The 57,671-nt window shown below is 38.4% G+C and carries 48 protein-coding genes (1 of these 48 running past the window's edge); 18 read left to right on the top strand and 30 right to left on the bottom strand.

The features are described from left to right. A protein-coding gene (locus tag B5D47_RS09135) for a YoaK family protein (RefSeq protein ID WP_159443518.1) crosses the window boundary here: on the bottom strand, positions 1-73 show its start. 617 nt of this gene lie to the left of the window's left edge; 73 of the gene's 690 nt are visible here — the first part of the coding sequence; its start codon is at positions 71-73; the stop codon falls past the left edge of the window. Positions 74-188: 115 nt separating this feature from the next. After that, the gene (metK, locus tag B5D47_RS09130) at positions 189-1,400 is read right to left on the bottom strand and encodes a methionine adenosyltransferase (protein WP_078931528.1); all 1,212 of its coding nucleotides are present in this window, start codon (positions 1,398-1,400) and stop codon (positions 189-191) included. A gap of 239 nt (positions 1,401-1,639) precedes the next feature. Here metK and B5D47_RS09125 point away from each other — a divergent pair, with 239 nt between their 5' ends. Continuing rightward, positions 1,640-2,029: an isoamylase early set domain-containing protein gene (locus tag B5D47_RS09125; RefSeq protein ID WP_078931527.1), complete on the top strand. Its 390-nt coding sequence runs from the start codon at positions 1,640-1,642 to the stop codon at positions 2,027-2,029. 167 nt (positions 2,030-2,196) lie between these two features. On the opposite strand, the gene B5D47_RS09120 is transcribed toward B5D47_RS09125, so the two are convergent. From B5D47_RS09120 to B5D47_RS09100, 5 genes are all read right to left on the bottom strand, one after another. After that, the gene (locus tag B5D47_RS09120; protein ID WP_078931526.1) at positions 2,197-2,559 is read right to left on the bottom strand and encodes a hypothetical protein; all 363 of its coding nucleotides are present in this window, start codon (positions 2,557-2,559) and stop codon (positions 2,197-2,199) included. Between the two features lie 118 nt (positions 2,560-2,677). Then, positions 2,678-3,862, bottom strand: coding sequence for a hypothetical protein (locus B5D47_RS09115; RefSeq protein WP_143592660.1), 1,185 nt, complete (start codon positions 3,860-3,862; stop codon positions 2,678-2,680). Positions 3,863-4,052: 190 nt separating this feature from the next. Continuing rightward, positions 4,053-5,741 carry a hypothetical protein gene (locus tag B5D47_RS09110; RefSeq protein WP_078931524.1) on the bottom strand — a complete coding sequence of 563 codons (1,689 nt, stop codon included), beginning with the start codon at positions 5,739-5,741 and terminating at the stop codon, positions 4,053-4,055. Positions 5,742-6,049: 308 nt separating this feature from the next. Then, complete coding sequence (locus B5D47_RS09105) at positions 6,050-6,292, bottom strand: hypothetical protein (RefSeq protein WP_078931523.1); 243 nt, start codon at positions 6,290-6,292, stop codon at positions 6,050-6,052. Positions 6,293-6,526: 234 nt separating this feature from the next. Further along, positions 6,527-9,853: a DNA translocase FtsK gene (locus B5D47_RS09100; protein ID WP_234969998.1), complete on the bottom strand. Its 3,327-nt coding sequence runs from the start codon at positions 9,851-9,853 to the stop codon at positions 6,527-6,529. A gap of 317 nt (positions 9,854-10,170) precedes the next feature. Here B5D47_RS09100 and B5D47_RS09090 point away from each other — a divergent pair, with 317 nt between their 5' ends. Next, positions 10,171-11,097, top strand: coding sequence for an alpha-hydroxy-acid oxidizing protein (locus tag B5D47_RS09090; protein ID WP_078931521.1), 927 nt, complete (start codon positions 10,171-10,173; stop codon positions 11,095-11,097). Between the two features lie 39 nt (positions 11,098-11,136). Here B5D47_RS09090 and pheS read toward each other — a convergent pair whose 3' ends face one another. The 8 genes from pheS to B5D47_RS09050 all read right to left on the bottom strand — a co-directional run bounded on the left by pheS (position 11,137) and on the right by B5D47_RS09050 (position 19,115). After that, entirely contained in the window at positions 11,137-12,693 is a 1,557-nt protein-coding gene (pheS, locus tag B5D47_RS09085; RefSeq protein ID WP_078931520.1) for a phenylalanine--tRNA ligase subunit alpha, read from the bottom strand. Between the two features lie 97 nt (positions 12,694-12,790). After that, on the bottom strand, positions 12,791-13,186 hold the full coding sequence (locus B5D47_RS09080) for a hypothetical protein (RefSeq protein WP_078931519.1): 396 nt from the start codon (positions 13,184-13,186) through the stop codon (positions 12,791-12,793). A 36-nt stretch (positions 13,187-13,222) separates the two neighbouring features. Beyond that, on the bottom strand, positions 13,223-13,942 hold the full coding sequence (locus tag B5D47_RS09075; protein ID WP_078931518.1) for a hypothetical protein: 720 nt from the start codon (positions 13,940-13,942) through the stop codon (positions 13,223-13,225). Next, a complete protein-coding gene (locus B5D47_RS09070; RefSeq protein ID WP_078931517.1) occupies positions 13,921-14,556 on the bottom strand; it encodes a rhomboid family intramembrane serine protease in 636 nt (211 codons plus the stop codon). The genes B5D47_RS09075 and B5D47_RS09070 overlap by 22 nt, the downstream gene beginning before the upstream one ends. Positions 14,557-14,561: 5 nt before the next feature. After that, positions 14,562-15,686: a diguanylate cyclase DgcA gene (gene dgcA, locus B5D47_RS09065; RefSeq protein WP_078931516.1), complete on the bottom strand. Its 1,125-nt coding sequence runs from the start codon at positions 15,684-15,686 to the stop codon at positions 14,562-14,564. Next, the gene (locus tag B5D47_RS09060; RefSeq protein WP_078931515.1) at positions 15,683-17,269 is read right to left on the bottom strand and encodes a DUF5312 family protein; all 1,587 of its coding nucleotides are present in this window, start codon (positions 17,267-17,269) and stop codon (positions 15,683-15,685) included. Before B5D47_RS09060 ends, dgcA begins: the two co-directional genes overlap by 4 nt. An 82-nt stretch (positions 17,270-17,351) precedes the next feature. Beyond that, positions 17,352-18,332, bottom strand: coding sequence for a tRNA dihydrouridine synthase DusB (dusB, locus tag B5D47_RS09055; protein ID WP_078931514.1), 981 nt, complete (start codon positions 18,330-18,332; stop codon positions 17,352-17,354). Further along, positions 18,333-19,115, bottom strand: a complete 783-nt coding sequence (locus B5D47_RS09050; protein WP_078931513.1) for a TatD family hydrolase — start codon at positions 19,113-19,115, stop codon at positions 18,333-18,335. It lies immediately after the preceding gene. A gap of 297 nt (positions 19,116-19,412) precedes the next feature. Between B5D47_RS09050 and B5D47_RS09045 the strand changes: the two genes are divergently transcribed. Genes B5D47_RS09045 through B5D47_RS09030 form a run of 4 tightly spaced genes read left to right on the top strand, consistent with a single transcriptional unit; the run spans position 19,413 to position 22,352 of the window. After that, positions 19,413-20,435 carry a M23 family metallopeptidase gene (locus B5D47_RS09045; protein WP_078931512.1) on the top strand — a complete coding sequence of 341 codons (1,023 nt, stop codon included), beginning with the start codon at positions 19,413-19,415 and terminating at the stop codon, positions 20,433-20,435. A 1-nt stretch (position 20,436) separates the two neighbouring features. Beyond that, the gene (locus tag B5D47_RS09040) at positions 20,437-20,844 is read left to right on the top strand and encodes a bactofilin family protein (protein WP_078931511.1); all 408 of its coding nucleotides are present in this window, start codon (positions 20,437-20,439) and stop codon (positions 20,842-20,844) included. Further along, on the top strand, positions 20,845-21,399 hold the full coding sequence (locus B5D47_RS09035) for a YaaR family protein (protein ID WP_078931510.1): 555 nt from the start codon (positions 20,845-20,847) through the stop codon (positions 21,397-21,399). 17 nt (positions 21,400-21,416) lie between these two features. Beyond that, positions 21,417-22,352 carry a PSP1 domain-containing protein gene (locus B5D47_RS09030; protein WP_078931509.1) on the top strand — a complete coding sequence of 312 codons (936 nt, stop codon included), beginning with the start codon at positions 21,417-21,419 and terminating at the stop codon, positions 22,350-22,352. Here B5D47_RS09030 and B5D47_RS09025 read toward each other — a convergent pair. After that, positions 22,349-23,077: a class I SAM-dependent methyltransferase gene (locus B5D47_RS09025; RefSeq protein ID WP_078931508.1), complete on the bottom strand. Its 729-nt coding sequence runs from the start codon at positions 23,075-23,077 to the stop codon at positions 22,349-22,351. The genes B5D47_RS09030 and B5D47_RS09025 overlap by 4 nt on opposite strands. Positions 23,078-23,387: 310 nt before the next feature. Here B5D47_RS09025 and B5D47_RS09020 point away from each other — a divergent pair, with 310 nt between their 5' ends. The 3 genes from B5D47_RS09020 to B5D47_RS09010 all read left to right on the top strand — a co-directional run bounded on the left by B5D47_RS09020 (position 23,388) and on the right by B5D47_RS09010 (position 26,433). Further along, positions 23,388-24,512, top strand: a complete 1,125-nt coding sequence (locus B5D47_RS09020) for an NAD(P) transhydrogenase subunit alpha (protein WP_078931507.1) — start codon at positions 23,388-23,390, stop codon at positions 24,510-24,512. A 149-nt stretch (positions 24,513-24,661) separates the two neighbouring features. Further along, positions 24,662-24,958: an NAD(P) transhydrogenase subunit alpha part 2 gene (locus tag B5D47_RS09015; protein WP_078931506.1), complete on the top strand. Its 297-nt coding sequence runs from the start codon at positions 24,662-24,664 to the stop codon at positions 24,956-24,958. Positions 24,959-25,005: 47 nt separating this feature from the next. After that, positions 25,006-26,433, top strand: a complete 1,428-nt coding sequence (locus tag B5D47_RS09010) for an NAD(P)(+) transhydrogenase (Re/Si-specific) subunit beta (RefSeq protein WP_200806570.1) — start codon at positions 25,006-25,008, stop codon at positions 26,431-26,433. Positions 26,434-26,505: 72 nt separating this feature from the next. Here B5D47_RS09010 and B5D47_RS09005 read toward each other — a convergent pair whose 3' ends face one another. Beyond that, a complete protein-coding gene (locus B5D47_RS09005; protein ID WP_078931505.1) occupies positions 26,506-28,173 on the bottom strand; it encodes a Na/Pi cotransporter family protein in 1,668 nt (555 codons plus the stop codon). Positions 28,174-28,926: 753 nt separating this feature from the next. Between B5D47_RS09005 and B5D47_RS08995 the strand changes: the two genes are divergently transcribed. Further along, entirely contained in the window at positions 28,927-29,112 is a 186-nt protein-coding gene (locus B5D47_RS08995; protein ID WP_234969996.1) for an NAD(P)-dependent oxidoreductase, read from the top strand. 3 nt (positions 29,113-29,115) lie between these two features. On the opposite strand, the gene B5D47_RS08990 is transcribed toward B5D47_RS08995, so the two are convergent. Genes B5D47_RS08990 through B5D47_RS11695 form a run of 4 tightly spaced genes read right to left on the bottom strand, consistent with a single transcriptional unit; the run spans position 29,116 to position 38,467 of the window. Next, the gene (locus B5D47_RS08990) at positions 29,116-32,325 is read right to left on the bottom strand and encodes a LamG-like jellyroll fold domain-containing protein (protein ID WP_078931502.1); all 3,210 of its coding nucleotides are present in this window, start codon (positions 32,323-32,325) and stop codon (positions 29,116-29,118) included. A gap of 11 nt (positions 32,326-32,336) precedes the next feature. Next, positions 32,337-37,790, bottom strand: a complete 5,454-nt coding sequence (locus B5D47_RS08985) for a carboxypeptidase regulatory-like domain-containing protein (RefSeq protein WP_078931501.1) — start codon at positions 37,788-37,790, stop codon at positions 32,337-32,339. A 57-nt stretch (positions 37,791-37,847) separates the two neighbouring features. Further along, the gene (locus B5D47_RS11465) at positions 37,848-38,015 is read right to left on the bottom strand and encodes a hypothetical protein (protein ID WP_159443517.1); all 168 of its coding nucleotides are present in this window, start codon (positions 38,013-38,015) and stop codon (positions 37,848-37,850) included. Then, complete coding sequence (locus B5D47_RS11695) at positions 38,012-38,467, bottom strand: hypothetical protein (protein WP_234969994.1); 456 nt, start codon at positions 38,465-38,467, stop codon at positions 38,012-38,014. Before B5D47_RS11695 ends, B5D47_RS11465 begins: the two co-directional genes overlap by 4 nt. A gap of 577 nt (positions 38,468-39,044) precedes the next feature. Here B5D47_RS11695 and B5D47_RS08970 point away from each other — a divergent pair. Both B5D47_RS08970 and B5D47_RS08965 read left to right on the top strand, forming a co-directional pair. Beyond that, the gene (locus tag B5D47_RS08970) at positions 39,045-39,839 is read left to right on the top strand and encodes a hypothetical protein (RefSeq protein WP_078931499.1); all 795 of its coding nucleotides are present in this window, start codon (positions 39,045-39,047) and stop codon (positions 39,837-39,839) included. Between the two features lie 370 nt (positions 39,840-40,209). Continuing rightward, complete coding sequence (locus B5D47_RS08965; protein WP_078931498.1) at positions 40,210-40,767, top strand: DUF2798 domain-containing protein; 558 nt, start codon at positions 40,210-40,212, stop codon at positions 40,765-40,767. On the opposite strand, the gene B5D47_RS08960 is transcribed toward B5D47_RS08965, so the two are convergent. Further along, positions 40,759-42,252: an OmpA family protein gene (locus B5D47_RS08960; protein WP_143592658.1), complete on the bottom strand. Its 1,494-nt coding sequence runs from the start codon at positions 42,250-42,252 to the stop codon at positions 40,759-40,761. The two genes, B5D47_RS08965 and B5D47_RS08960, sit on opposite strands and share 9 nt — an antisense overlap. 156 nt (positions 42,253-42,408) lie before the next feature. Here B5D47_RS08960 and argC point away from each other — a divergent pair, with 156 nt between their 5' ends. The 3 genes from argC to ettA all read left to right on the top strand — a co-directional run bounded on the left by argC (position 42,409) and on the right by ettA (position 46,535). After that, on the top strand, positions 42,409-43,368 hold the full coding sequence (gene argC / locus B5D47_RS08955) for an N-acetyl-gamma-glutamyl-phosphate reductase (protein WP_078931496.1): 960 nt from the start codon (positions 42,409-42,411) through the stop codon (positions 43,366-43,368). Positions 43,369-43,546: 178 nt separating this feature from the next. Further along, positions 43,547-44,665: an ABC transporter ATP-binding protein gene (locus tag B5D47_RS08950; protein WP_078931495.1), complete on the top strand. Its 1,119-nt coding sequence runs from the start codon at positions 43,547-43,549 to the stop codon at positions 44,663-44,665. A gap of 106 nt (positions 44,666-44,771) precedes the next feature. Then, positions 44,772-46,535: an energy-dependent translational throttle protein EttA gene (ettA, locus tag B5D47_RS08945; RefSeq protein WP_078931494.1), complete on the top strand. Its 1,764-nt coding sequence runs from the start codon at positions 44,772-44,774 to the stop codon at positions 46,533-46,535. Between the two features lie 108 nt (positions 46,536-46,643). Here ettA and B5D47_RS08940 read toward each other — a convergent pair whose 3' ends face one another. Then, the gene (locus B5D47_RS08940; protein ID WP_143592656.1) at positions 46,644-47,366 is read right to left on the bottom strand and encodes a TMEM165/GDT1 family protein; all 723 of its coding nucleotides are present in this window, start codon (positions 47,364-47,366) and stop codon (positions 46,644-46,646) included. 346 nt (positions 47,367-47,712) lie between these two features. On the opposite strand from B5D47_RS08940, the gene B5D47_RS08935 reads away from it, so the two are divergent. After that, the gene (locus tag B5D47_RS08935) at positions 47,713-48,507 is read left to right on the top strand and encodes a hypothetical protein (protein ID WP_078931493.1); all 795 of its coding nucleotides are present in this window, start codon (positions 47,713-47,715) and stop codon (positions 48,505-48,507) included. On the opposite strand, the gene B5D47_RS08930 is transcribed toward B5D47_RS08935, so the two are convergent. The 5 genes from B5D47_RS08930 to B5D47_RS08910 all read right to left on the bottom strand — a co-directional run bounded on the left by B5D47_RS08930 (position 48,508) and on the right by B5D47_RS08910 (position 54,529). Further along, on the bottom strand, positions 48,508-50,679 hold the full coding sequence (locus B5D47_RS08930; protein WP_078931492.1) for a radical SAM protein: 2,172 nt from the start codon (positions 50,677-50,679) through the stop codon (positions 48,508-48,510). Between the two features lie 217 nt (positions 50,680-50,896). Further along, the gene (locus B5D47_RS08925; RefSeq protein ID WP_078931491.1) at positions 50,897-51,898 is read right to left on the bottom strand and encodes a DNA adenine methylase; all 1,002 of its coding nucleotides are present in this window, start codon (positions 51,896-51,898) and stop codon (positions 50,897-50,899) included. Beyond that, positions 51,895-53,046, bottom strand: a complete 1,152-nt coding sequence (locus B5D47_RS08920; protein ID WP_078931490.1) for a hypothetical protein — start codon at positions 53,044-53,046, stop codon at positions 51,895-51,897. The genes B5D47_RS08925 and B5D47_RS08920 overlap by 4 nt, the downstream gene beginning before the upstream one ends. Continuing rightward, positions 53,046-53,735 carry a restriction endonuclease gene (locus B5D47_RS08915; protein WP_078931489.1) on the bottom strand — a complete coding sequence of 230 codons (690 nt, stop codon included), beginning with the start codon at positions 53,733-53,735 and terminating at the stop codon, positions 53,046-53,048. The genes B5D47_RS08920 and B5D47_RS08915 overlap by 1 nt, the downstream gene beginning before the upstream one ends. A 2-nt stretch (positions 53,736-53,737) precedes the next feature. Beyond that, the gene (locus tag B5D47_RS08910) at positions 53,738-54,529 is read right to left on the bottom strand and encodes a DNA methyltransferase (protein ID WP_078931488.1); all 792 of its coding nucleotides are present in this window, start codon (positions 54,527-54,529) and stop codon (positions 53,738-53,740) included. Positions 54,530-54,750: 221 nt separating this feature from the next. Between B5D47_RS08910 and B5D47_RS08905 the strand changes: the two genes are divergently transcribed. Then, complete coding sequence (locus B5D47_RS08905) at positions 54,751-56,496, top strand: 1-deoxy-D-xylulose-5-phosphate synthase (protein ID WP_078931487.1); 1,746 nt, start codon at positions 54,751-54,753, stop codon at positions 56,494-56,496. A 209-nt stretch (positions 56,497-56,705) separates the two neighbouring features. Here the strand turns inward: B5D47_RS08905 and B5D47_RS08900 are convergent, their stop codons facing one another. Beyond that, positions 56,706-56,897: a hypothetical protein gene (locus B5D47_RS08900; protein ID WP_078931486.1), complete on the bottom strand. Its 192-nt coding sequence runs from the start codon at positions 56,895-56,897 to the stop codon at positions 56,706-56,708. A gap of 192 nt (positions 56,898-57,089) precedes the next feature. On the opposite strand from B5D47_RS08900, the gene B5D47_RS08895 reads away from it, so the two are divergent. After that, positions 57,090-57,374 (top strand): TRL domain-containing protein, encoded by a 285-nt coding sequence (locus B5D47_RS08895; protein WP_078931485.1) that lies wholly within the window; start codon positions 57,090-57,092, stop codon positions 57,372-57,374. A gap of 48 nt (positions 57,375-57,422) precedes the next feature. Here B5D47_RS08895 and B5D47_RS11460 read toward each other — a convergent pair. Next, positions 57,423-57,671, bottom strand: a 249-nt coding sequence (locus B5D47_RS11460) for a hypothetical protein (RefSeq protein WP_407701155.1), incomplete at its 5' end; no start/stop codon positions are given.

The raw sequence follows: 57,671 nt of genomic DNA, 5'->3' as shown, positions 1-57,671 counted from the left end.
TATAATGAATATGCGCATCCCGCTTTGCCTGTGGCGTAATTCTCGAATCAATTTCAACAGCTTTTGACTTCATTTTTTTATTGGCGTTCCCCGACATTCTGCCGGGTCGCTATGTCCGTGGTTCGCTACGCTCATTGCGGAGCAGTTTCGCAAAACTCAACCGCTCCACAACTCCGCCACTCCCAGCGCTAACGCAACACCTCTTTTTTAAGATCTTCAACTTTGTCAGTTTTTTCCCAAGGGAAACCTTCGCGTCCAAAATGTCCATAAGACGCAGTTTTTCTGTAAATCGGCTGTTTTAAATTCAAAGTTTTGATAATTCCAGCCGGTGTGCAGTCAAAAATTTTCTCTACGGCAGCAGCAATTTTTGAACGCTCTGCTTTTTCAGTTCCAAAAGTTTCCAAAAGAATCGAAACAGGGAACGGAACTCCAATTGCATATGCAAGCTCAACTTCCGCTCTTTCGGCAAGTCCTGCGGCAACAACATTTTTTGCAATATAGCGCGCCATATAGGCAGCCGAGCGGTCAACTTTTGAAGGATCTTTTCCAGAAAAAGCTCCGCCGCCATGACGGCCCATTCCGCCGTAAGTATCAACAATGATTTTTCGACCGGTCAAACCAGAATCTCCATCCGGACCGCCAATTACAAATTTTCCAGTCGGATTTATAAAGAATTTAGTATTCCCGTCCAAAAGCCCGGTCGGTTCAAGAACAGGCTTAATAATCTGGTTGATGATAGTTTCCTTAATTGTCGAATAATCAACATCTGGATCGTGCTGATGAGAAACAACAACCGTGTCAACGCGAACAGGCTTGTGATTTTCGTCGTATTCAACAGTAACCTGAGATTTTGCATCCGGTCTAAGCCAGCTAATTGTTCCGTTATGGCGAAGCTCATTTGCTTTTAAAAGAATCTGGTGCGAATAATAAATCGGCGCAGGCATTAACGATGGAGTTTCGTTGCAGGCAAAACCAAACATCATTCCCTGATCGCCAGCTCCCTGCTGACCTTCGTACTCATCAAGACCTTTACCAACAACACCCTGATTTATGTCCGCAGACTGAGCGTGAAGACGGTTCATAAAAATACAGTTTCTGCCGTCAAGACCAACTTCTGGCGAAGTATAGCCAATATCAACAGCAACCTGACGTGCAATTTTTTCGATATTTGCATTAAATTCTTTAGGATTCACCTTGTAATTCTGAAAACCAATTTCGCCGCCGACAAGCAAAAAGTCCGTCGTAGAAAAAGATTCGCAGGCAACGTGAACATCAGGATCAAGCGAAAGACAATAATCCAAAACAGCGTCAGAAACCTGATCGCAAAGTTTATCCGGATGGCCTTCGCCAACCGACTCAGATGTAAATAAATAGTGATTTTTGTTAGAAAGACTGCTCATAACCGAGCCTCCATTTTAGCAAGATTTGCCGGCTCAAAAAAAACCGGTCTCCGCTCTGCAATTCAGGTTAAATCGGCGGAAATTTTTTATTTATTTTTCTATTTGCTTTTTAATATATAATTTATTGGCAAGTCGGACAATAAGTTGTATACTTTTAAATGAATTTATAGCAAATAGTTTTTAAAATGCCCCGCAAAACACAAGGTTTTAGGGTAAATATACTTTTTAAGGAGAATGACATGGCATTAAAAAAAGTTTATTCAGCAGACGCAACAAAATGCAAAGTTACTTTCATTGTTGAAAAAGAGGCCGCACAAGATGCTGCAACTGTATCTCTTGCTGGAGATTTTAACAGCTGGAGTTCAACAGAAACACACCTAAAAAAATCAAAAGACGGTTCTTTCTCTGTAACACTCGAACTCGATGCCGGAAAAGAATACCAATACCGCTATCTTATGGACGGCAAACGTTGGGAAAATGACTGGAAAGCCGACAAATATATTCCAGCACCTTTTTCAAATACAGACAATTCAGTTGTAATTTGTATTCCTTCAGAAACAGATTTAAAAGCTGCTGCAAAAAAAACAGCTTCAAAAAAAATAACTAAAAAATCTGCTGCAAAAAAATAAACAAAAAAAACGGTCAAAGCGCACATTGCATTTTGACCGTTTTTTTTGTTTGGGTGGCTTTTTGCATTCGCAAAAACCGGGCTATCCAGGGCTACGGCTTTCGCCTCCGGTATTTTTACAGGCAAAAACACGCGCTGCGCGCCCCTTCCTATCCCTGCCACTTTAATTTAATCGTCAGATTTTAACCATTTTTCAAGAGCCTGGGCAATCGCCTCAGGATTTTCCATAACCGACTGCCTGAATTTTTCTTCTTCAGAAGCAGCTGTTTTAATAAATCCATGTGGAACATCCTTATAAATTCCACGAAGCTCACCAAAACTTTTAAGTTCTTCAAGAACGGCAATTTCTCTGTTTACCTGAGATTTATCTTTAGGGTTGTAAATTTTTCCGTCATAACTGCGAAGTTTTTTAGTAGCAGCACTGATTTTTTTAAGTTGTTCAGAAGAAAAATTAAGTTTTTCAAGAACAGCCTCGCGCGCTCCATTCCCCAGTTCCGCCAGCAAAATAGCAATCTTGTCATACCCAGTCATAAAAGACCTCCCAACCGCCAAACATTATAAACTAGAAAAAAAATCCTGTCATTTCCCTCTCATTTTATTGAGAAAAAAAATTAAAATGTGCGGCCGGGCTTTGCACTGTGCTCCAAATTTAAAATTTAATTTTTAATGATAAAATTGTACCGCTCAGCAAAACAGTTTTAATTTTTTGTAAATTTTTTGATGACGACAAACCCGAACTTGAACTCGCAGAACTACTTAATTTTGTTTTTAGCCCGTTTTTCGCAGTATCTGTCAAAAGAGGAAGAACCAATACTCTTGAAAGTCTTAATTCTGGTTCAACTTGTTTTAATTTTAAAACACTTTTTGCGTTATATGACACACTTATTTTTCCGGCAAAGAACCCACAATTTGTAAAATCTGCAAAATCAAAGTCTTTTGAAGCGGCTGAACCGTCAAAAAAAATATTTTTCTTATATTTATATGAATAATTTGCGCCCGGCTCATTAACAAAACAATGAAAATAATTTGTATCAAGCTGAACATTTAAAGACGAACGCTTATATTCATAAGAAAATCCAAGTCCAGCAACATAAAATTTATCGTTCAAATGCCCATAAATTCTTTCATAAGGAAAAAAGAAATAATCTTGTGTTTCACTTGTTGCAAGAACCGAACCAAATATCTCTGCATAACAATAAAATAATTTTATTGAAAGAAAATGCCTAAAATCGATTTTTGTTTCTGACCCCAAAATATTCTTTTCTGCTTTTAATCCAATAAAATTTCCCCTTCCTGTTCCCAACTTTTCTTTTATTTCCGTGTTATCTGCCTGAATTTTTGCTTTAATTTTTCCTCCAAAAACCGAAAAATCAAATCCATAAGGAAGCAAAAGTTCTGTTTTTTCGAAAACAAATCTTATATCTTCCGGATGTCCAAAAAAGTAATACAAATCGCCCCAATCAAATCCGCCTTTTCCGGCAAATAATTCGGAAGAAAGTTTTATGCTTTTAGAAAAGCAATAATTTGCAGAAGTGTAAAATCCAGCAAAATCTCCGTTTTCCAAAATAAAACGCGGTTTTCCATTTAAAATTTTAGTTTTGTCTGGAATATTTACTCCAAACACACCAGCAGAAAAATCCAGTTTTTTTAAGTCGATTTTTATTTCTGCATAACCTGAATAAAACTTCCCCTCAAATTTTGACAAATCCGGTTTTGCGCCAAGAAAACCTCCAGAAGCACTTAATTTAGAAAAATAATTTGATTCTATTTTTAAAGAACCTTCCGCCGTTGCTCCAAAAACCGGAAAAAATAAATCTCCGACAAATGAATTCAATTCAAAATTTTGCGACGATAAAAGCGATGAAAAAAAAATTAAAATTGAACAAATAAACGTTTTTTTTAACTTCATAAACACAAAAAAGCCGCAAGACTTTGTGAAGCAAAGTTCATAAAGTCCCTGCGGCTAAAATTAGATTAAAAAAGATTTTTCAGACACTAAAACACTTTGTTTTCAGCAAAAAATCTTATTTACTGGCTATAAGAGCCTTTATATCGTCCGCAATTTCGCCGTTATGATAGAAATTATAGACATAAAGACCTGGAAGAACACCAATTGGCACATGCGTAAAATGGTAGCCAGCATTGCTCGAAGATGCAGAATGTTCCATCATTTCAATTCCGCAATCGTTCATAAAACTTGCAAAATCAAATCCTGCAAATATTTTTTCAAGATTATGCCATTCAATTTTCAGTGCAAGCGTATATCCTCCATCATCGTCATCAAAGAATCTAGCATTCTTATACGCATCAATCAAATAATCAACTGTTTTTTTGCCAGTTGAATCCACTGCAGACAATTGCGAATCTGGAAGCGAAATTTCTACTTCTTCGCCATTGTTATCATAGTAAACATATTTTTTTGCTTCCGAAACAGTAAAATATTCTTCATCAGTGTTGGAATTATATATATATTTGGAATACACATTCCTAATTCTTGGTATATTATTTTTATCACAAGATATAAAATTCTTCAGCTCAAAGTTGCTAGCGTCAAAAAGTTTTCCAAGATCGATATACAAAGAGCCGCTTGCAGGCCAAGAATCCGGCAGGCCGTCAGTTTCCGGGATATAGAATTTTCCGCCATTTGTAATTGCGGTTTGCAACTGAACTGCGCCTTCACGCAAAACCTTGTATTCTTTAAGAACCTCGGTCAAAGCTGTCGGATAATCTGTTGTGTTTTTAAGAATATCATCGTAAGCCGCAATCAAGTCGCTTACTGCCGAAGCAAAATGCTCTTTTGAGGCAGCCATTTTTTCAGGACTTCTCTGGCTCATAAATCCGTTTTTAAGGGGATCTATGCTAGCGTCATATTGCAAATATTTTTCAAAGACTTTCATTGCCTCGTCTTTGTCTGCCCAGTTAAATTTTAGGAACGAAAGATCGCTGTTCAAATTATATGACTGCGCGTACTCAATAGTCGCCTTTAGAATATTGAAAGAAGTCTTTATAAGGGCAAGCTCTGCCTTTCCAAGTTTTACGTCTGAAGTTCCAACAATTTCTGTAAGGCCAAAATCGTCAATTACGCGACTAGGAATTTTAACGCTTCCTGTAACTGCATCGATTTTCTTGCAGGCATCTTCATATTCAGAGCTGAACAAAACATTGTACAAATCATCAAGAGCATTGTTCAATCCGTTTGAATTTCCATTCAAGATATTTGCAAGAAGAAGCTCTCCAAAGTAGTTTTTAAATGGGGAATTCTTGAACCAGTCTGGAACAGAAAGTGTCGAGAACATGGCCTTTTTATAATATATGTAGTCAACACCATCATACTCTTCATAGTCATATGCCTGATGAGAAGCAAGGCTTTCGTCTGAAGAATAAATATACACATAATATTCGCCGTTCTCGTCAAGTGTGTAAGTATAATATCGAGAATATGATGAAGAGCCATTTATGTCTTCTTCATACCTTGCAAGAGCGTCTAGGCTTGGATAAAAAGTCTTGCCTTCTATTGTTGCTTTTTTATAGACATACCAGCAAGAAACAGTATTTGAAGAATCTTCAGCGGCAGGAGCTATATTTGCCTTGTAATAACGGGCATAGCTACTAGTAGATGTCGTAAAATCTTTATATCCATAAATATAATCCTCGTCCTCATGCTTAATATACTCTGTAGCTTCAAGCCAATCAGGGCTAAAAAGAGCGTTCATTGTTGCAGGATAATTTGTAATACCAAGGTATTTTTTTACAAAGTCTGCTGTGGCCTGTTTTGTGCTTATTGAGGCAAGGCTTGCAAGAGCCGAGTAAACGCGAGTCTCATCGTTGGCTTCTAGTTTATAAGCCTGATTAAATTTTGTTATTGCTAAATCAAATTTTGCATTTTCAACAGCAACAATTCCTTCTTCAATATATGTTGAATAATTTTTTGTGTCAGTTTTAGTTTCGGTTTTACCGTTTGCATCAGTTGTTTCTGTTGTAACTGTTCCGTTAGCTGTTTCTGTAACTTTTACAGTCTCAATTACTTTTCCATTTTCATCTTGTTTGACTGTTGTTGTAACAGTGAGCCATCAGACCTGACTTCTGTTGTAGTTACAGAGCCGTCTTTATTTGTAACAGTACTAGTATCTGTTACAGTAACTGAATTAGAGCTCCCCTCGTCATCATCATTTTTACAAGAAACAAATGCTGTACAAGTCAACAGCATAACCATAAGACTTACTAATAAGCCCTTTCCGAAGTTTTGTTTAAAAACTCTCATCATTCTCTTTCTCCTTAAAAAACTCCGCGTTAGCGGTGAGCCACGGACGGCAAGGATCACAGTTCGTGAAAGCAACGCTTGAGCAAACTGTAATGATAAAAATTACAGGGATTTAATTTTTATCATGCCTTCTTAGAAAAGCAAATTTTTTAATACTGCAATTTCTAAAAAGAAAGATAACATATTATTAATGATTTTTCAATGAACAAGAATTTTCTTTACACTGTGCTCCAAATTTTATGGAACATAGATTACTTCGCGCGGTTTTGAGCCGTTTTGAGGGCCTACGATTCCTCGTTCTTCCATTTCTTCTACGAGGCGGGCTGCCCGGTTATAACCGATTTTGAGCCTGCGCTGAAGATACGAGGCGCTTGCTTTTCCTGACTGCACTACTATTTCCAGCGCCTTGTCGTAAAGAGGATCATCGCCTTCGCCAAAGAGTCCCAGGTTTCCGTCATTTTCTTCTTCGTCGTCTTCAACAAAAATTTCGTCGTCGATATAATCTGGCTCTCCATATTGTTTTACATAATCCACGACTTTTTCAACTTCGTCATCGCTAACCAGAGTTCCCTGGATTCGCACTGGGAATGGATCTGTTGCGCTGGCATAAAGCATATCGCCTTTTCCCAAAAGTTTTTCGGCTCCAATCTGGTCAATAATTATGTTTGAATCCGTACGGCTTGCAACCATAAATGCAATTCGGCTTGGAATATTTGCTTTTATAAGACCGGTAATTACGTTTACTGACGGTCGCTGAGTTGCCAAAACAAGATGAATTCCAACTGCACGCGACATTGCCGTAAGCCGTGCAACTATTGATTCAAGTTCGCGGCCTGTCGTTGCCATCAAATCTGCAAATTCATCAATAATTACTACAATATATGGCAGTTTTTCCTGCATGAGATGCCGTTCTTCTATGCGGCGGTTAAAATTTGAAATATCGCGCACTCCCATGTTATCCAAAAGCGCGTATCGGCGTTCCATTTCGCAAAGACAATACTGAAGCGACTGCAATGCCTTTTTTGGCTCGGTAATTACCGGAGTTAAAAGATGCGGAATATCATTGTAAAGTTTTAGTTCTACGACTTTCGGGTCAATCAAAATCAATTTTACCTGATTAGGATTGCGTTTGTACAAAATCGAAAGAATAAGAGAATTTACACAAACTGATTTTCCAGAACCAGTTGAACCTGCAATCAAAAGATGCGGAGTTTTTGCAAGATCGATTAAACGAGGCTCGCCGGATATGTCTTTTCCCAAAATCACAGGAATCGCCATCTTCTCAAAAGCCGGATTTTTCTGTTCCATAATTTCACGGAAACTTACAACTGCACGATTTTTGTTCGGAATTTCGATTCCAACTGCAGATTTTCCCGGAATTGGCGAAACTATGCGGACAGAAGTTGCGGCAAGTCTGAGCGCAATATTGTCCTGCAAAGAGCGGATTTTGTTTACATTTACGCCAGGAGCCGGAAGAATTTCAAACATCGTTACAACAGGTCCTTTTCGGATTCCTGTAACTTTTACTTCGATATTAAATTCGGCAAGAGTCTGTGCCAGGTCGGTGGCTTTTTTCTTTGTCTCGTCATCTACAATCCAATATTCGCCGTTATCATATTTTTGCAAAATTCCTTCAACTGGAATTTTATAATCTGCAATTCTGAGTTTTGGTTGCGGTTTTTCAGGCTGAACTTTTTCGCTTTCAACTGCATTTTCTGGCTGAGCTTTTGCAACTGCCAGAGCAGAAGTCCGGGCCGACAAAGCAGAAGAATTTTTTGCCGGAGAAGCCGGCTCTTCGCGGAGAATTGCATTCTTTTTTTCAAACGGCACACCGTTACTGTCTACGACAGGTTTTGCCGTCGGATTAAATTCAAAATCCGAAAATGTGCTGTCAAAATCGTCATCGTCCGCTTTTTCCGCATTTTGCGATAATTCTTCATTTTTTTGCTCAGGCTGAATTTCAAAATCAGGGTTTTTCTGTACAACCATTGGAGATTTTTTAACGTCGCTGTCCATTTTCGCAAAAATCGAGGCAAAACTGTTATTTCTCTGCTCAACAAAACTTGAAAGGTCATCGTCTCCGTTTTCGCAATCCAAATTATCGTTGCCAAAACCGTCATCGTCGTCTTTGTCAAAATCACCTTCAAAACCAGCATCGCCGTCAGAATTTTCACCTTCGTTTTCAGGCTCATTTTCCGCAAAACCGGCACTTTCGTTCTCAAAATTTTCTTCCGTTTCCAGAATTTTTGGCATTACCGACAGATTTTCAGTTTCGCTTTCCGCAAATTCAGTTTCTGTTTCCGGCTCAATTCCGTCCTGAACTTCAAATTCGTTTTCCAGTTCTAATCCGTCTTCCGGTTCAGCTTTATTTTCCGCAAAATCTTCGTCATCATCAAAAATTTCAGCATCAAAATAATCTTTTACATCATCTAAAATTTCAGTTTCGTTTTCATCCGAAAGAATTTCGCCTTCCACTTCTTCTTCATTTTTTTCTTCCGAAGAATAATCAAAATCTTCAAAAGGCTGATTTTCCAATTCGTCGTAATTTTCTTCGTCAGAAACCGCAATTTCCGGAGTTTCCAAAATTTCGCCGTCAGAATTTTCCAAAAAATCCGCATTCAAGGAATCCGAAATTTCAGTTTCGTCAGAGTCGCTCATAAAATCGTCAGTCAAATCCGGCAAATCAAAATCTTCATCATTTACAGGAATTTCTTCCTCGACAGGCTCAAAAGAATTTTCTTCGTTTTTTTCGGAATCTTCTATTTTTAGTTTTTGAGCTTCATTTTCGTCCTGCTCATCAAAAATATGCTCAAAAGGATTTTCTTCAATTTCTGATTTTTCTAAATTTTCACCGTCTTCAACTTCATTTTTTTCTTCATTTTCCAAATTTTTTGGAATTTCAAAGCCAGAATTTTCGATTTCTGCATTTTGTTCTTTTTCCGGCTCAAGTTCTTCGTTTTCCGGATTTTTTTGAACTTCATACGTTTTTTCGTCAAAAATGGCATTTTCTGCATCAAAATTCTCAGCCACTAAACCGGAATTTTCGTCTTTTTGAGCAAATTCTTCAACTTCATCAAGTTCATCAGAATTCTCGTCAAAATCAATTTCTTTGTCTTTTTTTCCAGCGTTTTCAATAATATCGCCAATCATCGAAAGAACCAGATATTCGACAACGACAATAATCGCTCCAGTCACAAGCGCAACCAAAAGTTTCATTACAAGCACATCGCCCGAATTTTCTGCAATAAGCATCCGGCAAATATGCTCAACCGCATCAAGAGTAAAAAACGGAATCACCGAACCTGCAAGAACAACGCCGTTCCGCACGTGCCATGAACGCATAAAACATTCAAAGGCCGCAACCAGCAAAAACAGAGGAATCAAAACTGAACAAATTCCGTAAACTCCCGTAAAAAGTTTTCCAAAACGCCACAAAGCAGAAAAACGCGCCGTTTCGAGCCCGCAAAAATCAAAAAGCACAAACAAAAGCGAAATACAGAAAAATGCAGCAATGGCATAAAGAATAAATCCGACAACCGCCGAAATTTTCAAATTTTTATTCATCAAAAAACTCCACGAGAATTTTCAGTTAAAGTTACTTTTTATTTATCGGCCAAAAAAAAACGAAGTTTAGAATGATTTTGAACCAGAAAAAGCCTGAAAATTTCCATTTAAAAAAATTCAGACCGCAATTTTCCGACCGCGACCGGCTTTTCACGGTTCCGCTTTCGCTCCATTGCTTCGCAACTGGCGCCGTTACAATCCGGGGTAAAATTTTCCGCAAAAAATTCATTCACTTTTCGCGCCTTTTTGTCCAGTTTTTACAAAACCTTTCATAATCTATATTACAATTTGTTCATTTATCTTATAATTCTTCTAAAATGAACAAATTTAAGTGCCACTTTTGCACAATTTGCAACGGAACAGGCTGTATCGACCAGCTTCCAGGCATGGGTGGCGTAAATAGAAATATAAATTTTCGTCTCAACAGCGACGGCTGGGAAGTTCTCCGCAAAGAAAATCCTCTCGTCTTTATAAATTTTATTGAACGTCCGGTAAACGAACGAATTCCGCAAATTGCTTTTGCGCCAATCACCGGAGCAGTCGAAAACATCGGTTTTTCCAGCGAAGAAGAATATTACAGCTCAATTTTTTCAGCAATCCATAAAACCGGAATTGAACTTTGCGTAGGCGACGGATTTCCAGACGACAAAATCAAATTCGGCCTGCAGGCCATAAAAAAAATTCAAAAAACCGACAAAAATGCAAAGGCAAATTTCTTTATAAAACCTTTTCAAAACAAAAAAATTTTTGAACATATCGAAATGGTTCTGCCGTTTGCAAAATCAATCGGAATAGACATAGATTCTTACAACATTGCAACAATGCAAAATCTTGTTCCGCTCGAAAAAAAATCCGCTTTGCAGTTACAGGAAATTCAAAAATTCTTGAACTCAAAAAACATTCCCTTCGTTTTAAAAGGCATTTTTGACAAAGACGGAATAGAACTCGTTAAACAAGTCAAACCAGATGCCGCTTACATTTCAAACCACGGCGGACGCATTCAAACCAGAATCGGTTCAACTGCCGAATTTTTGCAAAATCACGGCGAAGAACTAAAAAATTACACAAAAAAAATCTGGGTAGACGGCGGAATCCGCACAGCTCTCGACGTAGCAACAGCCATGGCTTTCGGTGCTGATAAAATTTTAATCGGGCGCCCCTTTGTAACCGCTTATTGCAAAAACGGCGAAACCGGAATCTGCCAAAAAGCCCTCGAATTCAGTCTTTTGCAGTACGCAAAATAAAAAAAAGACTGTCCGGGCCGGGCAGTCTTCTCTATTTACCTAGAATTTTGCTTTTCTTAAACGAACTTCTTCTATATCTTCGCTGAAAAGTTCACGCAAATCGTTCAATCCCAGCGCCATGAGAGCCATACGGTCAATTCCCATTCCCCAGGCAAGGACCGGACAGTCAAGTCCCTGGGCTTTTGTTACTTCTGGTCTAAAAATTCCTGCTCCGCCAAGTTCAAACCAGCCCAAAACAGGGTGCTTAATATGAACTTCTACAGACGGCTCTGTAAACGGAAAGTATCCCGGAACATATTTAACTTCTGTTGCGCCGGCAACTTCTTTTGCAAACATTTCGAGCATGCCGAGCAAAGTACGCAAATTTACATCATTTCCAGCAATAATTCCTTCTGTCTGATAAAAGTCAGAAAGATGGGTTGCATCAACCTTGTCATAGCGGAAACAGCGGGCAATACCAAAATATTTTCCCGGAACCTTTGCCTTATGCAGCTGATGAGCCGAAAGAACGGTTCCCTGCGAACGCAAAACCAAACGGCGTGTAAACTCGTGGTCAAAATCATAATTCCAACCGCGGCTTCCTGTATTTCCGCCGTTTTTGTGAGTTTCGGCAACATTTGAAAGCCAAGGTTCTTCTATTGATTTTGCATGTGTCGGATTTTTTATGCGGTAAACATCGTGAATATCGCGGGCAGCGTGGAACTGAGGCATAAAAAGAGCATCACCGTTCCAGAATTCTGTTTCTACAAGTGGACCGTCATATTCTTCAAAACCAAGCGAGCACAACTTGTCTTTTACATGTTCAAGGAACTGCACATAAGGGTTTGTGCGTCCAGGAATAATGCGTGCCGGCGGAATTGCAATGTTATAACCGCGGAATGTGCCTTTTTTCCAGTCGCCTGTTTCAAGCATTTTTGGAGTAAGTTCTCCAATTTCGTTTCCGGTAATTCCTGCTTTTTTGAGGGCTTCAACAACTTCGCCAATCGCCGGAGTAAATTTATAAATTACGGTTTCGCGTTCAATGATTTTAAAAGCACTGTCGGCTGCACCGCGTTTTTTTGCGTAAGATGCAATTGCATTTTTTTCTGCTTCGGACAAAGAAGCACTTTCCAACTGACCGTTTTCTGCTCCAGCCGCCTTCTTAAGAATTTCGCGGGCAAGCGTAATTCTTGCAGGAGTCTGAGCACCTGTGTATTCGGCCTTTTTTTCGGCATTCATTTTTAAAACGCCATCTTTCGAAAGCGGACCAAAGGCAGAGCCAACATCTCTCTGTTCAAGACCAGTTCCAACTGCAATTTCCGGAAGAGTTTTTGCTCCGTTGTCTTTTACATATGCAATGATTTTTTCTTCTGGAGTGCCGTTTTCTGCAAAATTGCGTCCCAAGTCTGTAATTTCGTAAAAAGTATGTGGAATACGGCGCTCAACGTTTAAGAGTTCTTTTCCGCCAAGCCAGCTAAAAGCCTGATTTGCATGGCCTTCTTTGTAGCCAAGTTCTTTCTGAAGTTTTTCTGAACTCAATTCATCTTTTTCTGTATATTTTAAGAGAACTTTAATTTCGAGTGGGTGAAGATTTTTAATAATATTCTGAATATCCATTTTTAATTCCATTTTCCAGCAACGCCGGTATAAAAAATTTGAGCCAGTTTCCGTTTGGAATCCAGCTCATATTTCTGTCAAAAAATTTGTTTTTTATTTAACGCTGAAATCTAACATAAGACTGATACATAGCCCACTTAAAGCCTGTTTTTTCGTCTTTGTAGTATTTTACGGAATCGCGTTTCATATATTTGTATCCGTAATATTCATCGTGCTGATCCTGAAAATCTTTCAAAACAGCAAGCGCCGTATTCATTGCCTCGCCCTGATCAAAAGCAACTGCATGGCAAGTATAGAACAGGCGTACTTCGTCAGTAAGCGGAGTATATTGAAGTTCAACCCTGGCGGTTTTATTTGTAACATGCTGGTCTTCCGGAATAATTGTTTCAATTCCGTTATCTGGCTGTGGTTTTAAAAGATCGTCAATTTCGTCTGCAAATGCAACGGCAGAAAAACAAAATACTGCTGCTACAAGGGCAAAAATTTTTTTCATTATTAAATTCCTCCCAAACCCCGATAGTTTTATGTTTCAAAACATTTCGTAGTTTAATATTCTATCGGTTTCCATAAAAAAATCAAGCATAACACGATAGCGGCCGGCCTCAACGCCAATCACCGGAGCACAACAGATTAAAAGTCTGCTTTCTATTTCTTTTGGTTTATTTTTAATTTGTGCGCGCCAATATTCCCGAATTGCATTTTTTATTGCTTCTGCGCAGGCCTGCTCAATTCCAGCAAAACCGTCTTGAAGTTTTCCATAGCCAACACCGCGAATTCTCGGATTTTTTACAGTTTGCCACGATTTATAAAGGTTCTGCTGAAATTCACTTCTGTCAAACTCAACGCGACAGTAAAGCCTGTCATCCTTAAAAGCCGGATTTTTATATTGAATAGAATTCAATTCACTTTGCGTAAGCTCTTGAACCGGCTCAAAATTCAAATATTCCTTAACACCACGGGCTTTATCGTAAGGAGTGTATTCAACCTTCCAGCCATAAAGCATGCCTTGAACAAAAAAAGGCGCAGTTTTTTTTAAACGGTTTACCGGAAGAGCGTTTTCGTTTTTTTTCAGATCAAGATTTTTTTCTTCTTCATTCCAGACAAAACCTGGAAAAGCTTCTTTTTCTGCCCACAAAAGAATTTGAATTTTCTGCTCCTGATTTAAATTCTGGGCAAAGACTAAATTAAAATTCACGCTCAAAAAAACAAAAATCGAAAAAAATAAAATTAACGGTAAGCGTTTTTCCATACTTTTAACGGATTTATTCCAAACCTTACAACAAAATATAGCCAGGCAAATGCAAATCCTGCCAAATGAACCGAATGTGCAACTCCGTCCCTAAACGAAAAAAACTGTTCAAAAAATTCAATCAGAGCATAAGCAATGACCAAAACCGGCGCAGGAACTGGAATCAACCCCCAAATAAAAATTGTGCTTCTCGGAAAAAGAATCGCATAAGCAAGCAAAATTCCGTAAACCGCTCCGCTGGCGCCCATCAAAAAGACTCTGTACAGTCCAAAAAAATAATAAACCACCAAAGAAAAAATTCCGCCTGCAAAACCAATCAAAAGATACATCAAGACAAATTCTTTTGTGCCGACTGTCTTTTCAACCGCAAGTCCAAAACAAAAAAGTCCAATCATATTAAACAAAACATGAGTGAAACTTCCGTGTATGAACATATAAGTAAAAGGCTGCCAGAACATCTTATATGCAAGACAGGTATAGACATTAAGTGAACAAAAATATTGAATTTGCGGAAACATTTTTTCAAGCAAAAAAATTCCTGCATTTATAAGAACGATTATTATCGTTGCATTTTTAAAACTGTATTTAAAAGGTTTTCGTATTATCGATGCCATATTTTTTATTCAGTAATTTTAATTTCGGAAATAAGTCTCTCGTCCGCAAAAGTCACACGGTTTCTTCCGCTGCGTTTTGAAACATAAAGCGCCTGATCAGCCTGATCAACAAGCTGCTTTGGCGAAGAAACAAGATTTTTCTCAGAATCAAAAACCGTAACGCCAATCGAAATCGTAACTTTTACATGCTGATTTTCGTAACAAAAATCATATTCTTCAACATGCTGTCTGATTCTTTCCGCAACAGTCATCGCGTCGTCTTTTCCGGTTTTGTCCAGCATGACGGTAAATTCTTCTCCACCGTAACGGCTTGCCAAATCGCAGGAACGAATACAGGAGCGTATAATTTTTGCAACTGTCTGCAAAACATAATCTCCGCAGGCATGACCGTAAGTGTCGTTGAATCTTTTAAAAAAATCAATATCGAACATAATTACGGCAAGCGGCAAATTTTGCGCCATTGCGGCATCAAGTTTGTCCGTAAGCACATTGTAGAAAAAATATTTCAACTTTAAGTGCGTCATCATATCAGTAGAAGAACGTTCGAGCAAAGTTGAATTATAAATCGCAACAGCAGCAAGAGAGGCAATTGTCAAAATCAATTCCTTTTCGTACGAACTGTAGCCCTGTTCTTCCGGCAAAGAAATTTTTTCGCCAAGCACCAGAATTCCGTCAAGATGATTTCTTTGAACGAGAGGAACAATCAATGACGGTTTTAAAGAAGAAATCGGTCCCAAATCCGCATAAGCAGGAAGTTCCGCCTTTAATTCATCAATCGTAAAAACTCTGTCATTTTTTGTAATAACATTTATGAGCGGATTAGATACTGAAATTCTATAAGTTACATTCGGGTCAAGTTCAAGACCGTTATAATTTCTGTTCAAAACAAAATAATCCGAGTCCAAAGGCTCAGGAACAAAAATTCCAGCTCCCAAAACCCTAAACTGTCCCATGCAAGTATAGAGGATTGACTCAATCAACTGCGAAAATTCAATTGTCGAACAAAGCGACCGAGAAATCTCCAGAAGAGTCTTTAAATCATAAATCTTCTTTTCATATTGACTGACAATTTCAGCATATTCGGGATTTAAACTTGGAGTTTGCTCTGAATGTGATAAATCTTGACTCATTTCCTCTCGACCTCTCCAACTATAACGTAATTCTTCATTATTTCAAGAAAAATCGCCCATTTTTCAAGCTGAGTTTCCAGCCTGTTGGAATTTTCCCTGTTTCGTGAAGAGCCCAGCAAAACTTTTATATTTGAACACAAATCTGGCTTTACTTTTTTTGAATCGATAAAAAGGTCGCCAATCTGCTTGTACAAATCAAAGAACTGCGATGCAAAATTTTGAACAGTTTCATAAGCCTGCTCATTTATATTATCGACTGTTGCTTCCAGTTTTTTTACAAAATCCGCATCGCGCTGACCGTCGCGAATAAAACCTTCTATAACCGCCTGATCGTTTTTTCCTTCACGTTCAAAAGAACTATCAAATTCGCCCAAAGACTTTACACATTCTTCGCAAGCGTAAACCGCATCCGAAAATAATTTTTTAGTCGACGGATTTTCAAAAAAACCTTCAATTACAATGTCTTCAAGAAGATTTTGAATCGAATCCGTAAAATAATGAACTGCAAACGTTTTTTCAATCTGCAAAGGCGTAATCCAATTGTATGATTTTGTACAATTTAACCGTATATTCGCACTGTTCTGGCTGTTGTAAGCAAAAAATTCTTCAAGCGGATTTTCTTCAAAAAGTTTTTTTAAATCTGTCGAAATCGTGCTGTCCTTAATTTCGGTTTTAATTCTCGTTTCGTCAGAAATAAATTTTTCCTTCATAAAATCTGCAAAACGCTGGCGAGAGACAGGCTTATAACTTGCAATCTGCGGAACAAGGTCTGGGTCTTTTTTTGCAAGACGAATTACTTTTAATTGATTTTCCGGATTAAGAAAATTTACAAGAACAGAATTCATTTTTTTTAAGGCTTCGAGATATTTTTCTGAACTTGCAGAATCAAGCCTTTTTCCACCGCTAGATATTTCCGCCAAAGCAACAACTGCCCGTCCAAGCGATGAGGTTATTTTAAAATGCGCCGTAAGATAATAAAAATCCAACAGAGAATTTGCCATTGCCTCTGGAACGCAGGCAAAAAAATCCGCCTTATAAGCAGAAATCAAAGCGGAATAATTCGGGTCAAAATTGTGAATTATATTCAAATAATTGAACTGGCAGACGTCGTTCAACTGCTGCAAGGACGCAATGATTTCATCAATTTTAAAAAATTCCGATGAATTCAATTCTTTTAAAAGATATTCCAAGGTATGCTTTTGATTTTCAAAAACCCTGCTCATAGGCAAATTTGAATCAAGGACTTCCTTCTTTCTTTTTTCCAAACCCAAATTTTCGAGTTTTTCCTGATTCAAGTTAGAAAATCCGGTTAATAAAAGCTGAGCTTCGTAAAAAATTTTTCGTTTTATGTCTGTGCTGCAAATTGTCTGGGAAAGCAATTCCCCAAGAATTTTTGAATTTTCAAAAAGGATTCTAAAAAGTTCGGCAAAATTCGGCTGCAAAAAACCGTTTTTAAAAATCACCGGCTGAATCAGCTTTAATTCCTGTTCAATTTTATGCAAAGCCTGTTTTTTCTTTACTTCCGGGGACGAGGCCATAAAAATTGATTCAAAAATGTCAGTTAAAAATGATAAAATCCCCATAACAACTATTTATTCTAAAATTAAAAAAAGTTTTTTACAACCCGGCAAAAGCATATAAAAAAACAGTTTTTAGCTTTAGCCGTTACAGATACTGCTGCAAAATCTCTTTGAACTCATTTTGCGTTGAACAGGCAATCACTTTTAGGCGAAGTTCTTTTGCTCCCTCAAAACCTTTTATATAGTTGCTAAAACGACCGCGCATTTTAAGACAAGCCGCTTTTTCACCGATTGAATCAGCCAAAAGCTGCATTTCCTTAAACCCCATTGACAGACTTTCTGACATTGAAATTTCAGAAATTGTGCCTTCAGTCAGATATTCCCTCACACGCTTAAAAATAAATGGATTTCCCTGAGCGGCTCTTCCAATCATTATTCCGTCGCATTTTGTTTCTGTAAGCATGCGCTGTGCATCCTGCGGAGTTTTTACATCGCCGTTTCCAAAAACACAAATTCTTCCATTAACGTATTCAACAAGTTCTTTGACTGAATTCCAGTCGGCACTTCCGCCATAACCTTGAACCGCCGTTCTTCCATGCAAAGTAATTGCCTTTGCTCCAGCTTCAATCGCCGCCTGAGCACATTCCTTAAAAGTTATGTGTTTTGAATCCCAACCAGTACGAATTTTTACAGAAACAGGCACATCCACGGCCTGAACAACAGCCCTTGTAATTGAATAGAGTTTTTCCGGCTCACGAGTCAAAACGCTTCCAGCTCCAGTTTTTGTAACCTTAGGAACCGGACAACCACAATTTATATCAATACATTCGCATCGAGTTTCTTTTTGGACGATCTCCGCAGCACGCGCCATGGTTTCCGGCAAGGAACCAAAAATCTGGACAGCATAAGCCTTTTCATTCGGTGCACGCCTCATCATCTCAAAAGTTTTTTTATTGTCCCGAACAAGCGCTTCAGAACTGATTAGTTCCGTATATCCAAAATCCATGCCACAGTCAGCACAAATACTTCGATAGCTTGCATCGGAAAAATCCGCCATAGGAGCAAGAAAAATATTTCCGTCTAAATTGAGAGAACCGATAGAAACTGGATGATAAAGCGAATTCATTTATTCCGGCAAATTGAAAACTTTACAGCTGTTTGTCCAAAGCTGCTTACTCAAATCTTCTAGAGGAACTTCCAGCATTTCTGTAAGGAATTTTGCAGTTGAAGGCAGATAAGCCGGCATTGTGCGTTTTTTCTCGCGGAATTCAGCAGGAATCATGAAAGGACTTTCTGTTTCGATTAAAATTCTGTCATGAGGAATATTCAAAACCGTTTCGTGCAAATTTCTTGCGTTGCGATAAGTCAAATTTCCTGCAAAAGAAAAATAAACGTTAAATCCGGCTTCAAGACATTTTTTTGCAAAAGGAGCATCTTCGCTATAACAATGCAAAATTGCGCCTTTTGAAGGAATTCTGTGCTTTAATACATCAAAAATATCTTTTCCAGCATCGCGGTTATGAATGATTACAGGAAGTTGATGCTTTTCTGCAAGTTCAAGCTGAGTGATAAAAAGCTCCATCTGTGTGCGTTTGTCGCCAAACTGCTTAAAATAATCAAGACCAGTTTCGCCGACAGCAACAACATTTGGCAGAGAAAGGCTCTCTTCAATAGTACTAATCCAGTCTTTTCCTGGAGTTGTAACTTCAGAAGGAGCAACACCGACAGCATGGTAAATTCCCGGAATTGCTTTTAAAGTCTGGTAAACTTTTTTAAAATCAATCAGAGAATTATTGATAGAAACGATGCGTGTAACTCCGGCAAGGCGAGCCTGAGTAATAACGCGTAACTGTTCAATAGGATCATCGTAAATAAGCCCGATGTGAGCATGAGTATCAAAAAATTGCATGGCTTTTTCTTCCGAAATAGAAAATGATATGACAGACCACATGCAAAAAAACAGGTAATCTGTAAACAACTTTATACCGATAGAATATACGAGAAATTATATATTGTCAAATTAAAGGGACTTTGAAAAAAGAATTGCATTTTACAAGCAGCTAAAAAGACGTTATTTCACAACAACAGCGCTAAAATTGACATATTCATAGTGCTTTGTTATGATAAAATGCTAATGGTATATTTGGGGACAACCGTTCCTAAATGTTTCAGTAATTTATGGTGAAATGCAATCACCGGAGAAAAAATGGCTAAAACTCGGCATTATAAAAAAATAGAAAAAAACATTGCCTCATCTTTTATGTCTGTTTTAAAAGCAGGTTTTTCAAAAATCGGACACTTTTTTGTCAGATTTTTCAAGATTTGCGACAGCAGGCTTACAATCATGATAGTTCCGCATTCGCAGAGCAAAGTTGTAAATTTCCAGACAAATGTTTTTGCGCTCTGCTTTGGAATCGTGCTTATAATAGGAATTATTTCTTCATTTGTTTATTTTAACAGACAGGCTGCCGGTTCAAGTGCAGAAATCAGCCGTTTAATGAACGAAAATCGTCAGACACTTGCAAGCCTTGACGAGCTTCGCGACGAAAACAACAATCTTTTACAGACAGCAAAGCGTTTTCAGTCATCACTTTCACAGTCGCTTTCGCTCCTCGGAATTGACAGTTCAAGCTCAGTTTCAAAAGCTTCAATGAACGATTCCGACCTTTCTTCTCTTTTTGACACAAAAAGTCAGGTTACAGGCTCAACAAGAGAAGCAACAGATATCCGCCAGTTGAATTCTTATCTTGAAAACGCGGTTCAGCCAATCGAACAGATTGGAAAAATGCTCGAAAGCCAGGGCACACTTTTTACAGATATTCCAAACATCTGGCCAATCCGCGGAGGAATCGGACACGTTTCTATGCCTTTTGGTCAGAATATGCACCCGATTACAGGCCAATGGTATATTCACAAAGGGCTCGACCTTTCTACATGGCGCAGCGGCGACCCGATTGTAGCAACTGCAAACGGACAGGTCGTTTCTGTAGGCTATGATTTCAGTTTTGGAAACTTTGTAATCATCAAGCACAAACACGGAATTTACACACGCTACTGCCATATGCAGACAGCACGCGTAAAAAAAGGAGAATTTGTTTCGCAAAGACAGATTATCGGCACAATCGGTAACACTGGAATTACGACAGGTCCTCATCTTCACTACGAAATCCACATCGGTTCGGACGTAGTAGATCCTGCAAAATACGTAAACGTAAAACTTTCAAAATAAAATGGCATTCACTTCCGACGATATTTCAATCAATACCCTCATTGGTCCTGGTTCATTTGTTTCAGGAGATATAAAGATAAATGGATTTATTCGAATTGATGGAGATATAAAAGGAAAAATCGAAAGTTCCAGCAACATAATAATTGGCGAACGTGCAAAAATTCAAGGCAATATAACAGCTTCATCAATTGTTGTCGGCGGAATCGTTCTTGGCGACATAACCGCTCCAAAAGGAATCAAACTTCTTTCAACTTCCGTGGTTATCGGCGACATTATAACAAAAAGTATTCAGATTGAAGACGATGCAATCTTTAACGGACATTGCATTTCTCTCAGCATCGAAGAAGAATTTAAAGCTTCAAGCAGGCAATATCTGGATCAGCAGGCAATTCGCAGCAAGGTTATTTAAATGGCTGGAATCGACACAATAAAAAATCAGTTACTTTATTTTGCAGCAACTCAGGAAGCCGCAAGACAAAAAGCCAGAGAAGCCAGTAAAAATTCAAAAACAGCAACGGCAAAAAAAAGTGTTTTTGCAAATTCCCTTCAAAAAAAACAGGAAGAATTTAATCTTGCAAGCGAAGGTCTTCCAATAGAACTTGCGGGAATGGAAATCGAAGAGGCCATTGTCTTTTTAAAAGACGAATTGGACTCTGCCGGCGACAAGCTCGCTTCAGACCAAAGTTTGGAGCAAATCGAGAATTACCGGAAAAAACTCAGCAACTTTATGAAATATGTAACCCGAAACAATTATGAAGTTCTGATTTATAAACGAAAAAAACGGGGTTTTCCGCTGATTGACACAAAAACAGGAAAACCGGCATATTTTGTGCAAATTCAGGTTATAAACGAAAAACTAGAAACCCTTACAAACGACATAATTTACAACCACAGCAAAAACCTGAATATACTTGCAAAAATTGAAGAATTGAACGGGCTAATCGTAGATTTACTTGCCGATTAAAATTCTGGAGGAAAAAAATGAGCGACATTTTTGAAAACGATATAGATGACGAAAACGAAAATCTTGCCGCACTGGAAGATTCGGACATTCGCAAAAATACCGACGGAGCAGACGAAAATTTTGTTTATCCAAAACCGCTTTATCTTGTAAAATTGGAATATTCGAGCGAAGGCGTTTACTGTTCTGTTCCAAAAAAATTCCCCGAACTAAAAAAAGGCGATGCCGTCATAATTCCAACACGCTACGGCAAAGATCTTGCAACAGTTTTAGGAAAGGCAGACCATCCAATCGGCATTAAACCGTCAGACATTGTAACCGTAGAGCGAAAAGCAACAGACGCAGATTTAAAAAAATACGAAGAACTCGCAGAAAAAGAAGAATCTGCATTCAAAACATTCCGGGAAAAAGTTGCTCTCCATAAACTCGACATGAAGCTTGTTTCCGTGCACTTTCTTTTGGAAGAATCAAAGGCTCTTTTCTTTTTTTCGAGCGAAAACCGCGTAGATTTCCGGGAACTTGTAAAAGACCTTGTAAGCATTTTTAAAATGCGCATTGAATTAAGGCAGATTGGCGTACGCGACGAAACAAGAATTACCGGCGGGCTTGGAGTTTGCGGAAGACCTTGCTGCTGCCACTGCGTAAGCGACAAACTCGCTCCGGTTTCAATCAAAATGGCAAAAGAACAGGGGCTTTCTCTAAATTCAATGAAAATCAGCGGACAGTGCGGAAGACTTTTGTGCTGTCTGAGTTACGAATTCAACTGGTATTCAGAAGCAAGAAAAACCTTGCCAAACGAAGGCGTTCATGTTTTTTACGACGGAACCCAGTTTAAAATCACAGACGTAAATCCACTCACAAAAATGATAAAAATGCTCGGCGAAGACGGCCGCATTCTCGAAATTCCAGCAAAACGATTTGAAAAAGAAAATTCAAACCGCTGGAAAATCAACTAGCTCACAACGGCAACAACTCTCTGGCTTTTTTCTGTAAATGGATTTTCGGCAAAATCGCTGTACAATTCAACCTTAGAAAAGCCAGCCTCGAGCGCAAAATTTTCAATTTCGGAAGGTTTTAAAAGATAAACCGGCGCATCCTGGGTTACAACCAGTTTTTTGTCATTGCTGTTCGTCAAAATCTGTTCAAGATAAAATTTTTCGCCGCGTTTTTCGATTACAGATTTTAAACTCGCACGAATGCTTTCCCGAACCGGAAATTCAATTTTTTCAAGTTCAGAATAATTTTCAAAATTTGGCAGTTCAAGGATCAAAAAACCGTTTTCGGAAACCAATTGCCGGCAATCAAAAAAAAACTTTTTCATTAAAGTTTTGTCGTGAGTAAAAACAATCCTGCCATTTAAAATCGAAATAATATTGTAAAATTTTTTGCCCAGAAAACGGGTCATTTCCAGCGATGACATCTGAAAATAACGGACAGCCATTAACTGAGTCCGCCTTTTCCGGTTTGCACTTTCCAAAAGTTCCTGAGAAGTTTCAATTCCCGTAACATCCGAACCTTCCCGTGCAAGATTATGTTCAAAAGTTCCCGAACCGCAGCCAATCTGCAAAAATTTAACCGGCTTTTTGAACAGAATCATTTTTTTTTGATAAAACACTTTTTGTTCTTCAGTAACAGGATATAACTCATCATAGTATTCTGCTATGTTCTGATTTATTTCCATATTAAAATTATAAAGTCAAATTTCAAATTACGAAAGTTTTATTTTCTTAAATTTTTGGAGCACATTTTTCGCTCTAACCGGCTCTGCACGGTTCCGCTTTCGCTCCATTCAAAAGACGGAAATTTTTCCGCCTTTTGAACGCTCCGCGCCGTTCCGATCCGGGCTAAGTCCACGAATTTTATATCTTCAAATTTGCGTGTTTTTAAATTCAGCCTTAAAATTAAAATAGTTTATTCAAAAAAATAGCACATTCTGGCAATTTGCTTTTGCTGTGCAAAAAAATTCCAATTAAAAAGGAGTGCATAGTTTTATGAAAAAAGTTCTTGTCTGCCGGGAAAAAGACGAAAGAGAAACACGTGTTTCACTTATTCCCGACGATGTAAAAAAACTTATTTCAATGGGTTTTGAAATCAAAGTGGTTTCTAAAGCAGGCTTAAAAAGCGGTTTTAGCGATGAAGCGTACAAAAATGCCGGTGCGCAGATTGTCGATTCTGAAGAAAGCGCGTATTCAGATTCGCAAATTATCGTCCGCATTATGAAGCCGGAAAGCATAAAAGGCATTCAAAAAGATACGTTGCATTTAAGTTACATGGATCCGTTCAATCAAAAAGAACTCCTTAACGAATTTGCTTCTCAAGGCGTTCAAGCCGTTTCTCTCGAAATGATTCCGCGCACAACCCTCGCACAAAAAATGGACGTTCAGTCTTCGCAAACTTCTCTCGCAGGTTATGTTGCCGTTTTGAACGCGGCTTCCCACCTTCCAAAAGCCCTTCCAATGATGGTTACTCCAGCCGGAACAATCAATCCTGCGCGCGTTTTTGTAATCGGTGTCGGAGTTGCAGGTTTGCAGGCGATTGCAACGGCAAAGCGTCTTGGCGCACGAGTTGACGCCTTTGACACACGTCCTGTTGTCGAAGAACAGGTAAAATCTCTCGGAGCGTCATTCTTAAAAATCGACCTTGGAGAAATGGGACAAACTGATCAGGGTTACGCAAAAGAACTTACTCCCGAACAGATTGCAAAGCAGAAAGAAGCGCAGGCAAAAGTTTGCGAAAAATCAAATATCGTTATTACAACGGCAAAAGTTTTTGGCCGCAAAGCGCCACGCCTTATCGAAAAAAACGTTCTTGACCGTATGATGCCGGGCTCAATTGTTGTCGATATGGCTTGCTCAACAGGCGGAAACGTTGAAGGTTCAAAACTTTTTGAAAATATCGTGACAGAAAACGGAGTGACGATTATGTCCGGCGACATGCTCGAACGTCAGGTTCCTTACGATGCGTCAAAAATGTTCTCAGGAAACATAACGGCCTTCCTTACACATTTTTACGACAAAGAAACAAAAGAATTTAATGTAAACCTCGAAGACGAAATAATGAAAGGCTGTCTTTTAACACAGGACGGAAAAATCATCCACGAAAGATTTAAAAATTAGAATTTTGTGGCAATTTTTTTTACTTTTGATTAAAGCCAGCAGGATTTTAAGGGCGCAGCCCTTAGGAGAATGGGGTGTCGCCGCAACAAAGTGCGGCGCAGGGGAAAGGCTTTTCCCCTACTTTTTGATATTTTTAATTGGAGAAAATTATGGATATAATGCTTATTTTTGTTTTCGTAATTGCGGCTTTTTTGGGTCTTGAACTGATTGCTAAAGTTCCAAGCCAGCTTCATACACCGCTTATGTCGGGAACTAACGCAATTTCTGGAATTACTGTTGTCGGAGCAGTGAGCATTACGGCGGTTGCTGTTAAGGTTGGAGGAAAACTCGGAGCGGTTCTCGGATTTTTGGCGATTGTTTTTGCGACTATCAACGTAATCGGCGGATACATGGTTACTGACCGCATGCTCGGAATGTTCAAGAAAAAGGACGATTCTAAAAAATAAATTCAAGATTCATTGCTTCGTAATGATTTACGTTTTAGGAGAAATTGATGAAAGATATATTTATTAAAATTTTGTATATGATTTCGTGTATTTTCTTTATCCGCGGAATCAAACTTATGGGAAAAACTCCGACTGCGCGAAAAGGAAACCTTCTTTCTTCTGTCGGCATGTTAATCGCAGTAATTACGGTTTTGTGCGAAAACGAGGTTTTGGGTTCGTGGAATTCGGCAAACTGGCTGGCAAACGGATATGTTTGGATTGCAGCCGCAATTCTCTTAGGAACAATAATCGGCGCAATCTGGTCGAAAAAAGTCCAGATGACGGGAATGCCGGAACTTGTCGCTTTGTTCAACGGTTTTGGCGGTCTTTCTTCGTTTTTGGTTGCTTTGACGCAGTATCTTTGTCAAAAAAAAGGCGACAGTTTTACAGCGGTTTCGCTCGGTCTTACAATTGCAATCGGCGCAGTTGCATTTACAGGTTCGCTTGTTGCCTGGGGCAAACTGAGCGGAAAAATGACTTTTAAGGGCTGGAAAATTCCTGCAAAAAATGCGGTAAATGCGGTTTTGTGCGTGGTTGGACTTGCAGCAATTGCGGCGTATTCGTTTTTTGACAGCGTGTCGGTTTGTGAAAGTTTGAATGCCGGTCAACTTGGAATTATCGTTTCGAGCGCGGCTTTTTTGATTCTTGGTTTTACAATGGTAATTCCAATCGGTGGCGGCGATATGCCGGTTATTATTTCGTTCTTGAACGCGCTTTCCGGTCTTGCGGCGGCTTTTGCCGGTTTTGCAATCAACAATACGGTTCTCGTTGTTTCTGGCTGTCTTGTCGGTGCTTCCGGTTTGATTTTAACCTTGATTATGTGCAAAGCCATGAACCGCACTTTCTCAAGTCTTTTGTTCAAGAGTTTTGGCGGCGCAAAAAAGAAGGCTGGCAATGGTCCTGTAAAAGAGCCAAAAGCCATGTCTGTCGAAGACGCTTATCTTATTCTCGAAGCTGCTAAAAACGTTGTAATTGTTCCGGGCTACGGAATGGCTGTAGCACAGGCCCAGCATGCAGTTAAAGAACTCTGCGACAAACTTGAGGCGAACGGCGCAGAAGTAAATTTTGCAATTCATCCGGTTGCAGGACGAATGCCAGGCCACATGAACGTTCTTTTGGCAGAAGCAAATGTTCCGTACGAGCAGTTAAAAACCGCAGACGAAATGAACCCTCAAATGAACAATGTTGATGTTGCAATCGTAATCGGCGCAAACGACGTAGTAAATCCGGACGCAATCAACGACAAATCAAGTCCGCTCTACGGAATGCCGATTGTAAATGCTCACGAAGCGCGCACAGTCTTTGTACTCAAGCGCGGAAAAGGAACAGGTTTTTCTGGCGTAGAAAATCCTCTCTTTACAAACGACAACACAGTAATGCTTTACGGAGATGCAAAGCAGACCGTAACACAACTTGTTGCAGAATTTTCAGAATAAAATTATAAAAATTTGAATTGATTTTATTTGTGTCCGCAAAAAAATGTCCGCATTTTTTTGCGGACATTTTTTTTAGATAGCTTGAACTATTGTGTAGATGCAGTCGCCGGCTTTTTCGATTTTTCTTACCAGGTCGATATAAGCAAGTTCTGCTTTTACATCGCTTCCTGATTCAATTCGTTTGCGGCTTTCGTATTTTAAGCTCTTCTTTGTATGGTCAATTTCGTCTTCGAGCTTTTCGTATTCGTATTTCTGTTCACCAGTCATGCCAATCGTAAAGTTTACGCAAACCCGTTCATAGAACAGGCGAACCGATTCAAGATAACCACAGATTTTTTTTGTCTGGTCAGAAACAAAATTAAAACTTTCGCTTTCAATGTACTTTTTGAGCGTGTACATTATCGAAGAATTTTCATCGCTCAAACTTTCAAGCGTATCTGTAATCGTCATTAACCGCGAAAAATGAATTCTGTCTTCGTGGTTTGCATTCGGCAGACGAGAAACGTGCTGCAAAAAGTGAGTGATTGCTTCGTTCATTTCGTCAATATATTCTTCCAGCTGCTGAACCAAATCAACCGACTTTTCAACCTCAACTTCCTGAGGATTTCTGCCTGCGCGCGCAAGAGTATTCGAAATAATATCGAACATTTCCATTATTTTTGCAGACATTTTTGAAATTTCTTTTTGAATCTGAAAAAGGTAAACATCTGCCGAAACGTGGCTGTTAGGCAAAATTGCTGGAAATCTATAATGCGAATTGCTTTCTTCTGGAGTGGTTTTAATAATTTTAGTTGCAAGAAATGCAATCTGATCGACAAAAGGAAGGAAAATCAACGTAGAACAAAGGTTAAAAATCGTATGGAGCATTGCAATATGAGTTGTAATATTTGAAGCTGGAGTTCCAGGAACAATCATATCAACAAGACTCAAGAAAGGTTTAAAGAAGCACAGAACAATTACAGTTCCCACAACATTGAACATAACATGCACAAGCGCCGTACGTTTTGCATTGGTCGTAGCGCCAAAAGCTGACATAACGGCATCAATCGTCGAACCAATATTGCTTCCCAAAACCAAGGCAGCCGAAAGCTCCCAGGTTAAAAAGTTATTTGCCGCCATCGTAAGAACAATCGCCGTCATAGCCGAAGACGAATGTATAAGAGCCGTAACCGCCGCTCCGATAAAAACACCGAGCAAAAGTCCGCCAATTCCCAAATTCGTAAGATGCTGCAAAACTGCCGCCGACTCAGAACTCAAGGTCAATGTTTTTTGAAGAAGGTCAAGACCCATAAACAAAATTGCAAATCCCATAAAACAATCTGCAAAATTGTGAATCTTGAATTTTTTCATGCGCTTTAAAAGAAAACCAATTCCAAAAAGCGGAATTGCCGCATCAGCAATCGAAAAACTGAATCCAAAAAGCGAAACAATCCAGGCAGTAACGGTCGTACCAATATTTGCGCCAAAAATTACGCCAATTGCCTGTTTGAGCGTGAGCATTTCCGCATTGACAAAACTCACAACCATTACGGTAGTAGCACCAGACGACTGAATAATCGCCGTAACGCCAATTCCGGTCAAAACCGCCGTAAATCTGTTTCCTGCAATTTTTCCAAGCAACTTCTGTAAATTACTTCCCGCACCTTTCTGAATTCCGTCGGAAAGCATATTCATTCCAAAAAGCAAAAGGCAGAGAGAGCCGACAAAACCAAAAACCTGAGCAACAATGTTAAAAATCATAAAAAACTACATTATAAAAAAAACTGGCTTATTTTAACTGTTTTTTAACAAAAAGGGAACCTCTAACCTCTAAAAATTACCCTGGGGCGTTCTTTTGCCATACCTATTATTCCTATGGACGGAATATTTTTGCCCAAAAATGTCTTTCTTTCACTGTAAATTTCCCCTGTCAGACCGGCTGCTCTGGCTTCGCTCCCGCTCATTGCAGCAGCCTGGCCTTGCCAACCCGCTGCAACTACGGCCGCCGCATCCGCCGTAGCATTTTCCACTAACAGAACAACAGTTCAAAAAAACAATGACGTAACAAAACTCACCAACAGGAACACAGGTTCAACATTTGCAGAAAAAACTTTGTCCTTCTGCTGTATGTTTTAAAAGCACGGCTTCATAAATATTGCCGTCTCTTTTGTCAGTTTCAATTACGCATCATTTTTTCTGGGAAGAATGGTAACCAACCTGAGAAACCTGAAGAACCGGTTTATAAAGCCATGTTTCATCTACATTTGGAATGATTTTCCAAACAAGAGCTTTTTCAGTTTTTCCAGCAGACAGTTCCGAACTTAAAACAAACCAGCCATTATTGTGATTAATTCTTCCGTCAAAAAGTTTAAGTTCCGATTCTTCAGAAATTACTGTAAGGCGCTAAAGCAGGTCTTCTGGTCTTGAAGTGAATTTATTTCCTGTGGCGTAAGGAAATCCAAGAATATCGTCAGCTTTTTCATCCATAAGCCAAGGCTTTCCGAAAGAAAAACTTTGGGAATCTTTGGTTACGGAAACATCGGAAAGAAAGTTTCAGAAATCGGAAAAGCTTTTGGAATGAAGGTGATCTGCTGTACAAGAACTGAAAAACCGGGAATGCCTGAAATGGTAAGCCGGGAAGAACTAATAAACGTAATATACCCAAAAAGCCCCGGGATTTTCCCGGGGCTTAATGTTTAACCTTTACTGGATCTTATCTTTTGCCGCTTTATAGTAAGCTGCAATTTCATCTCCTGAACGGGCCGCATTTGAAATACGGATTTCGTCGTAGTTTCCTTCACTATTTGAATAAATATACAGTTTATTTTCATTACTGAATAATTCAATATTCATTTCATTAAAGGAAACCAGTACACCATCGCAATAAATTGCAGCGTATTTACCGTTATATGTAAAGGCCCAGTAATGCCAAGTAGAAGCATCAATATAAGGTGAGTCAAAACCATTTCCAGTTTGTGACCCGGAAGAAGTTTTATAATAATTGGAAATATTACCACTGCAATTTGAACCGGAATATAATGTAAAACAATCGAACTGATCTGATTTTGAAATTTCCAACCTGTTTCCGGTTCCTTTCTGCCAGAATTCTACGGTATAGGCGTTAGTTTCACTAAAATCAACAGGAATTGTATTATAGGAAGCTACATAGCTTGCATTTCCGTTTCCTAAACCACCTGTAGTTGCTGTGTAACTTTCAAGTGAAACTTCACCGCTGACTTCATTTCCGTCTTCATCTAAGTGCCATAGGTATACTGTCTTTGAGTCTTTCAAAGGCTGGCCTGTTGTTGTATCCCAGCTTGTTCCGGCTAAAGAAGAAACATCTGAATTATCTTTTTCAATTGTAAAATGAATTTCTTCTGTAGTTTTGTTTCCTGCCATATCCCATGCATTAAGAGTTAATAAATGTTCTCCTGAAGCCATATAAGGAAGGCCTAAAGAATGGGTTACACCCCAGTGTGAATCACCATAACTTGTTTCATCAGATCTGATACAAACAGAATCACAAAGAATTTCATATCTTGTTACTCTTGAAGAATCCGTAATATCGATTTGTAAATCAACTTTTGAAGGATTTTTCCATGAAGCACCGTCTTTTATTGATGATGTAATTACAGGCTTATCATAAGGTATATTATGGTTTACAGATGAACTTATATTTCCTTCTGAGTCTTTAAGCTGGATATAAATTGGAGCCAGTTCATTTTCAAGAGCTGAAAGATCTACTGTAAATGAAACGTTTTCTGTAAATGTCTTCCATTCAGCATTCTTAAGGTTTTCATAACCCTGAGAAACTCTGTACTGGCTTATTGCATTTGAACTGTACTGAGGAGTAATAACAATTGATAAATCAGGGCTTTTAGATTCCGGGTAATAGCCGCCATTATTCCAGTTGTAACCGTTTACAGTGTAGTCAAATGCAATAAAGTTTTCTCCCTGATAACCGGCTCCTTCTACAGGTTCCCGCTTCCATCCAGTGTAGTCAACTTCTGTAAGATTAAAGTCATCACGGTAATCTCTGATAAAGCTTACATTTTTTTCACCAGTTGCTTCATTTGCAATAAGTTCTGCTGTCTGAGATTCACCCCAGTAGTTACCGGTAAAGTCAATTGTCTTATAAGAATCATGACTACCTGAAATATCAAGCATTATGCCAGTGAAGTTTTCAAAATTATTATTCTGGATTCTCAAACAATCGTAATAATCTGAACCAAGATACAAAGTTCCACCTTTGAAAATATTGTTAATAAACGATTTAGAATAAGGGCCTTCAAAACGACAATAACAATTTTCAAAAGTATTATTTGAAGCTGTAACATTACTGTCCCACCAATCCAACTCAAGGGAACTTTTGATTCTGTTATTTGTAATAATATTACCACTTGAAGAAATAGATATTCCATTTTCAAAATTATCGTTTATCAATACAGAACCACCTTTTACAGAAACAGAACCGTAACAATCAGTAAAATTACAATGATCTACAAATACAGGGCTGTTTAATTCGACTGGAGTTTGTGCATAACTGAAATTTACATATTTAAGGATATTTCCCGAGTTATATGTATAAGTATCTGTTGTATTTAATGAACCGCCACCAATTCTAAGGCCATCCCATGTTCCGTTATAGCTTGCGGCTTTTGTAATTGTAATTGGTTCGTCTTTAGTACCAACGGCATAAATTGAACCGTTCATTTTGATGTAATTGTTTCCAACAAAATAAACCTTTACACCTGGCTCAATTATAAGCTGGTCGTTTTCTTCTATAAGAATATCTCCTGTAACCTTGTAAGGGCTGTTTTCTTTTGTCCAGTGGAGCTTTTCACCGCTTAATACACCTGTAATTTCTGTTGCTGTTTCATAAACATTTACAGCAATAGAATGGGAAATGCCGTTATAAAAAACTGTAATTGTACCTTCCGCCTCATTATTTCCTGAAATTAAACCGTCTTCATTTACAGTAATGTCAGGGTTACTACTTGTGTATGTGGCTTTTCCAAGATATGAATCTGAAGGAATCGGTGTAAGATTAACCTGATACTTTTCACCACCCCAGAATCCAATGGATGAATCTTTGAAAGTAAAATCTGTAAGGTCTGTATAAAGATTCAGCTTATAGTTTGAAACTGCAACTCCGTCATCGGCCCATACTCCAATATATTTTACAGCCTGTGAGTCTTCAGTAAATTCGATTCTTGAACTTTCTGCAGAATCAACGGATATATATTTTTCAAAAGTTCCATTTTCATTGAAGATAACTACATCAGGGTAAGAAGAACCTTCTACATCAAGGTGAAGTGTATAATGAGTATTTGCGTTCATTATGTAATGCATGAATTTCATTTCACCCTTAGAAAGGTTTGAATCGCTATTTCCCGAGTTTTCTGGAACAGTGTAAAAAGTTGTTGAAGCATTTCCGCCATACTGAACATTTACTGTTGTTGCATTTGTTCCTGAAGTTAAAACACTTTCTGCGCTATTTAAAAGTTCAATTTTTAGTTCACCAGCCTGGTAAGACTTTGCCACAACCTTATCAAAGGTAATGGTAAAAATATTACCAGGAAAATTTTCAGGAGAGTTTTCTACAGGTGTTTTTACAGCACTTGAAAATTCAATTCTCTGGAATACATTCCAGTTTCCTGAAACTGAATTATAGCCCGAAAGCTGTACATAAGCTGTCTGTGGTGCTATTGCACGGCTTTCAGATTTTTCTGCCATTGCAGTATAGTCCGGAACAAACATGCGCACTGTAGCAGAGCCCAGATTCTGACTGTTTAGATTTTCAGAATCTGGATTCGAAACTTCGTTTGAAAAAGAGTTGGAACAGGCTGAAATAATTCCTATCAATAAAACAGATATTGTTACAAAGATTATATTTCTAAATGTATTTTTCATAACCTTTCTCCTTAGTAAACAATGGCATCAAGACTGCCGGTTGATTTCTTCATTACTTCACTTGCATCTTTATAGTAAGCGGCAATTTCGTCTGCACTGCGGGCTTCATTACTAATTCTTAATTCATCAACAGCATCAAACCTATTTGAATCAGAAGAAATGTATAACTTCCTTGTACTGTTATACATTTCAATATTCATGTTATTTGAATAACTTGTAAGAATTCCGTCTACGTAAGAAGCTACATAATTACTTCCATATACATAAGCCACGTGATGCCATTTTCCATCTCCAGAAGGTCCAGATATATTGCTCCAGTGACTAGAAATTGAACTATTTGAAGTTTCGTAATAAATATAAATTTGGCTACCAATAGAAAAGCAGTCTTCCTTACGTATATATAAATATGGACTACTTGTTCTGTTACTTCCTTTTATCCAGTACTCAACTGTAAATGCATTATTTGGAAGATCTAATGAAACGTTATCAAAAGTATGAATATAACTAGAACATCCGCCTAATCCACCAAGTGAATTAGTATAGCCACCAATGTTTGCATTCGTATCACTTGCTTCATTTCCGCTTGCGTCCAGATGCCAGAGATATGCTGTACGGCTGTCTTTTAACGGCTGACCTGTAGTTTTATTCCAGCTTACACCGGCAAGTTCTGAACCAGAAGTATCACTATGAATAATAGTAAAGTAAGAGGATTTTTCACTTGTATTTCCGTCTTTATCAACAAGAACTACTTTTAATGCATGTTTTCCGGCATTCATGTAAGGAAGCCCAAGTGAATATGAAGAACTGTATGTAAACGCGTTGTAATTCATAAATTCAGAATCAGTTCTTACAGGAACCCCATCAACATAAAGAGTAATTTTATCAAGTGGTGTATAAGAACTCCCGCCATAAGAAATTTCTTTTGTAATTTCAGGGTCAGTAAATTCCTGGTTTTCCATAGATGTACAATTTACTATTGCGTTTCCAACAGGAATAAAGGCTTCTCCCTTTGTTCCTGCATTAGAGTTTGCAGAAGTAAGCCAGCCTGAGTAATCAACTTTCATATAACGGAAGTTGTCGTAATTGTCAGAAATAAAGGAAATGTTTGCATCAGAACCTTTATATTCAAGTTCTTCAGTATTTCCTTCACCCCAGTAATTGTTTGTAAAGTTATAGTTTCTTCCTATTTGATAACTTTCTGTAGTAGTTACAATAGGAGAAGCACAGTCTATAAAGTTATTGTTAGAGATTACTCCTGAATTAGCATTTCCACTTATATTAAAGGAAACTGATTCGAATATATTATCTGAACAATATCCTTGGAAATAATAGAAACTTACAGAAGCATTTGAAATATGGTTCTGCCTGAAAAGACTTCCGCTGCTCCAATCCATTCTTAATGTCTTCAGAACTTTATTGTTTGCAAAAATACCAGATGCCTCGTTAACACAAACACCAGTTTCAAAAGTTGAAGAGAAACAGTAAATATTTCTGTTTCCAAGGTAAACAGTTCCGTAATTGTCCGCATCCCATTCATGTACTTTTGATTTACTGAATGTACAATGATTGATGTAAGTTCCGGCTTTTACTGTTAATGGTGAATCTGAGTATTCCACTTCACAGTATTCCATAATGTTTCCGTTTACATATTCATTTGAATTGTTTACAGTAACGGAAGAGCCATTGATTGCAATACCAGTCCAGTAAGTTGTCTTGATTCCGGTTTTTGTAACTTCATGAGGCCCCCACTGGTAATTGCCATTTTCGTCAATGTATTCGCCATATTCCTCTTCAGTCCATATAGTTTCCTTATCAACACTGTTAGAAGTAAAGAGGATTTTTTCGTCTTTTGTACCGCGGGCGTGAATTTCTCCGCTAACAGAAATACAGAACTCTCCGTCGAATCTCACTTCAACGCCCGGTTCAATTACCAGAGTATCTGTTTCTGTAACGTTACAGTCAGCAACAACAAGATATGGGCTGCGGTCTTTTGTAAGGTGCAGGTTATCTCCCTTAAGAACACCGCTGATTGTTGTAACGATGTCGGTAATTCTGATAGCTTTTTTGCATACTTCAGAAATGTTTCCGGCTTTATCTTTTACAGAAACTACAAGAGTGTAAGTTCCGTTTCCTGAATAAACAACAGACGGCAGGTCTTCCAGGTTGTATTCAAAGCCGGCTTTATAGTCTGTCCAGGCCGGTGTTGTAGGATAAATCTGCTTGTCCACCCCACCGATAGTTGGAATAACCTGAACGCCCATTTTGTAAAGACCCGAACCGGCATCACTTGCGATAATATCTACATTCAGTTTTGTTGAACTTGAACTGTTGGCGCCTGAGTTTATAACTACAGATGAAACAACAGGTTTTTCTGTATCTTTAAGAACAAATTCCTTGTTTGCACCGATTTCCCTTTCTTCAAGAGGAACCAAGTCTGAAATTGTAATGGTCTGGCTCACCCATCCGTTCTTACTGAAAATAATATCGTGTGAACCGCTTGCCAGAATGTTTGTGGCTTCAAATGATCCGTCACTTGAAGTTTTGAATACCATGTCTTCCTGGTCTACAGTCTTAACCGTAATAATAATACCCTGGTGGTCAGTCATGTCTGTAAGGTATACGTGACCTTTAAGGGTAGCACTGTCCGGAATCATTCCAATTTTTCCAATATCAAGGCCGATTGAAGGTTCAAGAAGCTTTTCGCTTGTTACATCAGGAACGTTCACTTTTGAGAATCTGAATGTTCTGTAACCAAGAGGAATATGTTCAAGCTTCCAGTTACCTTCTGTATCTGTAAGAGTTTCAACATCATCAAGTCCGTCTACTGTAACCTTGATTCCTGAATTGTCATCTGTACCTGCAAGGTCAATTACACCTTTAACAGGAACAGAGATACACTTCATTTCTACAGTTAGAACACCGTATGTAGAATCTGTAAGAACAGGAATTGTATCGGCCTTTGCAGTAAGCTGGAAGTCATCACGTTTGAAACGAACACCGCCAGGATAGTTTCCGCTTGGAACTGTGAACTCATAAGAACCATCGGCCTCTGTAACGTATGTGTAATCTGTTCCGTTGATTGAAACTGTAATGCCTGAGTGGTCTGAACAGCCTTCAAGATTTACAATACCAGAAATCTTACCAGTGGCTTTACCTAAAGTAATTGCTTCAAGATTCAAAGATGAATCTTCTTTAAGGTTTACGCTTGAACCTGTATATGAACGGTAACCTTCGTAAGAATAAGAAAGGATGTATTCACCAGGAATCATGCCGCTCAAAGCATAAACACCGTCTTTATTTGAAAGTGCTGAATAGATTTCGTTTGTCTTTGTAACATTAGTTGCAGTAATTCTTACACCGGTTGCATCGGTACGGCCTTCAAGAACAACTGTTCCGTAAATAGAACGGTGCGAAATCTTAAGTTCCATTGCAGAAACTTCAGTTGTGTTTCCGGCATTTACCGAGAAGGCATCCGAAAGGCCTGTATTAAAACCGCCTTTTGTAGCCTGAACTCTCCAGGTACCAGGTTCAATTCCGCTTATTGAGTAGAGTCCAAGTGTATCGGTAACTGTACTGAAAGTCTTTTCGTTTTTTTCAGACTTAAGGAGGATTTCAATTCCTGCATTATCAAGAGCACTTTCAAGAGTAACAGTTCCCTTAACAGAACCAAGTGAGTTTTTGAGGATTACGTCTGGAATTACTTCAATGGCCTGTGTACCAACTGATACGTAAATTGAATTATCTGTAATATAACCTTCGCGACTGATTGTAATCATGTAGTCGCCAGGTTCAACTTCGCTCAAAATGAAGGTACCGTCTGTTCCGGTAACTGTAGTTTTTGAGAAAGATTTGTCGGTAGAATTGTTGGCCACAACGCTTGTGCCTTCAAAACCGGAATCCATTCCTTCACGAAGAACTTTTCCGGTAATTGTGTAAGTTGCTTTTTCTTTAATTGAAAGGCGTATGTCAGATACATCATTTCCCATTGAAACAACAATTCCAGAAACTGAAATTGACTTATAGCCTGCGTAGTTTGCAGTAATTTTGTAAGTACCAGGGCTTACGCTTTCCCATGAGAATTCACCTGCACTGTTTACGATTCCAAAATATTTCTTTCCGTTTTCATTTTCAGCAAGGACTGTAATACCGTCAAAGACTGTAAGGCCGTCTACAGAAACTTTTCCTGAAAGTTTTCCACCAATAACCTGAAGTGTTGTTGTAGGAATAGAAGTAAAGGAAGCTCCGTTTACCTTGATTTCAGAAATGATTGCAGAGTCATATCCTTCTTTTGAAATTTCAACTGTATAAGTTCCCGGGTAAACATCTACAATTGAGAAGTTTCCGTTAAGGTTTGTAACTGCTGAATATGAATAGGTATTTGTTGATTCAGAAAGATTTACTAAGATTCCGGCGTTTTCACCGGCTTCTGTAGCATCGCTAAGAACAACAGAACCTTTTACAATTCCTCTTCCGAATGAAAGATTGAATGTTTCAGGAATTACTGTTTCCGGAGCGTTTTCGTCTTTTGTCTGAAGAAGAACGTTTTCTTTTTCAACAAAAGTGTATCCGGCATACTGGGCACGGATTGTGTGGAGTCCCTGAGGAATTCCCGACATAGCAAAGTTTCCGTTTTTATCTGTCAATGCTGAATAAGATGTTCCAGGAATATAAACGGAAATTCCACCTTGATCTGCTTCTTCAGCGCCCGTTACATCAAAACGTTTTGCAGTTCCTTTGATTGTACCTGTTGCAGAAAGATTAACGTCTACTTCAATACCGGCGCCTGATTCAGGTTTAATGGAATTCTTGTTTGCAACAAGAGGTCTTCCGTTTTCGTCTTTTGCAGTTGCTGCACGGGAAGTCTTTGCTCCCTGAACAACTCCAGGTTCTGTATTTGTAAAATAGAAGTCGTAAGTTCTTGAAGTATCAAGACCGTCAATATAGTAAGAACCGCCCATCTTGCAGGTTATAACTTTACCCGGAAGATCATCCGAGAAGATGTAAACGTCGGTATTTTTGAGCTGTTCCTTTACGTCTTCCGGAAGATTATTTGAAAGGCCGATTTTTCCGCTGATTATACCAAGCTGGGTCTGTGTCTTTCCAACGTTCAGTTCGTATTTTGAAGAAACCACCAGTGAGGCAGACTTGTTATAGATAACAACAGCCTTTACAACACTAGAGCTGTAAATCTTGAATGGTTCTGTATAGCGGAAAGATTCAGCAGAAGGATTTGATCCGTCAACCGTGTAGAAGATATCTCCCATGTTGTTCTTGTTTTCAATTTCAATTGTCTTGAAACCTTCAGAAAACTGACCTGAGGCTGGAGTAACAACAGGAGCCTGAAGAGAAGGAGAAGATTCTTCACCTCCGCCATCTCCAGAAAAAGAGTTCTGACACGAAACACCAATACCTACTAAAACAAGTGTAACAGCAAGTAAAACGATTTTCCTGATAAATCCTTTCATAATTACTTCCTTTGAGCGGGATATAATTTCTAAAAAAATAGTTTTTTTATTATACTCTCACTGAAAGAATTTGAAAATCCCCAAATAATCCAGGCGGCAGTCTTTGTTGTGAGCCTTGATTACAGAAATCAGGTCAAGGTACATTGTGTCGAACAGATAAGGATTTGCCTTGAAGATTTCACGGTCTTCTTTACCAAGCTGAAGAATGATTCCGTCTGAGTTCAAGGCTGAAACGAATTTTTCAAAATATTCTTTTGCATTTTTAAGTGAAAGAGCGAATGTACTTCTGTTGTAAAGGTCAAAGTCAAAGTGAACTCTTTTGCAAGAACAATCTGTTCTTCGTGAGCATAAAGAACTTTACCCTTTGGTTCAGTCTTAGTTTTTTCGCTGCCCTTTTCAGCTTCACGTTTTTTATCCAGAGAAATGTTTCTGAAGTAAACAAGAACATTTGAAAAAACAATTACAAGATTCAGAACATATACTGCAAGTACGTAGTTGAACTGGTGATTGATGATTTTAGCGCTGATTCCAAGAACGTAACCTGTGATGATCAGAAAGATAAAAGCAAGACTTGTACTTTTTGCAGTTTCGGCTTTGTAAGCCTTTACTACATTGATTGGCCAAGAAAAACCAAAACATACCAGCATACCTGCTTCAAAAAGATGTGCAAAATTCATTTTAATAAACTCTAATACAATTTTTTTGAAGGTGTCACCTTCGTTTCTGATGGTTCACATAATAATGAACTGAAAAATACAAACAATTTTCTGAAAGATAAAAAAATGATTTTTTTTGCGGCACTTTTTTTACTTTCTTAAGTCAAATCTTTTTCTGATAAATGATATGGAAGAGAAAGACACTCAATGGAATAAAAGAAGAAAGATACGACATAGGTCTTGATGAAGTAAATAATAAAAACCTCTAAAAATTACCCGGGGGAATTTCTTTTGCCATACTTATTATTCCTATGGACGGAATATTTTTGCCCAAAAATGTTTTTCTTTTACTGTAAATTTCCCCTGTCAGACCGGCTGCTCTGGCTTCGCTCCCGCTCATTGCAGCAACTTGGCCTTGCCAACCCGCTGCAACTACGGCCGCCGCATCCGCCGTAGCATTTTCCACTAACAGAACAACAGTTCAAAAAAACAATGACGTAACAAAACTCACTAACAGGAACACAGGTTCAACATTTGCAGAAAAAACTTTTGCCAAAAAAACATTGCGACAAAACAATGTGCTTCGTATAATACAGGAATGACTTCCCAACAGTACGCCGTTTTTTCAGACTTCCGCAGGGATTTTAAAGAGTATTGCAAAGAAAAATCCCAGGAATTTGGTTCACTCCTTATGCCCCTTCAAAAAGAGGCTGCTGAAAAAGACACCCCTGCCTATCCCTTAGAAAATCCGGTAGTTTACAATACCGCTCTGGACGAAATAACAGAACAAAGTCAAATACGGCTGATAGTAATCGGCGACAACCCTGGCAAAGACGAGCAGCTTTCAAAAAATCAGAAATATCTTGTAGGTCAAAGCGGAAAAATAGCCGCCAGCTTCTTCCAGAAAAACCCCCAGTTCCACATTGATTTCCGAAAAAATGCCATAATATTGAACAAAACCCCCGTACATACCGCAAAAACAAAGCACCTAAAATTCCTTGCAGCTCAGGGAGGGGAAAAAATCCGCCGGCTCCTGCAGGAAAGCCAGCTCTACATGGCTCAAAAAACCGCCCGACTACACCTTGAACTTTGCAATGCCACCCAAACCGAAGCCGAAAAACCAAAAATTTTCCTTGTGGGTTACAGCGAACTCAAAAAAAATGGGATTTTTACCACCTACCGGGAGGAATTAAAAAAAAATTACGACACTGCCCCAGAGGAATGGAAAAAAGTCTTTGTATTCCAGCATTTTTCCATGAACAGATTTTCCATCGACCTGAAAGAATATATGAAAATCCAGAGAACCCAGGACATAGTTCAGTCCGCTGACATCCTGGGCACCCTCCACAAAACCGAAATTTTTTCTGAAAGCAGTTTCTTGAAGAAAAATTAAATCTTCGTTATTCTTTAACAGGTTTTAAATAGTCTGAACTTGAGTTAATTCCAGGCATTTCTGGCGATTTTTGATTGCGAGGAAAGTCAAAACTCGGCTTTAGTACTAATAAAATCAATAAAATTTTTGCCAATGGCTGTTCTTTCGGAATATCTAAAAGACGGTTTATGGCAGATTTCTCAATGTAAACGACACATGTCTTGAGGGTTTTTGATATTCCCTCATATAAATCTGATCACGGAACATTGCCTTTTTTTGGCGGTGCCTCCGTGATTTTTTTTTGCCTGTGACGTTTTACTTAAATACGCCTCTAAAATTTTACAAATACGAATTTTTCGAGGTCAAATTCTTTATGTTCCAGGAGGTTTTTATGCCAAAAAATCAGTTTGAGCGAATGATGTTCGCTCTCATCACCGTGGTTATTACCGTTCATGCCTATGTTTTCTACAGTCTTTATGTAGTAAACGGAAGTTTTTTTCTTAAAGTAACGGGAGAAAATTCCGTTTTACAGGCAATCCGTACAATGGGCGGTGTTGAAATGTTCGGCCGGAACCTGCCCATTTATGTAATAATTCTGGTTGAATTTCTCTTTGCCTACACTCTTGAATGTGTCATGGGCAGTCCTCTGTCTTTTAGACTTGTCTGCCGCCTTTGGAAACCCGAAGAAACAAATCCCCTGCTGTTTGAAACTTCAATTATCTGTGCAACGGTTGGTCTTATGTGTCCTACCATGAGCCTGATTGCCGCCGCCTTGTACTATCCCTACAGGGAACTTCCCTTTAACCTGCTTACTTTCCTTGCAAACTGGCTCAGGCTGGTGTGTTTTAACTTTCCCTTTGCTTTTTTTACCCAGCTTTTTTTCATTCAGCCTCTGGTGCGTACCCTATTTAAAGTGCTTTTCCGGCGGTCTGACACAAATTCATTTTAAAATCGTTATTTCTACCCGCCTGTTCTGGGCTCTGCCTTCCGGGGTTTCGTTAGATGCCACTGGTTTTGTACCTCCAAACCCCCGGCATATAAAGGCACCAGCCTTAACACCCCGGGCTTTCAGTTCCTGAGCGATTTTTTTTGCCCGCTGTTCAGAAAGGGTCTGCTCTCCAGCCGGCTTTCCCACGCTGGCGGTGTGACCTTCCACCAGAAGCTGTGCATTCGGTGCCATCTTTAAAACCTCTGCAATTTCGTCCAGACGGCTGCTTTCTCCCGGCAAAATCTGGGCGCTGTCTGGTGCAAATTTTATGTCCCTTATGCTCAGACGAATTCCAGCCGGCACTTCTTCCGCCACAATGTTGTTTTTTGGCTCTGCCCCAGCCGTTTTTCCAGTAACCGCCTCCGCAACCTTTGCCGAAGATACTCCTCTGAGGGAAGAAACCTCTTTGACCGTGCCTGCTCCTTTTTCCGAAATTGCCGCCCCTTTGACCGAAGATGTCCCTTTGACGGAGGACGGTTCTCCACCAGCAATGGCCACTCTTTCAGTTGATGTACCTTTTCCAGCAACTGCCCCTCTGTCAGAAGAGCCCCCTCTGACCGAGGATGCACTTTCCTCCCCCGTCTTAACGCTAGCCACCCGGTTCAGGGCAGCCATAATCCTCTGAGAATCAAAGGCTGGAGGAAATTCCGTAAACAGGGTAATGGTTCCCTTAAAATTCACCTCAGTGCCATCAATCCAGAAAAAAGTTTCGTCAACGTTGTCCAGAATCAAAATCGGCTCGCCGGTTTCCTGCAAAACAATAATATCCGCCTTGTGTCCGCCACGAGCCTTTTGCAGCGAAGAATCCCCTCCAAAATCACGGTTTTGCGCGTCATAATAAGTCTGCCAAATTGCCTTGATTCTATAAACCGCCTGCCCTTTATAAGTTTCCGCACCAGAAAAAGTATAAAGAACCTGCATCGGAATTTTTGTAAAAACACCTTTATTGAGCGGATCAACCGAACGTTCCGCCACAGCCTTCCAGCTTTCTCCAACATTCACCTTTTCCGCAGTATAAGCCGGAAAACTCCTAAAACTCGGATAACCGTTATCCTTGTACATTGTAAGCTGCCCGTTTTTAAAAATATGAAAAACCGACTGAACCGCTTCGTGAATCCCTGCTCCGGCAACCTGAGAATTACGCAAAGTTTCTTCCATTACATAAAAACTTCCGTCATACCACTGGTCATTTTCGTAAACAGAACCTTTTGCCTTAAAACGCATCAACGGAGGCTCACTCGGACTCACAAAAGAACGAACTTCCCTGCTCGTCAAACCGACATATTTTCCGTTCACATAACGGCGCAAATTTGTCCGTTCCACAAGCGAATATCCGCCTTTTCCCGAATAATGCAATTTTACAGCCTGCGCCTGAGCAAAAATTTCGGTATCAGCCGTCGCAAAAAGAGCCATCAAAAAAAATATCCAAAAAGTTCTGTGTTTCATATCGTAATTATCGGTCAAAAAATATATATTTAAAGAAATCCGGGCGTTACTTTTGGCTTTGCAGCCAAAAGTCGGGTCTTCCGTGGCTACCGGTGCTTTGCACCCGCTTTGCGGCCACTCCAACCCCTAACGCAAATAATTTTGGAGACGAAAAAAATGGCTTACAAAGTTTTTATTGACGGCAAAGACGGCACAACCGGTCTTAAAATTTATGAACGTTTTGAAAAACGCAGCGATATCGAAATTCTTTTAATCGATGAGGAAAAACGCAAGGATCCTCAAGAACGTGCAAAAATGATAAACGCGTCCGACTTTACGTTCCTCTGTCTGCCGGACGCAGCCGCAATCGAGGCCGCAAATCTTTGCACAAACCCAAAAACCCGCATTTTGGACGCTTCAACAGCTCACCGCACAAATCCAGATTGGGCTTACGGTTTTCCAGAACTTTCCAAGGAACATCGCCAGAAAATAGAAAATTCAAACAGGGTTGCCGTTCCAGGCTGCTATGCTTCCGGTTTTATATCTCTCGTTTATCCGCTTATCAAAAACGGAATAATTGCTCCAGATTATCCGGTTGTCTGCCATGCAGTGTCGGGATACTCGGGAGCAGGAAAAAAAGCAATCGCCCAGTACGAATCTCCAGACCGCAATCCAGAATTAAAGTCTCCGCGTCTTTATGCGCTCACACAGGAACACAAACACCTTCCGGAAATGCAAAAAATCAGCGGACTTTCATACAAGCCGATTTTTAATCCTTATGTCTGCGATTATTTTGAAGGCATGACCGTAACAGTAAGCCTTTTTACAAGACTTATGCAAAAAAAACTCAACGGCCAGCAGCTTACAGAACTTTTTAAGGAACATTATAATTCCAGCCGTTTTGTAAAATGCGCAGAATTTTTGGGCGAAGGCACACTTACGGAAAATTTTATCCCTGCAAACACACTCGCCGGAACAAACAGCATGCAGATTTTTGTCTGCGGCAACGACGAAAGGCTGGTTCTTACAAGCCGCTTTGACAATTTGGGCAAAGGAGCAAGCGGAGCCGCCGTTCAGTGCATGAATATCATGATGGGAATTGACGAAGCTACAGGCTTAACTTACGCCGGATTGTAGTGGTTGCAAAGCAAGTCCGAAGGACCGCAGCCACGAAAAGCCGGTTAGACGGTTAACTTCGTCCATATAAAAAACTTCGTTTTAAAGTGTTTTGCGTACTCAGATTATTGATTTTGATACTTATTAAATGTTATTATAATGAAAGTAATTTTTAATTTATTACTGTTAAGAGGATTAAATGGCTAAGATTGAACTTAAAGGTATTACAAAAATCTACGACGGCAACGTTCTTGCTGTAGAAAGATCTAATGTAACAATTGAAGACCGCGAATTTTGTGTATTCGTAGGTCCATCTGGTTGTGGTAAATCTACAACTCTCCGCATGATTGCCGGTCTTGAAGACATTACTGGTGGTCAGCTTTTAATTGATGGCGAAGTTATGAACGATGTTCCGCCAAGAGACCGCAACATTGCCATGGTTTTTCAGGATTATGCTCTTTATCCACATATGACAGTTTACGACAACATGGCTTATGGTCTTAAAATCCGCAAAATTGACAAAGAAGAAATCGACCGCCGTGTCCGCGAAGCTTCTAAAATTCTTGACCTCGATACATATCTCGACCGCAAACCAAAGGCTCTTTCCGGCGGTCAGCGTCAGCGTGTTGCTGTAGGACGTGCAATCGTTCGTTCTCCAAAAGTATTCTTGTTCGACGAACCTCTTTCTAACCTTGACGCTAAACTCCGCGTTCAGATGCGTGCAGAAATTTCTGCCCTCCACAGCCGTCTTCAGGCAACAATGATTTACGTAACACACGACCAGATTGAAGCTATGACAATGGGTACAAAAATCGTTGTAATGTCAGAAAAACGCATTCAGCAGATTGGTGCTCCACTTTATCTTTACAATCACCCGATTAACAAATTTGTTGCTGGATTTATCGGAACTCCTCCAATGAACTTCTTCAAAGTAAAGATTGAAGCAAACGGTGATAAAGTTGTAGCAAACGAAGGAACATTCAAACTCGTTCCAACAGAAAACCAGCAGAAACACCTTAAGGCTTATGTTGGAAAAGAAGTATGGTTCGGTATTCGCCCAGAAGACCTTATTTATCAGGATGCTCCGGCAGCAGAAAACAATATTTCTGTAAAAGTTACAAACAAAGAACCACTCGGTGCAGAAACACACGTTTTTGTACAGATTCAGAACACAAAGGTTGTTGCAAAATGCCACCCTTCTGTAAATCCAAAACTTGGCGACACAGTAAACTTTGTTCCAAGAATTGACAAATGTAAGTTCTTTGATTTTGATACAGAAATCAACATCTGCGAACCAGAAATCGAAAAAACATGGTAATTTAAGCCATATATGCAGACCAGCCGAAAGGCTGGTTTTTTTATGCAAATTTACACAAATTTGCCGGTGTCTATAACTAAATACAAACTTCTGTTATACTGATTTTATGGCTAAAACATTCGACGACAAAAAAATCATTTATACCATGGACCGCGTTAGTCGCGCTTATGGTACAAAAGTAGTTCTTAAAGACATTTCGATTTCTTATTACTACGGCGCTAAAATTGGTGTTATCGGTGAAAACGGTGCCGGTAAATCTTCGCTTTTTAAGATTTTTGCTGGAATTGATAAAGATTACACTGGCGAAACTCAACTTTTGCCGGGTTATTCAATGGGCTATCTTGAACAGGAACCTTATCTTGAACCAGGAAAAACTGTTCTTGAAGTAGTAAAAGAAGGCGTTAAACCGATTACAGACCTTCTTGAAGAATTTGATAAAGTTAACGAAGCTTTTGGCGATCCTGACGCCGATTTTGACAAACTTTGTGCACGCCAGGCAGAAATTCAGGAAAAACTCGATGCCGCAGATGCCTGGAATCTGGACAATAATCTTGAACTTGCAATGGACGCACTCCGCTGCCCTCCGCCAGACCAGATTGTTGATGTCCTTTCTGGAGGAGAACGCCGCCGTGTTGCTTTGTGCCGTCTTCTTTTGCAAAAACCGGACATCCTTCTTTTGGACGAACCTACAAACCATCTCGATGCAGAAACTGTCGCATGGCTTGAACGCCATTTAAAAGATTATCCGGGAACAATTATTGCAATTACTCACGACCGTTACTTCTTGGACAATGTTGCCGGCTGGATTTTGGAAATGGATCGAGGCGAAGGTTATCCTTTCAAAGGAAACTATTCTGAATGGCTCGAAGCAAAACAAAAACGTCTTGAACTTGAAGAAAAACAGGCAAGTGTTCGTCAGCGCGAAATGAAAGAAGAATTGGAATGGATTCACGCAGGAGCAAAAGGCCGTCAGGCAAAACACAAGGAACACATTACAAAATACGAAGCTCTTCTTGCCGAAGAATCAAAACGAATCCAGCTTAAAGACAGCCAGATTTCTATTCCAGCAGGACCACGTCTCGGAAACGTTGTTATCGATGCTGAAAAATTGACTAAATCTTTTGGCAACAAACTTCTTTTCGAAAACCTCGACTTCCATATTCCTGCCGGAGCTGTTGTTGGAATCGTCGGTCCAAACGGCGCAGGAAAAACAACTCTCTTCAAAATGATTGCAAGCGCCGCCGGACAAGATATTGAATTACCTGACGGAACAACAGGAAAAGAACTTCCTGATTCTGGAAAAATCCAGATCGGCGAAACCGTAAAATTGGTTTACGTAGACCAGATGCGCTCAAAACTCGATCCAAACAAAACAATTTACGAAACTTTGAGCGGCGGAAGCGACCTTGTAAAACTTGGTGCCGTAGACGAGAAAGGACGTCCGCTTAACGGCGCAGTTCGCGAAGTAAATGCCCACGCTTACTGTTCATGGTTCAATTTTAATTCTGCCGAACAGAACAAAAAAATCAGCGTTCTTTCCGGCGGAGAAAAAAACCGCCTTAACATGGGACTTATGTTCAAAGAAGCAGGAAACGTTCTTCTTTTGGACGAACCTACAAACGATTTGGACATTTCGACAACACGTTCCCTCGAAGAAGCAATCAACAGTTTTGCCGGAGTTGTGCTTGTAGTAAGCCACGACCGTTACTTCCTGGACCGCGTTGCAACCCACATTCTTGCGTTTGAAAACAATTCGGACATTCACTTCTTTGAAGGAAACTGGTCTGAATACGTTGAATGGAAAAAGACCGTTCTTGGAATTGATGATGAAGTTCCGCACAAAACGGTGTACCGAAAACTTACGCGATAAAACATTCAAAAAACTAAAAAAGCCTTGGTCAAATGAAGAGCAATAATTAAAGGAGCACTTCAGAAAAACCAAGGCTTTTTTTTCAAAAATTTTTGCGTTCTTAAAAAATTATTTTTTCTTTGACTTTTTATTCAATTTTAACTGCAAAAGGCAAAGTCCTGCAAAAACAACAGCAACAACTGCCAGAACAAGCCAAATTGGAACAAGCACATCCGAGCCTTTTACCGCAAGACTTTCCTGCAAAAGCGACAATCCCTGATAAACCGTAAAAATTCCAAATCCGGCAAACAAAACGAACGAAAGAATTTTTAAAATTCCATCAGGAGCCTTTGTTTTTAAAAGATAACCAATTAACATTCCAATTATATCGGCGGCAAAAAGTCCGATTGAGCACGCAAACCAAATGACAAAAACTTTGCTCAATCCGTAATTTGCGCCAAAAGTTACTGCGGTCAGTTGAGTTTTGTCACCAAGTTCAGCAACAAAAAAAGTACAAAAAACAGCCAGCGGAGCAAATTTTATTTTACTTCCGCTTTCTTCTTCGTCTTCATCATCGTCCGATTTTAAGGTCGTTACGGCAAAATAAATAAAAGCTGCGGCAGCTACGAATTTTACAGCCCATAAAAATGAATTCAAAAGCTCGTTCAACGCACCGCCAATAAAAACCGCAATTCCGTTCAAAACTAAAACAGCAACCAAAGTTCCAAGAACAATGTCGCGAATTTTATATTTTGAAGTCATTCCAATCAAAAGCAACTGAGTTTTATCGCCAAATTCAGCAACAAAATCCGTAATCATAACCGTAAAAAACACCGCCAAAAAATTTTCCATCTTTTTCTCCAAAAAATTAAAATAAGCAAAAAAAAGACCTGAGCAAAACTGCACAGGTCAAAATCTACAATTTTATGACGCATGCACAGAATTTCCATTTTTTCTGCACATGAGTCTCGCAAATTAAAGAAAGCCAGGTAAAACCAGTATGTTGACTTTCTACTTAAAAATAAGTCTGCTACTCCCTCAAGAGTTAAATTATGTTCAAACTATAGCAAAATTATTTTTGTTAGGTGAATTTAAAAAATGTTAGTCTAAAACAACCACTTTTCGTCAAATTAAATTCACATTATTGCATTAGTCCGCTCATTTTTCTAAAATACTTCAATATAAGACATAAAACGTCATGAAAATTAAAAAAAACGAAAAGAAATTCACAGTTTTTATTTTTCTCACTTTTTTCTGCATTTTTGACAGTTTTTCTGCAGCGGTAAAGCATGTGTCGCCAATTGAAGGAATCGACTGGACTTTTGAAACAACAATGGGTTTTCAGACGTTAAACAACTCAATTATGTCAAAAGAATCCAATTCTGCCTCAATCAAAAATGAAGTCCTTTTTTTCTACGGAATTTTATATCACGCATATTTAAACAAAATTCCTATGCTAAAAGCGCAGATGAATTTAGGTCTTACGGAACACAAATTCATTCTATGGTCGGATAATCCTGATTTTAACCACCCAAATGAACAGCTCAACGAACTTTTGCGCTGCATCGAGGTTGATGTTCAGTATCTTCTGCCTTCAGTTAGAATTTACAAAGGAACTTTTATTCCGTTTTTTGGTTATTCTTTCTACAATTATTCTTACGCAAAAAACTTTTCTACCGCAAAAAACGACACTTTTAAATTCAACGCTTTTTGTGTTGGACTTGAATACAACACAAAAATTTCAAAATCAATCAGGCACAACTATTACTTTTCGTTCGCTCCGCTCCTGTTCAACGAAAACCAGCACATAGAACCATATCTTTATTTAAATTACGGAGCAGAAGCAATTTTTGACACAAAACCTGTCGCAGTCACGCTTTTTTTGGCTTTTAAAAACGGCTTGAATGTGGATTCAAAATTTTTACATAAAAAATCCTATGTCTTTTCAAATACAGAACTCGGACTTTCTTTTCATATTTCTCTCAACGGTTAATTACGGCAAAACGCACAATCCTCGACCGCGCATAGTTTTTTCGTTAGAATCAGCATCTGATTCCTGCATTTCGCCCATATAAAACCAGCGCAGTTTTTGACCGTGTTTTGTCTTTACGAGAATTTTTTCACCTCCAAGCCAAAAAATTTTTTCTTTATCTTCAGGAAGAGGTTTTAAAAATTCCAAATCGCGCTTTTTTTCATATTTTTCAATCATTTTTTGAATAAAGTCCGGTCCAACATCCGGTTTTGGAACATTAAAACCAAACCACTTATAAACCGGTTTTTCTAAATTTCTGCCGTGCATCCACTCGTCGAGCGAAAATTCCAACGCTTGGGCATATTTTTCGGAAGATTTTTCGCCTTCAAAATGCAAACCGTTTTTTGCAAACAACGGAATATTTTTTTCTGCAAGAACCTTTAATTCTGGGTGCAGGCCTTTTTTCCATTCATCGTAAACCCGCGAATGTCTGGTCAAAACAAATTTATGCCAAAAACAACTGTCCAAAAGACCGTTTGCATAGAATTGCCGAAGAGTTTCCATCGAATTCATCAAATCCAAAGGTTTTTCAAACCAGTATCCAAAAATCATATATGCATGAACCAAAACGCCAGCTTCCTTAAAAGCACAGCACGCTCCGACAATCGATTCCAAATCCGTACCTTTGTGAATCGCGTTCAGTCCGTTTCCTGTAGCACTTTCGAGCCCGGCACTGACACCGACCAAACCACCATAAGCCAAAAAATCTGCAATATCGCGAGTAAAATTTTTTTCAAAGCGGATATTTCCCCACCAGCTCAAAGGAGAGCCGTGAGCAATATTTTCTTTTGCAAAAGCAATCATTGCAGCAGGTGGCATAGCTTCGTCAACAAAATGAATTCCAAAAATATTTTTTTCTTTGCATTGTTTTAAAAGTCCTTCGTACAACAGCTTAATATCCGTCATACAAAAACTTTTTACATAATCCAAAGTAACGTCGCAAAATGCGCATTTATGCCAATAACAGCCATGAGCCATATATGCTTTTATCCACGCTCCATCCGACCAAAGACGGTGCATTGGGTTTGTGTCGTCAATCAGACGCGGATATTTTGAAAAATCAATGTCCGAAAAGTCAGGAATTACGGATTTTGTCATTTGAATTTCATAATTCAGTTCCTGGGAATCTGGTTTTGCTGGTTCCAAAATTTGAACACTTTCCGTTCCGCAAGAATCGCCGCTCAAAACAAACTGACGCAAATTATAAATTTCTTCCGCTTTTTGTTCTGTTTTTAAAATTTCCAGCAACTTTTTATAAGAAGCATATCCGCGGTCATAACTAATCGCATCGCAATATTTTGTCAGAGATTTTTCTTTTGTTTCACGAAGTTCCGTATTAACAAAACCACCGCCAAAACTTACAAAAATTTTTTCTGAATATCTTTGTTTTAAAAATTTTCCGGTGGACAAGGCTGCGGCAAAAACGCCCGGAAAAGGAATGCTTACACAGACAAGAATTTTTTCGTTTTTTTTGGCAGATTTTGCCTCAGAAAGCATTTTTTCAATTTCCGGAACAACTTCTTTTTCCAAAAGAGGAACATAAAATTCTTTTAAGATCGGGCTGTCAGCACCTTTTTCGATTTCGCTAAAAACAGATTCGCTTATCGTAAGACTTTCCGCATAACGGACAAGACTAAAATTTCTGTCAAAAGCAACGTTTATAAAATCCGCAAAATCAACCAGCGCAAAACTTGCAAGACTTCGGGCATCGTCGGTCGTTAAATCGTGATCGAGATTTGCCAGAAAATTTTCCATTCGGTTTCCACGAGGAACATGCGCCCCAAAAACAAAGGCATGGGCGCTTTCAAAACCTTTTCCGCACAAAATTTGAACAATCCGGTCAATCCAATCAATCCAATTTTTTTTCTGACAGACATATCTGCGCAAGTTAAAGGCAGTGTTTTCATCACCAGAATTTTCCGCTTTTTGGGCAAGTTTTAAAGCATTTTGTTCAGACAACTCAAAAATTTTTTCCAGCCCGGATTTACAAAAAATTGAATAAAAAAGTTCGATATTTAAATCCAGCCACTTAGTCAGGCAGTTTTCGCGCTTAAAAAAATCAGAAAGATACGCTCCACTAGGATAAGCAGTATTAAGCTGCATAACCGGAGGTTGAAGAATCAAAACATTCATAAAAACATTTTAACACATTTATCAAAATGAAAGAAATTACTCAGAAAAAGCCTTGAAAGCAAAAAAAAAGCCCCAGAACAAAATCTGCGAGCCACTGAGAATTAAATAACCAGAAAACTTCTAAGGTTTTCTATAAAATTTATAATAACTCAAATTATTTTTTATAGCAATATTTTAACAAAAAATTAATAATGCCGAAAAATTGTTTTTTTTCTTGTTAATTTTTTTCCAAAATATGCAAATATTCTACAGTCGATTTAGCTTTATTAAAACGATTTGAATCTGCTTTAAAACGCTGATAATCAGTCTGCGCCAAATCATAACGCCCGTATTTCCGCATAATTCTTCGAACATCTTCCACGCTCATTAAACCTTCGTTATTGTAGGAAAGAAAGATATATTTAAAATTTGCATTTTTTATTAAGTTTTCAAATTCTTCTTTTACACTTGAAACTGAACAATATTTTGAACGAGTATACTCGCGAAGCCCTGTTTTTCCTTTAGGAACAAATGGCTTATATTCAGCTATTGTATTCAAAATATGATAATTTGCTCCGTACTGCCGCGTGTTATAAGGCGGATCAAGATACAAAATATCACCTGAAATTCTAGTTATCAATTCATTTGCATCAGACTTAAAAACCTCATGCTCGTTATCATTAAGTTCAAAATCAGCTGATTCTAAAATCATTTGTTTTTTTGCGGATTTTTTCAGATTTTTTAGATATGCGCCATAAACGCTTGCAGTATTTGCAACTTTATCTGCACTCTCCAAAAGACTTGCAAGGAGAAAATAATACATACTTTTGTTTATTTTTCCATTGTTTTTCCATTCTTCGATTTTTATGCGAATAGAATCAATTTTTTTACCATTTTCATCAGAAAAATATTGTCTTTCTCCGTTTCCGCCAAGACAATAATTTTTGTAAATAAATCCGTCTACACAAAAAGAAAGTTCATTTAATTCAGATACAAGATTTTCTGCATTTTTAAGCGGACGATGATTTTCAATATAATTTTTATTCAGAATATAGCTGTAATATTCAATGTCATTTGAAATGACTTTTTTTACAGATGTTTTGAAAGTTCTACCGACAATTCCTGTTCCTGCAAAAATATCACAGAATGTTTTTTGAGAAAGATCTGTCCCACAAACAGATTTTATTGTTTCTGGCAGAAAATGCTGACAGAGTTTTAATTTTGAGCCAATATAATTCATTTTTGATAGTCCACGATTTTAAAAAACAAATTATTTTCTAAAATCTCATATTCAATATATTTTAGTGGAAGAACATTACTTTCCTGATTAAAACGTTTAAATTCATTTTTCAAATCATCTGACAATTTCTTGCGTTTTACGCAAATCAAAACTGGCTGGATATCGCTTTCTGGACTATTCGGAACATAATATTGTTTTATCCATTCAATATAACGACCTAATTGGCGTGTATTATCAAAACTTGCTGCAACTGCTTTTAACTCTATAGGCATAACAATTTTCTGATTTTCATTTATTGTCTTAGAAATCATTACGTCTATTCTTTGTAAGCCCACACCACAGGAAACTTCATTACCAATCCATTCAATGTTTTTTTCTGCATTTAAAGCCTTGTCCAAAGACTCGTTTATTCCGCGTCCAATATTTTGAGTTATATACATTTGAAGATGGACTTCAAATGCTTGTTTTCTTGTAGCCTTTGCGAGCAATCTTGGCAAAATATTTATTTCTTCAGTTCTGCCTGTATATTCCTTATGCTTTTCACCTTTTATAATATTTCTTCCATCAAAAGTGTAATCACAAAAATTCAAAGTCTGATTTTTATTTTTCTGTCTGATTAGAGAAATTAGTCTTTTTGACTCATAAGTCGTAATCATTGTATTACCACGATTTCCCTTCAATTTTCTATAAATCAAACTCCAAAGCATTTGATATGGTGAACATATATTTTTTATTTCATCAAGAGCTTCCCATTCTGTCACGCCTTGTTGATAAACCTGATAAGGCTTGATTTTTAACCTAAAAGTCAATGATTTTTTTAGTTCTTTATACAAAAATTGATTTTCATCAAAATTATCAAGAAAAATTCCATCTTCTGCTGCCTGAAAAACTCCAAAAAACATTCCTTCACGAGCATTTTGTTTTTCAATCAGATAAAAAATTATCAAATCATCTTTTCTTACACGGCAACCATCTGCCATCATACCGACAAGCGAATATTCCCCAGCATGTTTCCTTCCCGAGTATAATTTTGTTGTAGATGAATTATTAAAATCGACTGATTTTTCTTTTGCACCAGTTCCAGCAAACATATATTCAAGGTGATATTTAAAAGTGTTGTCATCAACAATAAAAACATGTGTTGTCATTAATTCTCTCCATTATCTCCGTAAAGTTTTTTCATTATGAATTCAGTTGTATTTTCACTTGCCTCTTTTACTAATTTTTTTACAGATTCTTTTCTATATTCAACCGGATCATATTGATAACAACCAATGCATCCCAATTCTTCTGTATAATTTTCATCGCCTTTATAAAATGAATATGGATTTCCTAGAAGATTTTTCGCATCCCATCTTTTGTCTGTCGCTTTACAATTTTTGCAGATTTGTCTTTTTACATCATTAGCTGCTTTACATAATGGTTGAAAATCTTCCAGTTTCTGAGTAGCCATATCTGAAACACGCATATCATTTTTTCTTCCGTCTTTGTGGTCAATCTCAATTCTAGTATTTACTGATGTACCGTGAACACCAAGCATAACGCAGTTTTTATCTTTATAAAAATTTTTTATATCGCTACGAATATTTTGACTAAATGAACAGTCTGTTTTTAAACCAGCTGTTCTGACCTTTTCTATCGCTCCATATTCTGGAAATCTTTCAAGAATAAATCTTTTTGCTAATGCTCCATCGCCTCTTCCCCATGACCAGCCATTTTGAAACATTAAATCTGAATATTTTCCTACGAATTCTGTTTTCGCAACCCAACGGCTAACTCCATTTTCGTCTGGTTTTGCTAACTCCAAAAACAATTCAATTTGAGTTTTCTTTGACATAATCAGAATTCCTTTTTAAAAACAAAAATATATTCATGCTTGAATAAATAATAATCGCTCTGCATTGCTCTGTAACGCCAAATTCCTTGAGCACCAATTTTTCCGCGGTTTCCTTCGATGTTTTTAACAATGATACCTTTTAACTTTGTCTTAAAGTTTTTCTTAATTGCGTCCATCACATAAAATCCTAACGGAATAACTTCAGACTTTTTGTAAACATCACCAATAACAACCGCAAAATACTTATTTTTTTTAAGAAAATTCAAGCCATTTTTTATAGCCAGCGTAAATTTTTCCAAAAAAAGTTGCAAATCCGCAATCGCAGACAAATCTTCTTTTTTATCCGTAAATTTTACAATATCCATATAAGGCGGATGCGCAATAATAAAATCAACAAACTTTGATTCATTTTCGCACCATTCAAAACTTTGCGACATACATTCATTCATTTTCAAAGTATCACAAACATCACAATTATTAATAGCAAAATGAATGTTCTGAGTATCTGTCATTTTTTGATAAATCAAGTCAATCATAGATTGATTTATATCAAAACCGATATAATTGCGCTCAAGATTTTCACATTCAAAAAGCGTTGTTCCACTTCCTGTAAAAAGTTCAAGGACAGTGTCATTTTTATGAGTGTATCGTTTTATAAGCTGATATGGGATTTGCGGAACAAAATTTCCATGATAATTATTTTCATGCTTTCCAGAAGAATCTCTCTTTTGAATAAGCCAAAGGGAATCGACATTTATATCAGAAGTCTTCCAATCTGTTTCGTCATTTATCATCTCTTTAATCTAAGCTATTTTTCCTTTTTTTTCTATGCCCTGGGGCGTTGCGGGGTGTCCCCGCTGGGTGGGTAGCGGAAAACCGTAGGGTTGTAGCGAGGGAGGGGCTCCTCCCTTCTTTTATAAATTTCTTTTAAGAAAATTTTTTTTGTTTTTTTTCTTGTATAATTCTATATTGAATCTTTAAGTTTTATTTTTGAATTTTGGAGGTATTTTATTTTATGCTATTGGACAATATTTCTTCTCCGGCCGACTTAAAAAATCTTTCTTTTGACCAGCTTGTTTCTCTTGCCGGCGAAATCCGCGAAGGTCTTTTTAACCGTCTTACAAAAAAAGGCGGACATTTTGGGCCGAATTTTGGTTTTGTTGAAGCGACAATCGCACTTCACTTTGTTTTTGACTCTCCAAAAGACAAAATTGTTTTTGATGTAAGTCATCAGTGTTATCCGCACAAAATGCTGACTGGCCGGGCATATGGATTTTTTGACGAAACTCAATTTTCAAAAATCAGCGGCTATTCTAATCCTGACGAAAGTGAACACGATTTTTTTAAGGTCGGACACACGTCAACTGCCGTAAGTCTTGCCTGCGGTCTTGCAAAAGCACGCGACTTAAAATGTCAGAACGAAAATATTATTGCTGTTCTTGGCGACGGTTCTTTGAGTGGCGGCGAAGCGCTCGAGGCTTTGGATTTTGCCGGTGAACAAAATTCGAATTTTATCGTAGTTTTAAACGACAACGATATGTCGATTGCAGAAAACCACGGCGGAATTTACAAAAACCTAAAAGAATTGCGCGAGTCGAACGGAAAATGCGCGTCAAACATTTTTAAATCATTCGGACTAGACTACATTTACGTAGACAAAGGCAACGATATTCCGTCTTTAATCGAAGCATTCCAGAAAGTAAAGAACATTGATCATCCAATTGTTGTCCACATAAATACGCTCAAAGGCTGTGGCTACAAACCAGCAGAAGAAAACAAAGAACTTTGGCACTGGACAGCGCCTTTTAACCGTCAAACAGCAGAACGCCCAGTTTCTAATGCAGAAAACTACAACTCTATGACGGCAGAATTTCTTCTCAAAAAAATGGCCGCCGATTCGACAGTCGCATTTGTCTGCCCGGCAGTTCCGGCAAATTTTGGCTTTACAAAACAAAACCGTGAAAAAGCCGGCAAGCAGTTTATCGACACAGGAATTGCCGAAGAACACGCAATCGCACTCGTGAGCGCAATGGCAAAAAAAGGAACAAAACCAGTTTTTGGCACACATTCAAGTTTTATCCAGAGAACTTACGATCAATTGAGCCAGGATTTATGTATCAATAAAAACCCGGCAACACTTCTCGTAAATACAGCAAGCGTCTGGGGAATGAACGATATAACCCATCTTGGAATTTTCGATATTCCTTTAATGTCAAACATTCCAGAACTCGTTTACCTTGCTCCAACAAATTGCGAAGAATATTTTGCTATGCTCGACTGGTCAATTGAACAAAATAAATTTCCGGTTGCAATCAGAATGCCATGCAACGGCATAATCCACACAACCGAACCTGTTCAAAAAGATTATTCGGATTTAAATAAATACAAAATTACGCAAAACGGAAGCAAAATTGCAATTCTGGCGCTTGGCGACTTTTTCCAGCTCGGAGAAAAAACGGCGGATTATATCGAACAGCAGAGCGGACAAAAACCAACACTCATAAATCCGCGCTACATTACAGGTCTGGACAAAGAACTTTTGACAGAACTCAAAAAAACGCACGAAAAAATAATCACCCTCGAAGATGGAATTTTGGACGGTGGATTTGGACAAAAAATTGCGTCTTTCTACGGTTCTTCGCCGGTCAAAGTGTACAATTTTGGGTTAAAAAAAGAATTTCTCGACCGTTACAATGCGCAGGAAGTCCTAAAAAATAATCATCTTACTCCAGAACAAATCTGGCAAGATATAAAAAATTAAATGGGCGACTTTGGGACTTCTTTTATGCACATAAAAACTGTCAAAAAATAATAAAATTTACAAATAAAAGAAAAAGCCAGTTTTTAGCAAGTCCCAAACCGGGCTATCCGCCATTATCATTCTAAAAAAGCCGGATAATTAAAAAATTACCCGGCTTTTTTAGAACGCCTTCGGCGTGGCTCCTATCCCTGTCGCAAAACGTCAAAAATTCAATCTTCATCCCAGGCGTCATAATCACCTTTGGAACTTTTTAGAGCACTCCAGCCAGCAGATTTTTCTTCCAGCATTTCGGCATCTTCCCTGCCCTGAAAATTCGTCCACTGCGTAAATTCATGCGGTTTAATTTTATTCAACTCGCAATCCTTATTTTTTTCTTTTAAATCTTCAATTCCATTCGCCATAAGTTTATCCTTCTTCAGCCTTATTAACTTATTAAAAAATAGCCCAAATTTCGAGTAGTTAAGGCTAAATAGTATAATTTTAAAAATTTTAGAATTCAATTCAAATTTTACATAATTTTAAAAGCTTTACATATGCGCATTGACAAAATACTGGGGGGGTAAAATTACTTAATTTTTTTTCAGGGGGTTTTTATGAAAAAAATTGCTTTGCTTCTTGCTTTAATCGTTTCAGCATCAGCATTCATCGGATGTACATCTGTAGCACCAGTATGTGCAACTTCAAATGAACTTGGTGAAAAAGTAGGAACAAATACTGCTGGTTACCTTTTTGGTATTATTCCAATTACTGGCACAGATTACGGTATTGCTGATGCGGCAAAAAAGGCTGGAATTACAAAAATTTCAACAGTTGACTTAAAAACTTTCAATTATTTGGGTTTTTACTGTGGTCACACAACAATCGTAACTGGCAACTAATTTTCCTATGATATTTGTCAATAGCAAGGAACTCCTGATTCCATAATTTTACGATGCTTTTGATAAAGCTTCAACTGCAAGTTGTGATATTGAAGTTGAAGGTCTGTTTTCATATGATGTTCCTGTCTTCAGCAACGTGTACATCAACTCTGCAAGTTTTCTTGCTACAGCCACAATTGCAATTTTTTTTCCTTTGCTTTGAACCTGCGTCATATATAGATATTTTTCCCTTAATGCTCCGCTTCCTTTTGACCTTACATGTGACCATGCCGCCAGTATAAGGAGAGAGCGTAAGTT

Origin of the sequence: Treponema berlinense (genome assembly GCF_900167025.1) — a bacterium.
Classification (GTDB): Bacteria; Spirochaetota; Spirochaetia; order Treponematales; family Treponemataceae; genus Treponema_D; species Treponema_D berlinense.
The sequence above is the reverse complement of the archived record's forward strand: the minus strand, read 5'-3'. Positions and strand labels throughout refer to the sequence as shown.

Coding starts and splice junctions, on each gene's coding strand:
- metK (WP_078931528.1), bottom strand. CDS start 1,400: ATGAGCAGTCTTTCTAACAAAAATCACTATTTATTTACATCTGAGTCG.
- B5D47_RS09125 (WP_078931527.1), top strand. CDS start 1,640: ATGGCATTAAAAAAAGTTTATTCAGCAGACGCAACAAAATGCAAAGTT.
- B5D47_RS09120 (WP_078931526.1), bottom strand. CDS start 2,559: ATGACTGGGTATGACAAGATTGCTATTTTGCTGGCGGAACTGGGGAAT.
- B5D47_RS09110 (WP_078931524.1), bottom strand. CDS start 5,741: ATGAACGCTCTTTTTAGCCCTGATTGGCTTGAAGCTACAGAGTATATT.
- B5D47_RS09105 (WP_078931523.1), bottom strand. CDS start 6,292: ATGATGAGAGTTTTTAAACAAAACTTCGGAAAGGGCTTATTAGTAAGT.
- B5D47_RS09100 (WP_234969998.1), bottom strand. CDS start 9,853: ATGAATAAAAATTTGAAAATTTCGGCGGTTGTCGGATTTATTCTTTAT.
- B5D47_RS09090 (WP_078931521.1), top strand. CDS start 10,171: ATGAACAAATTTAAGTGCCACTTTTGCACAATTTGCAACGGAACAGGC.
- pheS (WP_078931520.1), bottom strand. CDS start 12,693: ATGGATATTCAGAATATTATTAAAAATCTTCACCCACTCGAAATTAAA.
- B5D47_RS09080 (WP_078931519.1), bottom strand. CDS start 13,186: ATGAAAAAAATTTTTGCCCTTGTAGCAGCAGTATTTTGTTTTTCTGCC.
- B5D47_RS09075 (WP_078931518.1), bottom strand. CDS start 13,942: ATGGAAAAACGCTTACCGTTAATTTTATTTTTTTCGATTTTTGTTTTT.
- B5D47_RS09070 (WP_078931517.1), bottom strand. CDS start 14,556: ATGGCATCGATAATACGAAAACCTTTTAAATACAGTTTTAAAAATGCA.
- dgcA (WP_078931516.1), bottom strand. CDS start 15,686: ATGAGTCAAGATTTATCACATTCAGAGCAAACTCCAAGTTTAAATCCC.
- B5D47_RS09060 (WP_078931515.1), bottom strand. CDS start 17,269: ATGGGGATTTTATCATTTTTAACTGACATTTTTGAATCAATTTTTATG.
- dusB (WP_078931514.1), bottom strand. CDS start 18,332: ATGAATTCGCTTTATCATCCAGTTTCTATCGGTTCTCTCAATTTAGAC.
- B5D47_RS09050 (WP_078931513.1), bottom strand. CDS start 19,115: ATGCAATTTTTTGATACTCATGCTCACATCGGGCTTATTTACGATGAT.
- B5D47_RS09045 (WP_078931512.1), top strand. CDS start 19,413: ATGGCTAAAACTCGGCATTATAAAAAAATAGAAAAAAACATTGCCTCA.
- B5D47_RS09040 (WP_078931511.1), top strand. CDS start 20,437: ATGGCATTCACTTCCGACGATATTTCAATCAATACCCTCATTGGTCCT.
- B5D47_RS09035 (WP_078931510.1), top strand. CDS start 20,845: ATGGCTGGAATCGACACAATAAAAAATCAGTTACTTTATTTTGCAGCA.
- B5D47_RS09030 (WP_078931509.1), top strand. CDS start 21,417: ATGAGCGACATTTTTGAAAACGATATAGATGACGAAAACGAAAATCTT.
- B5D47_RS09025 (WP_078931508.1), bottom strand. CDS start 23,077: ATGGAAATAAATCAGAACATAGCAGAATACTATGATGAGTTATATCCT.
- B5D47_RS09020 (WP_078931507.1), top strand. CDS start 23,388: ATGAAAAAAGTTCTTGTCTGCCGGGAAAAAGACGAAAGAGAAACACGT.
- B5D47_RS09015 (WP_078931506.1), top strand. CDS start 24,662: ATGGATATAATGCTTATTTTTGTTTTCGTAATTGCGGCTTTTTTGGGT.
- B5D47_RS09010 (WP_200806570.1), top strand. CDS start 25,006: ATGAAAGATATATTTATTAAAATTTTGTATATGATTTCGTGTATTTTC.
- B5D47_RS09005 (WP_078931505.1), bottom strand. CDS start 28,173: ATGATTTTTAACATTGTTGCTCAGGTTTTTGGTTTTGTCGGCTCTCTC.
- B5D47_RS08990 (WP_078931502.1), bottom strand. CDS start 32,325: ATGAAAAATACATTTAGAAATATAATCTTTGTAACAATATCTGTTTTA.
- B5D47_RS08985 (WP_078931501.1), bottom strand. CDS start 37,790: ATGAAAGGATTTATCAGGAAAATCGTTTTACTTGCTGTTACACTTGTT.
- B5D47_RS11695 (WP_234969994.1), bottom strand. CDS start 38,467: ATGAATTTTGCACATCTTTTTGAAGCAGGTATGCTGGTATGTTTTGGT.
- B5D47_RS08970 (WP_078931499.1), top strand. CDS start 39,045: ATGACTTCCCAACAGTACGCCGTTTTTTCAGACTTCCGCAGGGATTTT.
- B5D47_RS08965 (WP_078931498.1), top strand. CDS start 40,210: ATGCCAAAAAATCAGTTTGAGCGAATGATGTTCGCTCTCATCACCGTG.
- B5D47_RS08960 (WP_143592658.1), bottom strand. CDS start 42,252: ATGAAACACAGAACTTTTTGGATATTTTTTTTGATGGCTCTTTTTGCG.
- argC (WP_078931496.1), top strand. CDS start 42,409: ATGGCTTACAAAGTTTTTATTGACGGCAAAGACGGCACAACCGGTCTT.
- B5D47_RS08950 (WP_078931495.1), top strand. CDS start 43,547: ATGGCTAAGATTGAACTTAAAGGTATTACAAAAATCTACGACGGCAAC.
- ettA (WP_078931494.1), top strand. CDS start 44,772: ATGGCTAAAACATTCGACGACAAAAAAATCATTTATACCATGGACCGC.
- B5D47_RS08940 (WP_143592656.1), bottom strand. CDS start 47,366: ATGGAAAATTTTTTGGCGGTGTTTTTTACGGTTATGATTACGGATTTT.
- B5D47_RS08935 (WP_078931493.1), top strand. CDS start 47,713: ATGAAAATTAAAAAAAACGAAAAGAAATTCACAGTTTTTATTTTTCTC.
- B5D47_RS08930 (WP_078931492.1), bottom strand. CDS start 50,679: ATGAATGTTTTGATTCTTCAACCTCCGGTTATGCAGCTTAATACTGCT.
- B5D47_RS08925 (WP_078931491.1), bottom strand. CDS start 51,898: ATGAATTATATTGGCTCAAAATTAAAACTCTGTCAGCATTTTCTGCCA.
- B5D47_RS08920 (WP_078931490.1), bottom strand. CDS start 53,046: ATGACAACACATGTTTTTATTGTTGATGACAACACTTTTAAATATCAC.
- B5D47_RS08915 (WP_078931489.1), bottom strand. CDS start 53,735: ATGTCAAAGAAAACTCAAATTGAATTGTTTTTGGAGTTAGCAAAACCA.
- B5D47_RS08910 (WP_078931488.1), bottom strand. CDS start 54,529: ATGATAAATGACGAAACAGATTGGAAGACTTCTGATATAAATGTCGAT.
- B5D47_RS08905 (WP_078931487.1), top strand. CDS start 54,751: ATGCTATTGGACAATATTTCTTCTCCGGCCGACTTAAAAAATCTTTCT.
- B5D47_RS08900 (WP_078931486.1), bottom strand. CDS start 56,897: ATGGCGAATGGAATTGAAGATTTAAAAGAAAAAAATAAGGATTGCGAG.
- B5D47_RS08895 (WP_078931485.1), top strand. CDS start 57,090: ATGAAAAAAATTGCTTTGCTTCTTGCTTTAATCGTTTCAGCATCAGCA.